Source organism: Streptomyces sp. NPDC056169 (assembly GCF_042268445.1).
Lineage (GTDB): Bacteria > Actinomycetota > Actinomycetes > Streptomycetales > Streptomycetaceae > Streptomyces.
The window spans coordinates 180542-235720 of record NZ_JBHJUO010000013.1; the positions used below are offsets into that span (position 1 = coordinate 180542).

Sequence of the window (55179 nt, forward strand, 5' to 3'; positions counted from 1 at the left end):
CGCCCCCCGGCCGCCCCCCCCCCGGTCGCTGTGCGGCCGGCGCCCCCGGCCCCCCCTCCACTCCCCCCGGGGGGGCCGGCGGGCCCCCCCGCCCCCCCCCCCCGCTCCGCACCCGGGGGTTCCGCACCGTGCGCAGCAAGCTTTCCGTGCTCCTCCTGAGCGCGCTCCTCGTGCTCCTCGGCGTCGCGCCGCAGGCCGCCGCCGCCGAGAACGGCGAGTGGGCCGTCTACCCGGCCGCCGCCAAACTCGGCAGCCGCCCGTACTTCTACCTCTCCGTCGACCCCGGCACCTCGCTCACCGACCGCGTCACCGTCACCAACAAGACGGCCGCCCCGCTCACCTTCCGGCTGTACGGCGCCGACGCCTACAACACCGACCGGGACGGCGGCTTCGCCGTCCGCACGCAGCGGGAGAAGCAGATCGGGGCCGGTGCCTGGATCAAGCCCGAGCGGACCCGGGTCACCGTCCCGCCGCGCTCCGCCGTCACCGTCCCGTACACGCTGACCGTCCCCGCCGACGCCGATCCCGGAGACCACCCCGGCGCCCTCGTCGCCCTCGACGAGCGGATCAGCCCGAGCGGGCAGGGCTCCGTCGCCATGGGCGTCCAGCGCGCGGTCGGCGCCCGCGTCTACCTCCGGGTCAACGGGCCGACCGTCCCCGCCCTCGCCGTGGAGGACGTCACCCTCGACCAGGACCGGCCGGTCGTCCCCGGCACCGGCGGGAGCAGCACCCTCGTCTCGTACACCCTCCACAACCGGGGCAACGTCACCCTCAACCCCAAGGTCGCCCTCAAGGCCGAGGGCGCCTTCGGCCGCACCCTCCTCGCCCGCGACCTGGCCGGGGTCCCCGCCGAGCTGCTGCCCCGCCAGAAGATCCGGCTCACCGCGCGGTGGAGCGGCTCCCCGCAGTTCGACTGGGGCGACGTGACGCTCACGGCCAGCGCGAAGGGCGTGAAGGAGACCGGGACGGTGTCCTTCCTCGCCCTGCCGTGGCTCGCCGGCGGGATCCTCCTCGTCGCGGCCGTGACGGGTTTCCTCGGCCTCCGGATGCACCGCCGCCGGGCCCTGAGCGAGCCCGGGACGGTCCCGGGCGAGGCCTGACGACCCACCGAGCGAGGCCTGAGGACGTCCTGAGTGCGTGAGGCGGGCGCTCATCGGGGACAATGGCCCCCATGAGCGCTCGCAACCAAGAAACCGAAGCCGTCCACCGGGCCGGCTTCGCCTGCTTCGTCGGCCGCCCCAACGCGGGCAAGTCCACCCTCACGAACGCTCTGGTCGGCCAGAAGGTGGCCATCACCTCGAACCGGCCGCAGACCACCCGGCACACCGTCCGCGGCATCGTGCACCGCCCGGACGCGCAGCTGATCCTGGTCGACACCCCCGGCCTCCACAAGCCGCGCACCCTCCTCGGCGAGCGGCTCAACGACGTCGTGCGCACCACCTGGGCCGAGGTCGACGTGATCGGCTTCTGCCTGCCCGCCGACCAGAAGCTCGGCCCCGGCGACAAGTTCATCGTCAAGGAACTCGCCGCGATCAAGAAGACCCCCAAGGTCGCGATCATCACCAAGACCGACCTGGTCGACTCCAAGACGCTCGCCGAGCAGCTCATCGCCGTCGACCAGCTCGGCAAGGAGCTGGGCTTCGAGTGGCAGGAGATCATCCCGGTCTCGGCCGTCGGCGACAAGCAGGTCCAGCTCGTCGCGGACCTGCTCGTCCCGCTGCTCCCGGAGTCCCCGCCGCTCTACCCGGAGGGCGACCTCACGGACGAGCCTGAGCAGGTCATGGTCGCGGAGCTGATCCGCGAGGCCGCGCTCGAAGGCGTACGGGACGAGCTGCCGCACTCGATCGCGGTGGTCGTCGAGGAGATGATCCCGCGCGAGAACCGCCCGGCGGACCGGCCGCTGCTCGACATCCACGCCAACGTGTACATCGAGCGCCCCAGCCAGAAGGGCATCATCATCGGCCCCAAGGGCAGCCGCCTCAAGGAGGTCGGCATGAAGTCCCGCAAGCACATCGAGGCGCTCCTCGGAACCCCGGTCTTCCTCGACCTGCACGTGAAGGTCGCGAAGGACTGGCAGCGGGACCCGAAGCAGCTGCGCAAGCTGGGTTTCTAGCCCGTTCCGGGCGCCGGTTTCTAGGCGCCCTCCTTGAGGACCCTCGTGATGAGGGTCCTCTGCGCGTCCGTGAGGCGGGGGTCGCAGCAGCGGATCGTGCGGTCGTCGATCGTGATCTCGTACGCGAAGCCGTCCGGTACGCCCCGGCCCTCGTCGCTGCCCCCGTCGAGGACCTGCCCGGCGAGGGCGTGCAGGTCCCCGGCGTCGGGCCGGCCGGAGGTGTCCACCTCCGCCGACCGCTCGATTCCCGCGAAACCGCCCGTGCGCCGCACTCGAATCCGCATGGGACCTGTGTACCAGGCTCTGCCCGGCGGGTCAGTCGGTCGGCACGCCCACGGCCGCCCAGGCCTTCAGGACGGCCTGGATCTCCTCCCCGTCGCCGTACCGCGCCTTGGCCGCCGCCACCGTGGCCGCCGCGAACTCGGAGAAGCGGGTCTCGGGGGCGAGCGTCCCGCCGGTCATCACGTCGTACCAGATCTGCCCGGGCCGCTCCCAGGCGTTGCCGCCGAGCTCGGTCGCCGCCAGGTAGAAGGCGTGGTTGGGGATGCCCGAGTTGATGTGCACCCCGCCGTTGTCCCGGCTCGTGCGGACGTAGTCGTCCATGTGGCCGGGCTGCGGGTCCTTGCCGAGGACGTCGTCGTCGTACGCCGTGCCCGGGGCTTTCATCGAGCGCAGGGCCGCGCCCTCCACGTTCGGGTGGAAGAGGCCCTCGCCGATGAGCCAGTCGGCCTGGTCGGCCGTCTGGCCGTGCGCGTACTGCTTCACGAGCGAGCCGAAGACGTCCGAGACGGACTCGTTGAGGGCGCCGGACTGGCTGAAGTACTCCAGGTTCGCCGTGTACTGCGTGAAGCCGTGGGCCAGCTCGTGGCCGATGACGTCCACGGGCAGCGTGAAGTCGAGGAAGATCTCGTCGTCGCCGTCGCCGAACACCATCTGCTCGCCGTTCCAGAAGGCGTTGCCGTAGTTCTCGTCGTAGTGGACGGAGGCCAGCAGCGGCAGCCCGGCGCCGTCGATCGAGTCCCGGCCGAAGGCGTTCAGGAAGAGGTCGAAGGTGGCGCCGAGGCCCGCGTACGCCCGGTTGACGGTGGCGTCGGCGGTCGCCGCCTCGCCCTCGGCGCGGACCCGCGCGCCCGGCAGCTCGGTCCCGTGCGCGCAGTCGTACACCGTGCGGTGCGGACGGCCGACGTCGCCGGGGGCGAGCGTGGGCGCGCTGCCGGGCAGCGGCAGCACCCGGCTCGTACGGGCCGAGGCGTCCGCGATGAGGGTGCGGCGGGCGGCGGCGGCGACGGCCGGGTTCGAGGAGCGCGCCAGGTGCTCCAGGAGGTGCGGCGGGACGATCGAGCAGAAGACCGGGACGGAGTGGTGCGTCTGGGGAGTCATCCTCGCAATGTGGCACCGCGTGACGCCCCTGTCACGAGATGCGACGAGGATTGGCGAAATGGAGTGATGCGTCACGGATCAGCCTTGACGCGGGGCCCGTCCCGCATACTGAAACGGGACGTCCGCCTCCGGTGTCCCTCGGCTAAGCTGCGGCCATCATGCGTTTCGGGCTGCTTCTCCTTAGCTGCCGCGGCGAGGGCCTGTAGTCGTAGGCCGACCCCCTCCCCGCGGGACCTGGTGTTGCGTTCGACAGTCGGCCGTCCTTCTTGAAGCTGGACCCGAGGAGCCCAACGCAATGAGCCAGTCCCCCTTCGTCAGCCGCCCCACGCCGATCACCAACGCGACGCAGCTGCAGAAGCCGTCCGGGATGCCCATCCACAAGTACGGCCAGTACGAGGCCGTGCAGATCCCCGACCGCACCTGGCCCGAACAGCGGATCACCAAGGCCCCCCGCTGGCTGTCGACCGACCTGCGCGACGGCAACCAGGCCCTGATCGACCCGATGTCCCCGGCCCGCAAGCGCGAGATGTTCGACCTGCTGGTCCGCATGGGCTACAAGGAGATCGAGGTCGGCTTCCCGTCCTCCGGCGAGACCGACTTCGCGTTCGTGCGCTCCATCATCGAAGAGGGCGCGATCCCGGACGACGTCACCATCTCCGTACTGACCCAGGCCCGCGAGGACCTGATCGAGCGGACCGTGGAGTCCCTGGTCGGCGCCAAGCGCGCCACCGTCCACCTGTACAACGCCACCGCGCCCACCTTCCGCCGGGTCGTCTTCCGCGGCTCGAAGGAGCAGATCAAGCAGATCGCCGTGGACGGCACCCGTCTGGTGATGGAGTACGCGGAGAAGCTGCTCGACGAGCGCACCACCTTCGGCTACCAGTACAGCCCGGAGATCTTCACCGACACCGAGCTGGACTTCGCCCTGGAGGTCTGCGAGGCGGTCTGTGACGTCTGGCAGCCGGGCCCGGGCCGCGAGATCATCCTGAACCTGCCCGCCACCGTGGAGCGTTCGACGCCGTCCACGCACGCGGACCGCTTCGAGTGGATGTCCCGGAACCTGACCCGCCGCGAGTACATCTGCGTGTCGGTCCACCCGCACAACGACCGCGGTACGGCCGTGGCCGCGGCCGAGCTGGCCATCATGGCCGGCGCCGACCGCATCGAGGGCTGCCTGTTCGGCCAGGGCGAGCGCACCGGCAACGTCGACCTGGTCACCCTGGGCATGAACCTGTTCAGCCAGGGCGTCGACCCGCAGATCGACTTCTCGCAGATCGACGAGATCCGCCGCACGAGCGAGTACTGCAACCAGATGGAGGTCCACCCGCGCCACCCCTACGCGGGCGACCTGGTCTACACCGCCTTCTCCGGCTCCCACCAGGACGCCATCAAGAAGGGCTTCGACGCGATGGAGGCCGACGCGGCCGCCAAGGGCGTCACCGTCGACGACATCGAGTGGGCCGTGCCGTACCTGCCGATCGACCCGAAGGACGTCGGCCGCTCCTACGAGGCCGTCATCCGGGTCAACTCGCAGTCCGGCAAGGGCGGCATCGCGTACGTCCTGAAGAACGACCACAAGCTGGACCTGCCCCGCCGGATGCAGATCGAGTTCTCGAAGATCATCCAGCAGAAGACCGACAGCGAGGGCGGCGAGGTCACGCCGGCCGCGATCTGGGCCGTCTTCCAGGACGAGTACCTGCCCAACCCGGACAACGCCTGGGGCCGGATCCAGCTGCGCTCGGGCCAGACCACCTCCGACACGGACGGCACGGACACGCTGACCGTCGAGGCGGTCGTGGACGGCGCCGAGACCGTACTGGCCGGCTCCGGCAACGGCCCGATCTCGGCCTTCTTCGCCGCGCTGCAGTCGATCGGCGTGGACGCCCGTCTGCTGGACTACCAGGAGCACACGATGAGCGAGGGCGCCTCCGCGCAGGCCGCCTCGTACATCGAGTGCGCCATCGACGGCCAGGTCCTGTGGGGCATCGGCATCGACGCCAACACGACCCGCGCCTCGCTGAAGGCGGTCATCTCGGCGGTCAACCGCTCCGCCCGCTGACCCGACGGCGCACTGACCCGCGCTCTCCTGCCGCTGCCCCGCACCCTTCCTCCCGGAGGGTGCGGGGCAGCTCTGCTGTGTGAGCTGCGTCACGGTTTCAGGTTCGCTTAAGGAAGATCATGCCCTCATGTCGGAATCAGCGTCATATCAGGTGAGTTGACGGCACATCGGGGAATGACGGAAGGTCGGCTCGTCCCCTCGGACACTCCCCCCACGCGCCCCCTTCGCACCTCCCTGACCTGGAGTTTCGTATGCGCACGACCGCTGCTGTGGCCGCTGTCCTCGCGGTGACCGGCACGGCCCTCGCCTGGGCCCCCGCCGTCTCCGCCACCCCCGCCACGTCGTGCGCGACGCAGCCCCTCGGCACGGCCGGGCTCTACGCCGAGTTCGTCGAGAAGGACTCCGTCCGCCACTCCGACTCCGAGGGTGCGGTCGCGGTCGGCGGCGACGCCACCTTCGGCGACCCGCAGCGGCCGTCCGGCTTCTCGATCGGCCACAAGCTCACCGGCGCCGACCTCGCGAAGCTGCCCGGCGGCCACAGCCTCGTCGTCGGCGGCACGCTGTACGCGAACCAGGTCGTCCTGGACAACGGCACCGGCATCGCCGGCAAGGTCGTCGACCGCTCCACCCCGGGCCAGGGCTTCGGTGTCGACGGCGACAAGGTCAAGGAGGGCGGCTCGCCGACCTCCCCGATCGACTTCGCCAAGGAGTTCGCGGACCTCCGCGCGCTCTCCACCGGCTGGGCGGGCACCGCCCCCAACGGCACGGTCGCCGGCGACAAGGACTCCCAGGGCCTGTTCCTCACCGGTACGGACGCGAAGCTCAACGTCTTCGCCGTGGACGCCGCCGACCTGGAGAAGGCCCGGGCGATCACCCTCAAGGTCCCGGCCGGCTCCTCCACCCTCGTGAACGTCCTCGGCGCCTCGTACGACATGAACAAGTCCGCCACCTACGGCGTCTACTACCAGGGTGCGGACGGCTCGGCCCCGGTCATCGACGACTACCAGCTGGCGAGCGACGAGTTCCGGCAGATCCGCTCCAAGCTGCTGTGGAACTTCCCGCAGGCCGAGAGCGTGAAGAAGAACTACACCTCCTGGCCGGGCACGATCTTCGCCCCGAACGCCAAGGTCGAGATGGGCGGCGCGAACATCGGCCCGGGCCACGTCAACGGCTCTGTCATCGCCGAGTCCCTGACGACCGTCCCGGGCGCCGAGACCCACCAGATGAACTTCACCGGCTGCCTCCCGAAGGAGACGACGCCGGGCCCGGTCGTCACCCCGGAGCCGCCGACGCCGACCGAGACGTCCGTCCCCACCCCGCCCGCGACCCCCGAGCCCACCCCGACCGACGACGGCGGGACGCCCACGACCCCGGAGACCCCGGGCGCCTCCGAGACGCCCGGCGCCTCCGCCTCCCCGTCGACCCCGGCAGCCACCCCCGACACCTCGGAGAGCCCGGCCACCCCGGGAACCCCCGACGAGTCCACCACCGCCCCGGCCGGGACCCCGGCGCCGTCCGCCACCCCGGAGGGTGATCTCGCGACGACCGGTTCGGCCATCGGGCCCGGCACGATCGGTGCCGCGGCGGCCGCCGTCCTCGTCGGCGGAGGCTTCCTGGCCTTCGCAAAGCGTCGCCGCCGCGCCTCCTGAGGTTTCCCGCCGGGTGACGTGTCTCGGCCATCTCCACGGCGATCTGCTGACGGGGTGCTGACGCCACATCAAGGATGTGGCTAACATCACGCCAACGCCGGCAGTGCAGCCGGGCCGTTGAGGAGGTGCGTGTGCGGTCTGCCCGGAATTCACGTGGTGGGAAAGTGGGCGTCTGCGGAATCCGCACCTCCTGGAACACGGTCGGAGACGGCGAGTTCTTCTGCGAGGAGTGCGGCGGCGACCGGAACTACCGGCGGCGCACCGGCCGCCGCAGGTTCGCCGTCCTCGGCGTCCCGGTCCTGCCCCGGGGCTGTACGGGCCCCGTCGTCGAGTGCGCGGCCTGTCACACGCACTTCGGTACGGAGGTCCTCGACCGTCCGACGACGAGCCGCTTCTCGGCGATGCTGCGGGACGGCGTGCACACCGTCGCCCTGGCCGTGCTCGCGGCCGGCGGCACCGACTCCCGCGAGGTCCTCGACCGGGCCGTGAGCGCGGTCCGGTCCGCCGGCTTCGCCGAGTGCACGGCCGTCCAGCTCGTCGACCTGGTCGAGGCCCTGGAGGCCGACACAGGGCGCTTCATGCCCGAGGTGAACCCGGAGGGCAGCCTCCTCGCGATCGAGCTCCACGAGGCGCTGGAGCCGCTCACCCCGCACCTGGCGCCCGCCGGCCGGGAGTCGATCCTGCTCCAGGCCGCCCGGATCGCCCTCGCCGACGGCGTCTACAGCCCGACCGAGATGGAGGTCCTCGGGACCGTCGGGAACGCGCTCGCGCTGGCCCCCGACGACACCGTCCGCCTCCTCACCTCGGCCCGGACAGTGCCGTAGGGCTCCCGTCAGGGCCTGGCGTCACGGCTGGATGTTCTGGTTGAGCCGGAACACGTTGTCGGGGTCGTACCGCCGCTTGACCGTCCGGAGCCGGTCGAAGTTCTGCCGGTAGTTGACCCGCACCCGGTCCTGGTCGTCGGCGTCCATGAAGTTCACGTAGCCGCCCTCCTCGGTGTGCGGGCGCAGCGCCTTGTCGTAGGCGCGGGTCCAGGCGATGTTCGCCTCCGCGTCCGCCGCGCCGGTCGACCAGGTCGCGCCGATGGAGTGCGAGAAGACGGCGTCCCGGTAGGCGAACGCGGTGTCCTCGGGTCCCACCTCGTGGCAGGCTCCGTCGATCGGGAAGATCGCGGTGTCCGACTCCATCGACGGCATCGTCCCGCCGTACGTCATGTGCGCGTCGATCGCGCCGTCCGTCAGCTCGCGACTGAAGTTGCCCTTCCAGTAGTGGAAGAGCCCCGGCGGCAGCTGCTCGTCGAAGACGGTGTTGATCACCGGGTACGGCATCCGCTCCATGAACCGGCCGACGACCGGGCCGAGCCCGTCGAGCCGGGCGAGGACCTTGTCGTCGTCCGCCGCCGGGCCGCTGAAGCAGGTGAACGCGGCGCAGATCGGGCGGCCGTGCCAGCGCTCCGGCAGGAACGGTTCCTCGGGGCCGAGCGCGATCACGAAGATCGTGTTGAGCTCGACCGGCGCGTCCTCGTTCATCCGCTGCCAGGCGCGGGCCACGTCCGGGCCGAGCGGGTAGCAGGTCAGGCCGCCGAAGACGTCCGACACCGGGTGCAGCCGGTACGCCAGCGAGACGGCGACCCCGAAGTTCCCGCCGCCGCCGCGCAGCGCCCAGTACAGGTCAGGGTGCCGCTCGGCGTCGCAGGAGACGAGCGTGCCCTCGGCGGTCACGACGTCCGCCGCGATCAGGTTGTCGCAGCTCAGCCCGCACCGGCGGGCCAGGTGCCCCATGCCGCCGCCGAGCGTCAGGCCGCCGACGCCGGTCGTGGAGATCACCCCGCCGGTGGTGGCGAGCCCGAAGGCGTGGGTGGCGTGGTCGAAGTCGCCCCAGGTGGCGCCGCCCTCGGCCCGGGCCGTACGGGCCTCCGGGTCGACGCGGACGCCCCGCATCCGGGACAGGTCGACCACGAGGCCGTCGTCCACGGTGCCGAACCCGGCGACCGAGTGGGAGCCGCCGCGCACGGCCAGCGGGAGGGCGTGCTCCCGGGCGTACAGCACCGCCGCGATGACGTCGCCGGCGTCCACGGCATGGACGACGACGGCCGGGCGGCGGTCGTGCAGGGCGTTGTAGACCCGGCGGGACACGTCGTACGACGGGTCGCCACGGGCCACGACGGCGCCGCGCACGGCACCGCGAAGCGTGTCCAGGGGGTCGGTCGTGGTGGTCATGGTTCCGGTGTAGCCCGGCGGAGAGGGGTGGGGCATCGCCCGAACGGCCCATGTCCGCAGGGAGCGGGGGATGGGCCGTTCGCACCAGGACGGGTCGGAGCGGGTCGGGCGTCAGAGCAGGTCGTGGGCGTACGCGTAGGCCGTCGCGGCCGTGCGGGAGCCGACGCCGAGCTTGGCGAAGATGTTGTTCAGGTGCCGGGAGACCGTGTGCTCGCTGATCACGAGGGCGCGGGCGACGTCCTTGTTCGTCCCGCCCCCGGCGACCAGCCGCAGGACCTCCGCCTCGCGGGCGGTCAGGCCGCCCGGCAGCCGTCGCCGCTTCCCGCCGGAGAGCAGCGCCACCGCGCGCCGGGCGTCGGGTACGGCCCCGAGCCGTTCGAACACCGTCCGCGCGGCGCCCAGCTCCAGCCGGGCCGCCTCCTCGTCGCCCACCGCCCGGTCCGCCGCCGCGAGCAGCATCCGCACCTGAGCGGCCTCGTACGGGACGCGGAGCTCCAGCCAGCCGGCGAGCGCCTGCCGCAGCAGCCGCAGCGCGGGGCCCGAGCGGGCCTCGGCCAGCGCGACGGCGCCCAGGGCGGTGTCGGCCGTCGCCCGCAGCAGCGGTACGTCCCCGGCCAGCGCGTCCAGCTCCCGCGCGGCCCGTGCGGCGCCCGGCACGTCCCGGACGGCGAGGGCCACCTCCGTACGGGCGGCGAGCAGCCGGGCCCGGCCCAGGAGGTCGTGGTGCGGGTCGCTCTGGCAGGCCAGGGCGAGGTCGACGCCCGCGACGGCCGTGTCGGCCCTGCCCTGGGCGAGGCGCAGCAGCGCGAGCCCGGGCTGCGGGACCCGGCCCAGCTCGTGGGCGTGCGCGTACGACGCTGCGGCCTCGTCGAGGCGGCCCTGCCGCCGCTGGACGTCCCCGGCGGCGTAGAACGCGGCGGCGGCCGACTCCAGGCAGTCCACCGGCACCTCCCGGCAGGCCTGCCGCGCCTCCTCCTCGGCGAGGGCCCAGGTGCCGAGGAGGTCGAGGACCTCGACGCGGTGGGCCCGGCAGACGCCCCGGAAGGGGTTCTCCCCGGAGGCCGGGGCCAGGGTCGGGGCCGGGGCCAGGGCGGGGGCGGCCGCCATGGTCTCCGGCTCCCGCCCCGACCCCGACCCCGGCCCCGACCCGGTCTCCGTATCCGGCCTCCGCTCCGCCGGGCGCCCCGTCCACGCGGGCGCGCACCACTCCATTGCCGCGTTCGTCCACTCCACGGCCCGCCCGAAGTCCGCCGCCTCCATGCACTGGGTGAGGGCCAGGCAGTACAGCCAGCCCGTGAACATGCTGCTCAGCTCGCCGGCGGTGACCGCACACATCGCGTCGTCGAGGAGGGCGAGGGCCTCGCTCCTGCGGCCGTGCGCGAGGAGCACGGAGGACTCGGCCTGGCGGCTGAGCGCGACGAGGTCGGGGCTGCCGGAGCGGACGGCGAGACGGGTCATGCGGCGCGCCGCGGCGAGGGCGGCGGCCCGGTCGCCGTGCTGTTCGGCCTCCTCCGCGTCCGTCCAGGCGAGGAAGCACTGCTCGGGGCAGGGCGGCAGGTCCTCCAGGTGGTGCCGGGCCCGGTGCAGCCAGCCCGCCGCCGCGGCGGGCCGCCCGAGGCTCGCGTACTCGTAGTGCAGCCACCAGGCGGCGAGCCCGGCGCCCCGGTGGTCACCGGCAGCGAGGAAGGCGGCGTGGGCGCGGAGGCGGGCGGTGACGGACTCGTCGATGTGCCCTGACCACCAGGCGGCGTCGGCGAGCACGGACAGGTCGTCGGCGGTCAGCGCGCGGGAGGGGTGCAGGTCGTGGGCGTGGAGCAGCGCGTACGCCTCGGCCCAGGACTCCCGGCCGGCCGCGTCCCGGGCGCGTTCGACCGCGTCGGTCGGATGAGCGGCGGTGTGCAGTGTGGGTGCGGACATGGCCTCGCCCCTTCCCGGTCCTTTCAGGGTAGGACCGGGAAGGGGCGAGGGCGCCCGCGGCTAGGACACGGAGGCGACTACTGGATCGCGCCGCTCGCGCGCAGCATGTCCTCGCGCTCGACGATCTTCACGCGCTCGCGGCCCTGCGGCTCGCCGAGCGCCTTCTCGGCGGCGTCCAGGGCGTACCAGCCCTCCCACGTCGTGTACGTGATGCCCTTCTCCTCCAGGAAGGACACGACCGCGTCCGTCTCCGGGGTGTCGGGCGTCAGCAGACGGCCGTTCGCGAAGTCGGCGAGGAGGTTCGCGACGGTCTCGTTGGCGTCGCCCTTGGTGTGGCCGATGAGGCCGACGGGGCCGCGCCGGATCCAGCCGGTGCAGTACGTGGAGGCCATGTGCTCGCCGGTCTCCTCGATGACCCGGCCGCCCTCGTCCGGGACGGTGCCGCTGGTGGCGTCCCAGGGGATCTTGGGCAGCTCGTCGGAGAGGTAGCCGACGGCGCGGTAGACGGCGGAGACGTCCCAGTCGGTGGTGGCGCCGGTGCCCTTGACGTTGCCGGTGCCGTCGAGCTCGGTGCGCTCGGTGCGGAGGCCGACGACCTTGCCGTCCTCGCCGAGGATCTCGACGGGCGACTCGAAGAAGTGCAGGAAGAGCTTGTGCGGGCGGTCGCCGACGTCGCGGATCGCCCAGTTCTCCAGGGTCTTGGCGACCATGTCGGTCTGCTTGTTCTTGCGCCGCTCGGCGATCGAGCCCTCGTCGTAGTCGATGTCCTCGGGGTTGACGATGACCTCGATGGTGGGGGAGTGGTCCAGCTCGCGCAGCTCCATGGGGCTGAACTTGGCCTGGGCCGGGCCGCGACGGCCGAAGACGTGGATCTCGACGGCCTTGTTGACCTTGAGCCCGTCGTAGACGTTCGCGGGGATCTCGGTCGGCAGCAGCTCGTCGCCGGTCTTGGCGAGGATGCGGGCGATGTCGAGGGCCACGTTGCCGACGCCGAGGACGGCGACCTTCTCGGCCTCCAGCGGCCAGGTGCGCGGGACGTCCGGGTGGCCGTCGTACCAGGAGGCGAAGTCGGCGGCGCCGTACGAGCCGTCCAGCTCGACGCCGGGGATCTTGAGTTCGCGGTCGGCCATGGCGCCGGTCGAGAAGATCACGGCGTCGTAGAAGGCGCGCAGGTCGTCGAGGTGGACGTCCGTGCCGTAGTCGACGTTGCCGAAGAGGCGGACCTGCGGCTTGTCGAGGACCTGGTGGAGGGCGTTGACGATGCCCTTGATCCGGGGGTGGTCGGGGGCGACGCCGTAGCGGATGAGGCCGAAGGGGGCCGGCATCCGCTCGAAGAGATCGATGGACACGCCCGGTTCGGCGGCGGCCTCGGACTTCAGCAGCGCATCGGCGGCGTAGATTCCGGCGGGGCCGGCGCCGACGATCGCGACCCGGAGGGGGCGGGGCATGACGGGTTTCCCTTCGCAAGCGACGTGGCGGCGAGGCCGCCGACACTTAGGTCACCCTAAATAACAACACACTCGAAGCGGTACCCGGGCCCGGTCTATGGACTCATAAGCCGGACTTATGAGTTCCATAAGTGTGACTAAGCGGGTTCCTAGAAGTCGAGGGTGCCGAGGAGCACGCCGACGGTCACCGCGATCAGGGCGGCGAAGGTGACGAGCCCGAGGCCGGCGAAGATCAGCCCGGCGCAGAGCTCCGCGCGCCGCGAGAACGCCCGCCTCGGGAGGACCACGTTCCCCGGGTCCCGGGGGTCGTAGCTGACCTTGACGGCGATGCCGCCCGGCCAGGTGAACACGTTGCGGATCATGCCCGCGGGGTCCACGTACAGATACTGCCCCGGCCTCTCCGGGACCTCCGCCGCGAAGGCCGTGATGCCGTGCCGCATCAGGCGCCGCTCGCGGTGCCAGTCGGTCAGGGCGATGACGCCGGCGACGGAGGACGCCGCCCCGACGAGGCCCGCGGGCGTGAGGATGAGGATGCCGATCGGCTGTCCGGCGACCGCGACGAGCACGCACAGGAGCACGAGCAGGCCGAGCGTGGCGGCCGCCCACCGCTTCATCAGCCGCGTCTTCCTCTCCCGCCTGCTCACGGGCCGGTCGCGGGTCTCCACGAGCGCGGTCCCGTCGGCCGTCGTGTCCCGTCCGGCCGCCTCGGGCAGGTCGGCGTTCACGGCCGCGGCGAACATGGCGGCGGCCGCCTCGCTCACTCCGTCGATCCGGTGCGCGTACGAGGTCGCTCCGGCCGGCGCCGTCAGCTCGACGGCGAGCGACCGCCCCTCGGCACGGACCTGCGCGATCGCGGCCAGAGGGATGCGCACCTCGTCGTGACGGCGACTCAGGAGAAGGGCGTCGCCCTCGCGTTGGAGGGATGCCTTCGCGCTGCCCTGGACGACGGGTGTGGACGGAGTGATGGACATGGGCGTGATCGTAGGCGCGACCTGACGGTCGGTGAAGCCCAGCCGGAGGATTTACGGGGCGGCCCGGGCGCTCGCGAGGGCGGCCAGGTCCGCGTGGCGGACGACGGAGCCCGCGGCGCCCCAGGAACCCTCGGGCAACTCGTGCGGCCTGCGCCGAGCGGCGCGGCCTACTCGGCGTCGAGCTGGTGGTCGGCCCAGACGTAGCTTTCGGGCAGCAGGTCGGCGATGCGGACCGTTCGGACGCGGTCGCCGTTGCCGACGATGACCTTGAGGGCGGGGAAGTAGTCGAGGAGGACCTGCCGGCACCGGCCGCACGGCGGGACGACGCCCCGGTCGCGGTCGCCCACGGCCACGATCGTGTGCAGCTCGTAGGCGCCCTGGGAGGCCGCCGCGCCGATGAGGACCAGCTCGGCGCAGGGGCCTCCAGTGAAGTGGTAGGCGTTCACCGCGGTGACGATCCGGCCGTCCCGGTCACGGGCCGCGGCCGCCATGGTGTGGTTGTCGCCCTGGCAGCGCGTGCGTGCGACGTGGGCCGCGGCCTCGATGAGTTCGTGGTCGACGTCGGGGGTCTGCGTGGTCATCTCTCCGCCTTCGTGATGCTCAGCCCGTCACGGTCGTGACGACGAGCCGGCCGATGCCGTAGAGCGCGCCGCCCCCGATGCCGCAGCCGATGAGGGTCATGACCATCATCATGCAGCGGCTGTACAGGCCCTCCTGGTGGACGGCCGCCTTCGGGTTGCGGGGATCGTAGGACAGCTCGACCGTCTGTCCGCCCACGTTGTTGTCGTAGGTGTGGGAGACGCCGTCGGTGTCCGTGTAGCGGTACACCTTCGTGTTGTTGGTGACGTGCGAGAACTGCGCCACCACCGTGATGCCGTGCTTCGGCAGGTGCCACATCCGGTACAGGTCCCGGCTCATGGTGAACACCAGGAAGACGCCGGTGACGGCGACGAGGGCACCCAGCCAGAACATGAGCGCGTACTCGAACCGGCCGGCCACACCGAGGAACACGTCCAGGGCGAGGACCGGGGCGGCGGCGGCCGTCGCGAGCACCGTCCGACGGCTGACGCGGGGCGCCGTTGCCGTCGGGGGCGGTCAGCTCGATCGTGGCGACCCGCCCCTCGGCGCGGACCTGTGCGATCGCCGCCAGGGGTATGTGATGACCCTCGCCCGGGAGGCCGAAGGTCACGGCCCCTCCCTCGAAGCGGACGACGGTGGAGCCGGTGCCGCGCAGGACGAGGGAGGGGGCGGTCGTCATCCGGCGATACCGGCGACGAAAGCGGACCAGGCGGCGGCGGGCACGATCAGGACGGGACCGTCGGTGACCTTGCTGTCCCGGACGGGGACGACACCGGTGAAGTCGAACGAGGCCTCGACGCATTCACCACCCTCGCCGTTGCTGTAGGAGCTCTTGAACCAGTGGGCGTTGCTCAGGTCGTACTCGCGCATCGTCTGAAGTCCTCCGCCGCCGACTCGATCAGGGCCAGGGACGCCTCCGGCGACAAGGTGGCAACCCTGAGCAGATCGTAGGCGCGCTGTGCACGCTTCACCACAGCCGGATCGTCCAGGAGCGTCCCCGAGAACGAGGTCTCTGTATAGGCCGTTGGCGGTTGGTCCTCGAACTCCATGAGCCTCAGCATGCCGTTCATGGAGGCATGCGCTCCGACCGAGCGGGGGATCACGGTCACCAGGACCCATCGGTTCCTGATCAGGCTTGCGATGTGGTTGAGCTGCTCCGCCATGACCGTCGGTCCGCCCACGGGGGTGACCACCGTGTTCTCGTGGAGCATGACCCAAAACTCGGGTCTTGTAGCGTCCTTGAGGATCCGCGCTCGGCCTAGTCGCGCGGTGACCTTCTCCTCGACGTACTCCTCCGTGGCGAACGGGTTCGCCGCGACCGTAACCGCCCGCGCGTACTCCGCCGTCTGGAGCAGGCCCGGCACCACGAACGGTGCAAACTCGCAGATCCTCGTCGCCACCTCCTCCAGCTCCGCCACCGCCTGGAAATAGGACGCGTACGGCGACTTGTTGATGAGCTTGCGCCACGTGCGTTCGAAAATACCGCCGGTTTGTAGTACCTCGTCGATTCGTACCGCCACATCCAACTGCGGCTTTCGAATTCCCTGCTCGAACAGGCCGATGTACGCCCCGGATACGAACACCCGTCTGCCCAGTTCGCCCTGCGAGAGGCCCGCCGCCTCGCGGCGCTCCTTGAGGAGGTCTCCGAAGAACTCCCACACGTCCTGCTGCTTGCCCTTGGCCATGGATTAACTCCCCAACCCTACGCCGCAGTTGTACGGCCTGCGCGTCTGCCGATTCTACGGATCCCGCCCCACCCTGGAGAGGCGAAGCAGGAAATGGATTCAGAAAGGCATACGTTGGTGAAGGAAGACATCATGAAGACGACCGCGGGGGCCATCGAAGCCGCTCAAGAGGCAGTGACGGAATTGCGTGAGGCGCTCGCGAGGGCGGGAATCACTCTCCCCTCGCTCGGGCTCGACGTCGTCACCCTCGCCGCCGACCCTCCGAGGCCGCTCGTCGAATTGGGATGCTGCACGGCGGAAACGGCGCGGCTCATCGCCGCCGCCCTACTGCCGGGGGAGGAGAACGGAACATGACCTTGCCCATCGGGTCGTACGTCGTGGAGATCCGTACCGGACGGGTCGGAAGAGTCATGGGGCACGAGGGGCCCTACGTGCAGATCCGCCCGCTCGGCGGCGGGCGCGAGTGGGACGTGGAGCCCGACGGCGTACGTGAGGCGACGACGTCCGAGCGACTGAGCGCCGCCACGGCGCACGTCAACGCCCGGAGCCGGGGCGAGGTGCCCTGAAACCCTCCGCCCCCGGCCGGTTCGGCGCCCCGTCACTCCGGCCGGGGGAGCGTGCGTCCGTACGCGAGCAGCAGGAGTTCCTGGGCGGGGCGGCTCACCACCCGAGCGCCCGTGCCCGTGCCGTACGACCAGTCCAGGTCCGTGGCCCGCAGGGTGACGCCGTCGAGGTCCGCTCCGAAGAAGCGCAGCGTTCGAGGGGTGACCGTCCCCAGCAGGATCCGCAGGCGCTCCTCCGGGACCTGCCGTCCGAGGCCGAGCGGGACGGTGATGTCCAGGCCGTGGATCACGTCGTGGCCGAGGGCCGCCGCCAGGCCGCCCACCGGCGGCTTCCAGGGGTGATGGGCGTGGTCGCGCAGGGCCGCCGCGAGTTCGCGCGGGGTGAGGGCGGCGGCGTCGCGGCGCGCGAGGCGGTCGGTCATCCGGTGCAGGTTGCCGCCCGCGCGGACGAGTTCCAGGGCCGTCCTGCCGAACGGGTACCGGAAGCCCATGCTCATGTGGCCGGCGACCTCCCGTACGCGCCAGCCGCCGCACAGCGTCGGCGCGTCCCACTGTTCGTCGGTCAGTCCGTCCAGGACGTCCGCCAGTTCGCGCCGCTCGGCCGCGATCTCCGCTCGTGTCTCCGCTGCCGTGGTCTCCATGATCACCAGCGTGCCGAGGTGCCGGCCAGAAGTCCAAGAGCGAGGTCTTCTCCTCGCTAGCATTCCTGGTTATGGAGCTCCGTCAGCTGCACTACTTCCTCGCCGTCGTCGAGGAGGCCAACTTCACCCGTGCCGCCGCCCGCCTCCACCTCGCGCAGCCGGGGGTGAGCGCCCAGATCCGGCAGCTGGAGCGGGAGCTCGGGCAGCCGCTGCTCGACCGCTCCGGCCGGACCGTCACCACGACCGCCGTCGGTGAGGCGGTCCTCCCCTTCGCGCGGGCGGCGCTCGGGGCCGTCGAGGGGCTGCGGCGGACCGTGGACGAGTTCACCGGTCTCGTCCGGGGGCAGGTCACGATCGGCCTCGTGTCCGGGGCCGCCGCCGACGAGTTCGACGTCGCCGCCGTCCTGGCCGACTTCCACGACGACCACCCGCAGGTCGAGATCTCCCTCACCGAGGACACGTCGGAGCGGATGCTCGCCGCCCTGCACCGCGGCGAACTCGATCTCGCCGTGATCGGCCTCGCCGAGGAGGAGCCCCCACAGGGCGTCAGCCTCCAGGTCCTCGTCGACATGCCCCTCGTCGCCGCCATGGCCCCGGGCGACCCGCTCCTCACCGCCCCCGACGGCCGCGCCCGCGCGGCGCTCCCCGTGGCCGATCTCGCCGGCCGTCCGCTGATCAGCCTTCCGCGCGGCACCGGCCTGCGCGGCGTCCTGGAGCGCGCCGGTACGCGGGCGGGCTTCCGGCCCCACGTCGCCTTCGAGGCCGCCGCACCGCACCTCCTGGCGCGCCTCGCCGCCCGTGGCCTCGGCGTCGCCGTCCTCCCGGAGCTCCCGGCCGAGGCGGCGGACGCGCTGGGACTCCGTACCCTTCCCCTCACCGATCCGCCCCTCCGGGGCCGCGTCGCCCTCGCCTGGCCGGCGGACGGCCCCGCCGCCCCGGCGGCCGGCGCACTCCTCGCCCGGATGCGGAAAGCGTTCCCCGAGGTCCGGCCCGAGGTCCGGCCCGAGGTCCGGCCCGGGGTCGGGGCGCCCCCGCCGTACGGGAGAATGGGCCCATGAGTCTGTTCCGCGACGACGGCATCGTGCTGCGCACCCAGAAGCTGGGTGAAGCGGACCGCATCATCACGCTCCTCACGCGCGGTCACGGCCGCGTGCGCGCCGTCGCGCGCGGGGTGCGCCGGACGAAGTCGAAGTTCGGGGCGCGGCTCGAACCGTTCTCGCACGTGGACGTGCAGTTCTTCGCCCGGGGGAGTGAGCTGGTCGGACGCGGGCTGCCGCTCTGCACGCAGAGCGAGACGATCGCCGCGTACGGCGGCGGGATCGTCACCGACTACGCCCGGTACACCTCCGGCACGGCCATGCTGGAGACGGCGGAACGGTTCACCGACCACGAGGGCGAGCCCGCCGTCCAGCAGTACCTGCTGCTGGTGGGCGGTCTGCGGACCCTCGCGCGGGGCGAGCACGCGCCCCACCTCATCCTCGACGCCTTCCTCCTCCGCTCGCTCGCCGTCAACGGCTACGCGCCCAGCTTCGACGACTGCGCGAAATGCGGACTTCCCGGGCCCAACCGGTTCTTTTCGGTCGGGGCGGGCGGGGTCATATGCGGCGACTGCCGGGTGCCCGGAAGCGTCGTACCCTCTGCGGAGGCCATCGGCCTGCTCAGCGCGCTGCTCACCGGCGACTGGGCGACGGCGGACGCGTGCGAGCCGCGTCACGTCAGGGAGGGCAGCGGACTCGTGTCCGCCTATCTGCACTGGCACCTGGAGCGCGGCCTGCGCTCACTGCGGTACGTAGAGAAAAGCTAGGTAGGAGAGACCACGTCATGGCCATCGCACGACTGCTCGGTCGCCAGCGCCGGGAGTACAGCACGCCCGAGCCGCACCCCTCCGGCGCCCGCCCGCCGAAGCTCCAGTCGGAGCTGGTCCCGGAGCACGTCGCGATCGTCATGGACGGCAACGGCCGCTGGGCCAAGGAGCGCGGCCTGCCCCGCACCGAGGGGCACAAGGTCGGCGCCGAGCAGGTCCTCGACGTGCTCCAGGGCGCGATCGAAATGGGCGTGGGCTCGATCTCGCTCTACGCCTTCTCCACCGAGAACTGGAAGCGCTCGCCCGAGGAGGTGCGCTTCCTCATGAACTTCAACCGCGACTTCATCCGCAAGTCCCGCGACCAGCTCGACTCGCTCGGCGTGCGGGTGCGCTGGGTCGGCCGGATGCCCAAGCTGTGGAAGTCGGTGGCCAAGGAGCTCCAGGTCGCGCAGGAGCAGACCAAGGACAACACCAAGCTCACGCTGTACTTCTGCATGAACTACGGCGGTCGCGCGGAGCTCACGGACGCGGCGCAGGCGATGGGCGAGGACATCAAGGCGGGCCGGCTGGACCCGTCGAAGATCACCGAGAAGACCATCCAGAAGTACCTCTACTACCCGGACATGCCGGACGTGGACCTGTTCCTGCGGCCCAGCGGCGAGCAGCGCACCTCCAACTACCTGATCTGGCAGAGCGCGTACGCCGAGATGGTCTTCCAGGACGTACTGTGGCCCGACTTCGACCGCCGCGACCTGTGGCGGGCCTGCGTCGAGTTCGCCCAGCGCGACCGCCGCTTCGGCGGCGTCGACCCGGCCGACATGGCCGTCCTCGACAAGGGCTGACCGACACCGGCTGACCGGCAAGAGCTGACCGACACCAGGGGGGAACGGTCGTGGAAACGAACGAGCGGATCGAGCTGGTCTACCGGCCCGACTTCGTGGACGTGCGCGAGGCCGTACGGGTCCGGCTGCGGGCCACCTTCTGGTGGCGGCTGCTCCGGTGGACGGCGTGGGGCGCCGGCGTGCTGGCCCTCCTGGTCGCGGGCCTGGCCCTGCTGCCGCCCTCGCCCGAGCCGGGAACGACGGCCCTGATGGTGACGCTCGGCCTGGTGGCCGTGGGCTGCGCGGAGTCGCTGCCCTGGCTGACGGCCCAGAGCCTCTTCCGGCTGATCAGGGCCCAGGGCGAGGCCACGGCCGTCGTCGACGAGGACGGGGGACGGTGGACCTCCCGGGACAGCGAGACGACGATCCGCTGGGCGCTGCTGCCCCGGTACGCGGAGACGCCCCGGCTCTTCGTCCTGCTCACGGCCAAGCAGTCCGGCACCGGCTTCGCGTACCTGCCGAAGCACGGCCTCGCGGACCCCGCCGACGCCGACCGGCTGCGGGCGGTCCTGGACCGGAACATCAGCAAGGCATGAGACGACGAGGGGCCCGCACCGGAAACGTCCGGTGCGGGCCCCTTCGTCTGTCAGGTCAGCTCACTTCTCCGCGCACTCCGCGCACGTGCCGAAGATCTCGACCGTGTGCGCCACGTTCACGAAGCCGTGCTCCGAGGCGATCGTCTCGGCCCACTGCTCCACCATCGGGCCCTCCACCTCCACGGCCTTGCCGCAGACGCGGCAGACCAGATGGTGGTGGTGGTCGCCGGTCGAGCAGCGGCGGTAGACGGTCTCGCCCTCGCTCGTGCGCAGCGCGTCGACCTCGCCCGCGTCCGCCAGGGACTGGAGCGTGCGGTAGACGGTGGTGAGGCCGACCGAGTCGCCGCGGTGCTTGAGCATGTCGTGCAGCTCCTGGGCGCTGCGGAACTCGTCCACCTCGTTCAGCGCCGCCGACACGGCGGCCCGCTGCTTGGTCGAGCGGCCTCGTACGGGGGGTCCTGCCGTCACCACGGGGGCCTCCTTGAATGCTTGTCTGCCCCCGCCATTCTGCCAGTCCCCCATGACCCTGCGGTCAGCCGCGGATCAGACGTTCACGTCGTCCGTCGGACGACGGGTGGCCGGAAGCGGGGCGTCGCAGCTCTCCGCGCCCGCCTCGGCCGCCCGGGCCCGCCGCTTGGCGAGCGGGGTGGCGAGGAGCGTGAGGAGGACGAAGACGCCGATCGCGTACAGGACGATCGTCGCACCGGGCGGGACGTCCTGGTAGTACGAGGTGGCCGTGCCCGCCAGGGTGACCGTGACGCCGGTCGCCACCGCGAGGACGAAGGTCGTGCGGAACGACTTCGACAGCTGCTGCGCCGCCGCCACCGGCACCACCATGAGCGCGCTGACGAGCAGCAGGCCCACGACCCGCATGGCGACCGTGACGGTCACCGCGGCCGTGACCGCGATCAGCAGGTTCAGGGCGCGCACCGGCAGGCCGGTGACCCGGGCGAACTCCTCGTCCTGGCTGACTGCGAAGAGCTGGCGGCGCAGGCCGACCGTGACCAGGATGACGAAGGCGGCGAGGATCGCGATCGCGGTGATGTCCTCGGACGAGACCGTGGACAGCGAGCCGAAGAGGTACGAGCTGAGGTTGGCGTTGGAGCCGGTCGGCGAGAGGTTGATCAGCAGGACGCCGCCGGCCATGCCGCCGTAGAAGAGCAGGGCGAGCGCGAGGTCGCCGCGGGTCTTCCCGTACGCCCGGATCAGCTCCATGGCGACCGAGCCCGCGACGGCGACGATCGTCGCCATCCAGACCGGGCTGGAGTTCAGCAGGAAGCCGAGGCCGACACCGGTCATGGCGACATGGCCGATGCCGTCGCCCATCAGCGCCTGGCGGCGCTGGACGAGGTAGATGCCGACGGCGGGCGCGGTGATGCCGACGAGCACGGCCGCGAGGAGCGCGCGCTGCATGAAGGCGAGATCGAGCATTTCCATGATCAAGTCAGCTTTCCCAGGGTCGGCTTCAGGTCAGCAGACCCGTACGGAGCGGCTCACCGGCCGCGTGCGGATGGACGTGGTCGTGGCCGGGGAGCGCGTGCTGCCCGACGGCCTCGGGCGGCGGGCCGTCGTGGACGACACAGCCGTCGCGCAGGACCACGGCCCGGTCGATCAGCGGCTCCAGCGGGCCCAGCTCGTGCAGGACGAGGAGGACGGACGTGCCGCCCGCGACCTGCTCGCGCAGCGTCGCGGCCAGGATCTCCTGGCTCGCGAGGTCCACGCCGGCCATCGGCTCGTCCATGATCAGCAGCTCGGGCTCGGAGGCGAGCGCGCGGGCGATCAGCACGCGCTGGTGCTGGCCGCCGGAGAGCGCGGAGACGGAGTCCTTGGCGCGGTCGGCGAGCCCGACGAGGTCGATGGCCCGCTCGACGGCCTCCTTGTCGGCCTTCGTCAGCCAGCCGAAGCGGCGACGGGAGAGCCGGCCGGAGGAGACGACCTCGCGGATCGTGGCGGGGACGCCGCTCGCCGCGGTCGTGCGCTGCGGTACGTAGCCGACGCGGGCCCAGTCGCGGAACCGCTTCTGCTCCGTGCCGAACAGCTCGATCCGGCCGCCGGTCAGCGGCACCTGGCCGATGACGGAGCGGACGGCGGTGGACTTGCCGGAACCGTTGGCGCCGAGCAGGGCGACGACCTCGCCGCGGCGGACGGTGAGGTCGACGCCCCGGAGGACGGGCCGCGCGCCGAGGGCCGCCGTGGCTCCGCGGACGGAAATGACGGGTTCCTGCGCCGGCGCTGCCATGGCTCGTTCCTCCTGCTGTGTCGCTGCGATCACTTCGCGCCGAGGGCCTTCTTCAGCGCGGCGAGGTTGGACTGCATGACCTCGATGTAGTCATCGCCCTGGGACTTGTCCGTGATTCCCTCCAGCGGGTCGAGCACGTCGGTCTTCAGACCGGTGTCGCCCGCCAGGGTCTTGGCGGTCTTGTCGCTCGCGAGGGTCTCGAAGAAGACGGTGGAGACCTTGTCCTTCTCCGCGATGTCCTGGAGTTCCTTGATGCGGGCGGGGCTCGGCTCGGACTCGGGGTCGATGCCGGTGATGCCCTCCTGCTCCAGGCCGTACCGCTCGGCGAGGTAGCCGAAGGCGGAGTGGGTGGTGATGAAGGTCTTCGTGGTGGTGTTCTTCAGGCCCGTCTCGAACTCGGTGTTCAGGGCGCCGAGCTTCTTCACCAGGGCGTCGGTGTTCTTCTGGTAGTCGGCGGCGTTCGCCGGGTCGGCCTTCTCCAGGGCGGTGCCGACGCCCTTGGCGACCTCGGCGTACTTCACGGGGTCGAGCCAGATGTGCGGGTCGGTGCCGGCCTCGGAGCCGTGGTCGTGGCCCTCTTCCTCGGCGGAGTGCTCTTCGGTCCCGTGCTCGTGGCCGACCTCGGTGCCGTGCGCTTCGAGCTTCGTGAGGGTGGCGGCGTCGACGGTGTTCTTGACGCCGGCCTGGGCGATGGCGTCGTCGACGGCGGGCTGGATGCCCTTGAGGTAGAGGATGACGTCGGCCTCGCCGAGCTCGCCGATCTGCTTCGGCTTGAGCTCCAGGTCGTGGGGTTCGACGCCGGGCTTGGTGAGCGTGTTGACGGCGACGTGGCCGCCGCCTATCTGCTCGGCCAGGTACTGCATGGGGTAGAACGACGCGACGACGTCCAGCTTGCCGCTGCTCCCCTTGTCGGCGGCGTCGGAGGTTCCGGCGCAGGCGGACAGGGAGACGACGCCGAGCGCGACGGCTCCGGCGAGGGCGGTGGTGGGTATCAGGCGACGTGCGTTCATGACACTCATTTTCAACAAAACTGGAAACGATTGTCAATTGTCGTCCGTGTGGCCCCGCCCACGCGCCCTCTCGGGAGCCCCCGCGCGCCCCTGGCACCGAACCGATTTGATGCAGGGGGTACGGGCGCCGGTAACCTGTGGCATTCGCACTTCGTCGTCGTAATGAAGAGAGCACCGTGGCCGCCGACAAGATCGACACCATCGTCAGCCTGAGCAAGCGCCGTGGCTTCGTCTACCCGTGCAGTGAGATCTACGGCGGCCAGAAGGCCGCCTGGGACTACGGACCGCTGGGTGTCGAACTCAAGGAGAACCTGAAGCGCCAGTGGTGGCGTTACATGGTCACCTCGCGCGAGGACGTCGTCGGTATCGACTCGTCGGTCATCCTGGCCACCGAGGTCTGGGAGGCCTCCGGTCACGTCGCCACCTTCACGGACCCGCTCACCGAGTGCACCTCCTGCCACAAGCGCTACCGCGCGGACCACCTGGAGGAGGCGTACGAGGCGAAGCACGGCCGTCTCCCCGAGAACGGCTTCGCCGACCTCAACTGCCCCAACTGCGGCAACAAGGGCACCTTCACGGAGCCCAAGCAGTTCTCCGGCCTGCTCTCCACGCACCTCGGCCCGACCCAGGACACCGGCTCCGTCGCGTACCTGCGTCCCGAGACCGCCCAGGGCATCTTCACCAACTTCGGTCAGGTGCAGCAGACCTCGCGCAAGAAGCCGCCGTTCGGCATCGCGCAGATGGGCAAGTCCTTCCGGAACGAGATCACTCCGGGCAACTTCATCTTCCGCACGCGCGAGTTCGAGCAGATGGAGATGGAGTTCTTCGTCAAGCCGGGCGAGGACGAGCAGTGGCAGGAGTACTGGATGCAGCAGCGCTGGAACTGGTACACCGGCCTGGGTCTCCGTGAGGAGAACATGCGCTGGTTCGAGCACCCGCAGGAGAAGCTCTCCCACTACTCGAAGCGCACCGCCGACATCGAGTACCGCTTCTCCTTCGGCGGCAGCGAGTGGGGCGAGCTGGAAGGCGTCGCCAACCGCACCGACTACGACCTGAACGCGCACTCGAAGGCCTCCGGCGCCAACCTCACGTACCTGGACCAGGAGTCCGGCGAGCGCTACACGCCGTTCGTCATCGAGCCCGCCGCCGGTGTCGGCCGCGCGATGCTGGCCTTCCTCCTCGACGCGTACAACGAGGACGAGGCCCCCAACGCCAAGGGCGTCATGGAGAAGCGCGTCGTCCTGCGCCTCGACCCGCGCCTGGCCCCGGTCAAGGTCGCGGTCCTGCCGCTGTCGCGCAACCCGCAGCTCTCCCCGAAGGCCAAGGGCCTCGCGGCGGACCTGCGCCAGAACTGGAACATCGAGTTCGACGACGCCGGCGCCATCGGCCGCCGCTACCGTCGCCAGGACGAGATCGGCACCCCGTTCTGCGTGACCGTCGACTTCGACACCCTCGACGACAACGCGGTGACCGTGCGCGAGCGCGACACCATGAAGCAGGAGCGCGTCTCCCTCGACCAGATCCAGGGCTACCTGGGCAGCCGCCTGCTCGGCTGCTGAACTCCCTGATCGCGTCTACCGCGTAGATCGCGTACGGCGAAGCCCCCGGTTCCGACTTCGGAACCGGGGGCTTTCCCGTGCGTGCGTGCGGTCAGGCGTCAGGCGGTCAGGCGGTCGCCGTCGCGGCTGCCGCCGCCTCGGCCTCCGCCTGGCGTCGCGCGCCCTCGGCCGCCCGGCGCTTGCCGAACCAGGCCGTCCACACGCCCAGGGCGCCCAGGACCGCGTAGATCATGAGCGGGCTGAGCGTGACCATGGTCTTCGTCGGCAGCGCGTACGCGAGGGCGATACGGACCAGCGCCTCGGCGACGTACGCCACGCCCCACACCAGCGTCATCGTGCGCATGGTGGAGCGGAAGCCCTCGTACTGCCACATCCCGTTCCACCAGGCCGTGCTCTCCGGGGTGCCGTCGGTCGCGAACTTCCGGCCGAAGTAGAACATCAGCGGGCGCGGGGCGAGCAGCGTGACCAGACAAAGCAGGCCGAACAGGCCCGTCACGCCCGAGTCCTTGATCAGGAGCGCCCGGGCGGTGTGCGCGCCGATCAGCGAGACGAGCGCCGTGATCACCAGGAAGACCAGGGTGACGACGGCGAACTCGTCGACCTTGCGCCGCCAGGCGACCATGATCGCGCTGTCCAGGACGGGCCAGACGCTCCCGGCGAGCAGTGCGGTGAACTCGGACCAGCCGTGGTCCTCGGTCAGGATGTTGTACGTGAGGATCGGCGCGACCACGTTGAGGCCGATGGTCAGGATCCAGCCGATCGCCGAGGAGGCTCCTGAGCGGGCCGGTGGCTTGGCGGGTGCGGACATGGTTCCCCCTGGGTGCTCTTACGGTCGCGGTGCGGGAGAACGCTAGTCATGTACTGGACAGGGAAGGGGAAACTCCAAGCCAAATGATCTTCAAAAAGGGGCTGTTTCTCAGGCGCGCAGCGCACGCTGCGCCAGGGAGATGACCGCCGCGAACGCGTCCTCGATGTCCGTGGTCGCCCAGTCGGCGGCGTGCGCCGGGTCGTGGAAGCGGTCGGTGGCGTCGAAGACCGCGCGGGCCGTCGTCGCGTAGTCCCGCTCCGGTGCGGCGAACACCCCCTCGCGGTGGCCGTCCTCCACGATGCGGGCGATCTGCTCCACCAGGTGGTCCTCGTGCCGGTGGACCACCGCGCTGTTCTCGCCGATCAGCACCTGGAAGGTCGCCATCAGCTCCGGATCGCCGCCGGCCTTGCGGCGCTTCAGGGCGAAGAGGGCCGTGAGCCAGTCGGTCAGGCGCTCGTCCGCGGGCTTCCCGCCCTCGACGTACGGCCGCAGCGCGACGATCGTCCGCTCCAGCCACCGCTCGGTCACCGCCTCGCGCAGCGCCGCCTTCGTACGGAAGTGGCGGTAGACGCTGCCGTGGCTGACGCCCAGCACCCGGGCCACGTCGACGACGGTCGCCTTCGCGGGCCCGTAGCGCCGGAGCACCTCCTCCGTGGCTTCGAGGATGCGCTCGGCGGTCAGGGTCTCGGTGGCGGCCATGGAATGACAGTACCCGTCAGCTGAAAGGTCCCGCCGGTGCCGGTCAGTGCTCGCTGTCCAGGTGGGCCATCTGGGCCGCCGGGTAGCGCTCGCCGGCCGCGGCGCCCGCCGGGACGGCCTCCTCGATCGCCGCCAGGTCGGCGGCGTCCAGCGTGACGTCCAGGGCGCCGAGCGCCTCCGCGAGCCGGTCCCTGCGCCGGGCGCCGACCAGTGGGACGATGTCCGCGCCCTGTCGCTCGCCCTGTGCGAGGACCCAGGCGATCGCGGTCTGCGCGACCGTCACGCCCTTCGCCTCGGCGATCGCGCGCAGCCGGTCCACCAGGTCCAGGTTCCGGTGGAGGTTGTCGCCCTGGAAGCGGGGGGACATCCCGCGGAAGTCGCCGGCGCCGAGCTCCCGGTCCCGGGTGAAGTGGCCGCTGATCAGGCCGCGCGACAGCACGCCGTACGCCGTGATCCCGATGCCCAGCTCGCGCGCGGCCGGCAGGATCTTCTCCTCGATGGAGCGGGAGATCAGCGAGTACTCGATCTGGAGGTCCGCGATCGGGGCCACCGCCGCCGCTCTGCGCAGCGTGTCCGCGCCGACCTCGGAGAGGCCGATGTGCCGGACGTGCCCCGCCTCGACCAGCTCGGCGATGGCGCCGACGGTCTCCTCGATCGGCACGTCCGGGTCGACGCGGGCGATCCGGTAGATGTCGATGTGGTCGGTGCCGAGGCGCTGGAGCGAGTACGCCGCGAAGTTCTTCACCGCGGCCGGCCGGCCGTCGTAGCCGGTGAAGCCGCCCTCGACCGTGCGCAGCGCGCCGAACTTCACGCTGGTCAGCGCCTGCTCGCGGGCGGCGGCGGGGGCGCTCCGCAGGGCTTCGGCGATCAGCAGTTCGTTGTGCCCCATCCCGTAGAAGTCGCCCGTGTCGAGCAGGGTCACCCCGGCGTCCAGGGCCGCGTGGATGGTCGCGATCGACTCGGCGCGGTCGCTCTCCCCGTACAGCGCGGACATGCCCATGCAGCCGAGACCGAGGGCGGAGACCGCCGGGCCGGTGGCGCCGAGCCGGCGGGTGGGGACGGGGTGTCGGGTGGTGGTCATGACGGTCTCCAAAGGGAGGGGGAGGTTCGATGGGACAACCATGACATGACCGATGACAGATTTCAATATCTGTCATTCGTTCGGGTGGGGGGTGGGGAAAAACGAGTGCTGCCCTGCCGGTGCCGGGGTAGCGTCCTCGGCATGTCTCTGTTCTTCCAGATCTACGAGTGAGCGCGCCGCACAGGCCGACCGACCACCGCCCACCTCACTGACGGGAGAACCCCATGGCCAAGAGCCGCAACAACCTCCTCGGCGTCGGCGGACAGCGAAGGAAGCTGTCCCGCGCCGACCAGTACGGCACCGTCCAGTCCCGCGGCACCGCCCCGCGCACGGCCGACGAGCAGAAGCAGGAGCTCCTGCGGAAGATGCGCGAGCGCGCGCAGGGACAGGGAGCCGAGAGCACCGACGCCTCCACCGAGGCCACCGGCCAGGAGTAGTCGCCACCGCACGACGGAGGGCCCGGAGCGTTCCACGCCCGGGCCCTTCGCCGTACCCCCGCCGCCTACCCCACCGTCCTCGGCAGCCGCATCGCGAGCCCCGCCGTCAGGAGCGCCATCGCGAGCTGGAGGAGGAGCGTCACCGTCAGCGCCGTGCCCGTCGAACCCGAGGCGGAGAGGCTCAGGAACAGCGTCCCCAGGGTCGCCACGCCCAGGGTCAGCGCCGTCTGCTGGGCCGTCACCATGACTCCGCTGCCCACGCCCGCCCGCTCCTGCGGCACCTCGGAGAGCACCACCCGGAAGAGCACCGGCAGCTGGAGGCCCTGGCCGAGCCCCGCGAGCGCCATGCCGGGAAGCAGGCTCCCCACCGACAGGTCCGGCCAGGAGCGCCAGGCCGTCAGGGCGAGCAGCCCGAGGCCGAGGGCCTGGAACAGGGCGCCCACCGGAACCACCCGGGTGCCCCAGCGCCGTACGAGCCGGGGTCCCGCGAGGGAGGCCCCGAAGAAGGCCACCGCCATCGGGACGAGCGCCAGGCCCGAGGCCACCGCCCCCAGGCCCAGACCCTGCTGGAGCGCCACCGCGATCACGAACATGAAGCCGCCGAAGCCGCCCGACAGCGGCAGGACGAGGAGCAGTCCGCGCCGCAGCGAGACCAGGTCGAGGAGGCCCGGCGGGACCAGGGGCGTCTCGCCCCGGCGCTCCGCACGCCGCTCCACCCGCCAGAAGGCGACCGCCGCGAACGGGAACACCGCGAGCGAGAGCCAGGTCCACAGCGGCCAGCCGGCCGACCGGCCCTCCGTCAGCGGGGCGAGCAGGGTGAGCAGCGCGACCGCGAGGAGCAGGGTCCCCGGCACGTCCACGGGGGCCGGCCGGTCCGATCGGGTCTCCGGCACGGTCCGCAGGGCGAGCAGCAGGCCCGCGACCGCCACCGGCACGTTCACCAGGAAGACCGCGCGCCAGCCCGTGCCCGCGAGGTCGGCGGCGACGAGGACGCCGCCCAGGATCTGGCCGGTCACCATCGACAGGCCGGCGGTCGCCCCGTACAGGCTCAGCGCCTTCGCGCGGCGCGCTCCCGTCGTCGAGGCGTGGATGGTCGCGAGCACCTGCGGCAGCATCAGGGCCGCCGCGGCGCCCTGCGCCACCCGGGCCCCGACGAGGGTCCAGGCGTCCGGCGCGAGCCCGCAGGCCAGCGAGGTCAGGCCGAAGGCGGTCATCCCGGCGAGGAAGAGGCGACGGCGCCCGAAGAGGTCGCCGAGGCGTCCGCCGAGGACGAGGAGGACGGCGTACGACAGGCCGTACCCGGCCACGATCAGTTCGAGGACGGACGGGCCGGCCGCCAGGTCCCGGCCGATGGACGGCAGGGCGACGTTGACGATGAAGAAGTCGATCAGCGGCAGCGCGGCCCCGAGGAGGACGGTGAACAGGCCCAGGGAGCCGAGCGCCGCGGGGCGGTGGCCGACGGCCGGTGCGCCGGCCCGGGGAGATGTCGTGGAAGTCGAGGTCACGCGTTCGACGATCCGCCCGCGCTCAGCCTGGTACCAGAGTCTTCTTATCCTGGTACAACCACTACCTGGCAACGGGCCGGGCGCCCCGGCACCCTGGGGGAGTGACGACCATGACGACGACGGGCACGATCGCGGCCACCACGACGATCGCGACCACGGCGGCGGTGACGGCGGCGGCGTCGCCCGGGACCCGGCGGGGCGAGCTCGCGGCCTTCCTGCGCAGCCGCCGCGAGCGCATCACCCCCGAACAGGTCGGCCTCCCGCGCGGCCGGCGCCGCCGCACCCCCGGCCTGCGCCGCGAGGAGGTCGCCCACCTCTCCGCCGTCGGCGTCACCTGGTACACCTGGCTGGAACAGGCCCGCGACATCCAGGTCTCCCCGCAGGTCCTCGACGCCCTCGCCGACGCGCTGCTCCTCGACCCGACCGAGCGGAGCCACCTCTTCGCCCTCGCCGGACAGTCCGACCCGCGCCCGGGGGCGCCTTCTCCGGCCGTCACGCCCGCGCTGCGGCAGATGCTCGACCAGCTGGAGCCGCTGCCCGCCGCCGTCCAGAACAGCAGGTTCGACTTCCTCGCCCACAACCGGACCTTCGGGCGGCTCTTCTGCGACCTGGACGCCCTGCCCCGCGAGGACCGCAACTCCCTCTGGCTCGCCTTCACCAACGAGGACTTCCAGGCCGCCGCCACCGACCTGCCGGACCTCCTCCCCATCCTCGCCGGGAAGCTCCGAGCCGCCATGGCCGAGCACCTGGCCGAGCCCGCCTGGAAGGCGCTCGTCCAGCGGCTCGAAGGGGCCTCGCGCGAGTTCCGGGAGATCTGGGCCCGGCACGACGTGGTCGCCCCGGGCGGCCGCACCAAGGTCATCCACAACGCCCGCGTCGGTGTGCTCCGGTTCGAGCACACCAACCTGTGGCTCGGCCCGACCTCCGGGCCGTGCCTCGTGACGTACGTCCCCGTGGACGAGAAGACCCGGGAGGGCGTCGAGCGGCTCCTCGCGCTGGTGATCGCGGAGGAAGAGGAAGAGGAAGAGGCGAGACGGGCCACGGTTCAGGCTCAGAGCGGCCCCGCGGCTCCTGCCCCCGCGGCTCAGGGCGGCCCCGCGACTCCCGGCGGCCCCGCGGCTCATGCCCCTGCGGCTCATGCCCCCGCGGCTCAGGGCGCCCCCGCGACTCCCGGCGCCCCCGCCTTCACCGCCGCCTGAGCGTCCTCCTCCGGCGCCAGTGACCGGGCCGTCCGCTCCGCCGTGCGCCGCGCCCACGCCCCGCTCGTCAGCGCGCCCACCACGAGGACGGCGACGCCGCAGCCCGTGACGATCCAGTAGCCCGGGCGGGCCGCCGCCACGAACGCCTCCGGGGCCGCGCCCGCGCCCACCCCCGCCGCGAGGACCGCGCCGACCACCGCCACCCCGAGGGTCTGCCCGACCTGGCGGCTCGTCGAGGCCACCGCCGCCGCCACCCCGGCCTGCGCCCGGGGCATCCCGGAGACGGCGGTGTTCGTGATCGGCGCGTTCACCAGACCGAAGCCGATGCCGAAGACGACGTACCCCGCGAAGAGCAGCGGATCGCTGGTCTCGGCCTCGAAGGCGGCGAAGAGCAGCGCCCCGGCCGCCATCGCCGTGCCCGCGAGCAGCAGCGAGGGGCGCGGCCCGCGCGCCCCCGTCAGCCGCCCCGACAGGGGTGCGAAGACGAAGGTCATGCCGGCCATCGGCAGCATGTAGAGCCCCGCCTCCAGCGGGGCGAGGCCGCGCACCTCCTGGAGGTACAGCGTGTTCAGGAAGAGGAAGCCGCCGAGCGCCGCGAAGGCGCAGACCGCGATGACGGTGGCCCCGCCGAACGGCGCGCTGCGGAAGAACCGCAGGTCGATCAGGGGCTCGCGGCGCCTCGGCTCGTAGAGGACCAGCCCGGCGAGCGCGGCGGCCGCGATCCCCGCGAAGAGCGGGTCGGTCTCGATGATCGCGTACGTGAGCGAGCCGAGGAGCGCCGCGACCAGGAGCTGTCCCACGGGGTCGGGGCGGCGGGGCCGGGGGGCGCGGGACTCGGGGACGTACCGCAGGGTGAGGAGCAGGGCGACGAGGGCGACCGGGAGGTTCAGCCAGAAGATCGCCCGCCAGCCGACCGACTCGACGAGCAGACCGCCCACCAGCGGCCCGGCGGCCATGGAGACGCCGATGACCGCGCCCCAGACGCCGATGGCCCGCGCGCGTGCGGCGGGCTCGGTGAAGGTGTTCGTGATGATCGACATGGCGACCGGGTTCAGCATGGAGCCGCCGACGGCCTGGACCGCCCGGAAGGCGATCAGGGCCTCCAGGCTGGGCGCGAGGGAGCAGAGCAGCGAGCCGAGCGCGAAGACGACCAGCCCGGTGGCGAAGACCTTGCGGCGGCCGATCCGGTCGGCGGTGGAGCCCGCGAGCATGAGCAGCGAGGCCAGGACGAGGGTGTACGCGTCGATCGTCCACTGCAGTCCGGAGACGGAGGCGCCCAGGTCGCGCCGGATGGAGGGCAGGGCGACGTTGAGCGCGGTGTTGTCCAGGCTGACGATGAGCAGGCTCATGGAGCAGATGGCCAGGACCATGAGTTCCCGGCCCCTGGAGAGCCTCCCGCGTGTGAGCTCCGGCATGTGCGGATAGTACGGCTGACTAATGACCGCCGCAGTGCGCGACAATGGCTCAATGACCGCGTTCACCCCCCTCGCCATCGGGCCGCACATCGTGCAGCCGCCGGTGGTGCTCGCCCCGATGGCCGGCATCACCAACGCCCCCTTCCGTACCCTCTGCCGCGAGTACAGCGGCGGCAAGGGGCTGTTCGTGAGCGAGATGATCACGACGCGCGCCCTGGTCGAGCGCAACGAGAAGACGATGCAGCTCATCCGGTTCGACGAGACCGAGAAGCCGCGCTCGATCCAGCTGTACGGGGTGGACCCCGTGACCGTCGGCAAGGCCGTGCGGATGATCGTCGACGAGGACCTCGCCGACCACATCGACCTGAACTTCGGCTGCCCGGTCCCCAAGGTGACCCGGAAGGGCGGCGGCTCGGCCCTGCCCTACAAGCGGCCGCTGCTGCGCGCGATCCTGCATGAGGCCGTGACCAACGCGGGCGACCTGCCGGTCACGATGAAGATGCGCAAGGGCATCGACGACGACCACATCACCTTCCTCGACGCGGGCCGGATCGCGGTCGAGGAGGGCGTCACGGCGATCGCCCTGCACGGGCGGACGGCGGCCCAGCACTACGGCGGCACGGCGGACTGGGACGCGATCGCGCGCCTCAAGGAGCACGTGCCGGAGATCCCGGTGCTCGGGAACGGCGACATCTGGTCGGCCGACGACGCCCTGCGGATGATGCGGGAGACGGGCTGCGACGGCGTGGTCGTCGGGCGCGGCTGCCTGGGCCGGCCGTGGCTCTTCGGCGATCTGGTGGCGGGCTTCGAGGGGACGGGGTCCTATGCCCAGCCCGGTCTGCGGGAGGTCGCGGACGCGATGGTGCGGCACGCGCGGCTGCTCGGCGAGTGGCTCGGCGACGAGGCACGCGGTGTCATCGACTTCCGCAAGCATGTGGCCTGGTACCTGAAGGGCTTCGCGGTCGGCTCCGAGATGCGCAAGAAGCTCGCCATCACCTCCTCCCTGGACGAGCTCCGCGCTCAGTTGAGCGAGCTCGACCTGGAGCAGCCGTGGCCCGTGGGTGCGGACGGTCCTCGGGGTCGTACGTCCGGAAACAACCGAGTCGTCCTGCCGGATGGCTGGTTGAAGGACCCCTACGACTGCGCGGGAGTGAGTGAGGACGCCGAGCTGGACACGTCCGGCGGGTGAGATCCGTGCGGGAATCGGCCTTTCCTGGGGAGTGATCCTCGCCACCCCTGAGGGGGGTGGCGCTCACATGAGCATATTACGGATGGCTGTACTGCCTGAAGGGTGGCACTGGGTGCCACCCTTTTTGCGTTCAAGAAGTGAACGCAAGTGCTCGGGTGGGCGCTCATGTGAGCGCTAAACCTCTAGTTTGGGTCATCTGAGCTTCGGGGTCTGAAAGCGGAAGCTACCTCTCAGTTACTTTCGAAGTGCTGGCGGACGGGTGGTTAAGACCATGTGACCGGCAGGCGTACCTCCACAGACGCCTTCGATCTGGGTATGTTCCTCGCCGTCAGGGCAGCCAACCGAGTCATCGAGGAGTCGGGACCCGTGTCGGAAAACAATGATCAGAAGTTCGTCTACGACTTCACCGAGGGCAACAGGGACCTGAAGGACCTGCTCGGTGGCAAGGGCGCGAACCTCGCCGAGATGACCAACCTCGGCCTGCCGGTTCCCCCCGGCTTCACGATCACCACCGAAGCGTGCAAGGTCTACCTCGAGAGCGGCTCGGAGCCCGTCGCGCTCCGCGACGAGGTGAGTGCACACCTCGACGCGCTCGAGCAGCAGATGGGCAAGAAGCTCGGCCAGGCCGACGACCCGCTGCTCGTCTCCGTCCGGTCCGGAGCCAAGTTCTCCATGCCGGGCATGATGGACACCGTCCTCAACATCGGCCTCTCCGACGAGTCCGTCGTCGGCCTCGCCCGCCAGGCGGACAACGAGCGCTTCGCGTGGGACTCGTACCGCCGGCTCATCCAGATGTTCGGCAAGACCGTCCTGGGCGTCGACGGGGAGCTCTTCGAGGAGGCCCTCGACGAGGCCAAGGCCGCGAAGAAGGTCGCCAGCGACACCGACCTGGACGCCGCCGACCTCAAGAAGCTCGTCAAGCACTTCAAGAAGATCGTGAAGGCCGACACCGGCCGCGACTTCCCCCAGGACCCGCGTGAGCAGATGGACCTCGCCATCGAGGCCGTCTTCAACTCCTGGAACACCGACCGCGCGAAGCTGTACCGCCGCCAGGAGCGCATCCCGGGCGACCTCGGCACCGCCGTCAACGTCTGCTCGATGGTCTTCGGCAACCTCGGCCCGGACTCCGGCACCGGCGTCGCCTTCACCCGCGACCCCGCCTCCGGCCACGCCGGCGTCTACGGCGACTACCTGCAGAACGCGCAGGGCGAGGACGTCGTCGCCGGTATCCGCAACACCGTGCCGCTCGCCGACCTCGAGTCGATCGACAAGGCCTCGTACGACCAGCTCATGCACATCATGAGCACCCTGGAGACCCACTACAAGGATCTCTGCGACATCGAGTTCACCATCGAGCGCGGCCAGCTCTGGATGCTCCAGACCCGTGTCGGCAAGCGCACCGCCGGTGCCGCCTTCCGCATCGCCACGCAGCTCGTGGACCAGGGCCTGATCGACGAGGCCGAGGCGCTCCAGCGCGTCACCGGCGCGCAGCTCGCCCAGCTCATGTTCCCGAAGTTCGACGAGGACGCGAAGGTCGAGCAGATCGGGCGCGGCATCGCCGCCTCCCCGGGCGCGGCCGTCGGCAAGGCCGTCTTCGACTCGTACACCGCGGTCAAGTGGTCCCGCTCCGGCGAGAAGGTCATCCTGATCCGCCGCGAGACCAACCCGGACGACCTGGACGGCATGATCGCCGCCGAGGGCATCCTCACCTCCCGCGGCGGCAAGACCTCGCACGCCGCCGTCGTCGCCCGCGGCATGGGCAAGACCTGTGTCTGCGGCGCCGAGGAGCTCGAGGTCGACACCAAGCGCCGCCGGATGACCACGGCCGACGGCCAGGTCGTCGAGGAGGGCGACGTCGTCTCCATCGACGGCTCCACCGGCAAGGTCTACCTCGGTGAGGTACCCGTCGTACCGTCCCCGGTCGTCGAGTACTTCGAGGGCCGCATGCACGCCGGCGCCGACGACGCCGACGAGCTCGTCGCCGCCGTGCACCGGATCATGGCCTACGCGGACCGCGTCCGCCGGCTGCGCGTCCGCGCCAACGCCGACAACGCCGAGGACGCGCTGCGCGCCCGCCGCTTCGGCGCCCAGGGCATCGGCCTCTGCCGCACCGAGCACATGTTCCTCGGCGAGCGCCGCCAGTTCGTCGAGCGGCTGATCCTGGCCGACACGGACGTCGAGCGCGAGCAGGCCCTGGAGGCCCTGCTGCCGCTGCAGAAGACGGACTTCGTCGAGCTGTTCGAGGCCATGGACGGGCTGCCCGTCACGGTCCGCCTGCTCGACCCGCCGCTGCACGAGTTCCTGCCCGACATCACCGAGCTGTCGGTGCGCGTCGCCCTCGCCGAGTCCCGCAAGGAGCCGCACGAGAACGACCTGCGCCTGCTCCAGGCCGTGCACCGGCTGCACGAGCAGAACCCGATGCTGGGTCTGCGCGGTGTCCGCCTCGGCCTGGTCATCCCCGGCCTGTTCACCATGCAGGTCCGGGCGATCGCCGAGGCCGCGGCCCAGCGCGTCGACGCCAAGGGCGACCCGCGCGTCGAGATCATGATCCCGCTCGTCGGCACCGTCCAGGAGCTGGAGATCGTCCGCGAGGAGGCCGAGCAGGTCATCGCGGAGGTCGTCGCCCGCACCGGCGTCGAGCTGAAGCTCGCGCTCGGCACCATGATCGAGCTGCCGCGCGCCGCCGTGACCGCCGGTCAGATCGCCGAGGCCGCGGAGTTCTTCTCCTTCGGCACGAACGACCTGACGCAGACGGTCTGGGGCTTCTCCCGCGACGACGTGGAGGCCTCGTTCTTCACCGCGTACCTGGAGAAGGGCATCTTCGGCGTCAGCCCCTTCGAGACCATCGACAAGGACGGTGTCGGCGCGCTCGTGCGCAGCGCCGTCCAGGCCGGCCGCGCCACCCGCCCCGACATCAAGCTCGGTGTCTGCGGCGAGCACGGCGGCGACCCGGAGTCGGTGCACTTCTTCCACGAGGTCGGTCTCGACTACGTCTCCTGCTCGCCCTTCCGGATCCCGGTGGCGCGCCTGGAGGCCGGCCGTGCCGCGGCCGAGTCCAAGGGCAGCGACAGCCGCTGAGTCCTGCTGAACCGGGGGTCAGGAGCGGCGGTCGGGCCCTCCTGAACCCTGGTTCAGCAGCGGTGCCGGCCCCTCCTGAACCCCGGTTCAGCAGCGGTGCCGGCCCCTCCTGAACCCCGGTTCAGCAGCGGGATTCCACCGGAACCACCCGAACCACCGGGGCCGCCGCCGGTCACTTTCGACCCTCACCGACGGGCGGCGGCCCCGGGCACCAAAGAGAGACGGGGCGGACACCTTTGTGCGGAGGTGTCCGCCCCGTCGCATTTCACCCCGAACGCGGCCGCTCATTTTGCTTGATCGTCGATCAGATGTGAGTTCGTGTTCAATTTCGGCCGATTGAATTATTGGCCATTGAACTTTTCTGTTTCCTCGCCGCAAAGAACAGGTCGGGCGCGACCCCCGGATCCCCACCCGGAGGCCGCGCCCTTTACCGTTGTCGGGCAGGTGAGCCGCAACCTCGCCGACCGCCGCCGGACGTGCAAAGCCCCCCACGGTCTTCGCCACGTCACCTCGGTCCTGAAGGTTTCCTGTCCGACCCGCACAGCTTTTCGTTTCTCCCCCGATTGCCGCGATGCTTTTCAACTGTGGCTGAAACACCCTGGTAACGTGCTGTGATGCTGTGCATACTCGTCGTCGGGGGTGGTTGCGAGTGCACAGGTGGGGACGTCATGCTGCGGATTCATTTCACCGGAAACGACTTGGCGGGGGTGCGGACGGCCGCCCGGCCGGATGTTCTGTGGGAAACCATTCTCAGCTTTCACCGCTTAAGGGACCGGCGCGGATCCGTCGTCTACCGGGAATGGCGCTCGGACGCCCGGATGCGGCTCGGCGGTGAGACCCGTCTCCTCGCCGCGCTCGTTCCCAGCCGCGGCTATTTTCCCGACTTCCTGACGCCCGCCGAGGGCGTCCACGGCCTCGACGAGGGCCTCGGGGCGATCCGCGCGACCGACTCCGGCCGGCTCCGGAGCGAGCTCTCGCTGCTCGCCGCCGCCCGCTCCGGCGGGCGGACCGTGCCCCACTCGCTGCGCGCCCTCGCCGACGGCGGCGCGGAGCCCTTCGACCGGCTCGTGGGGGCCCTGCGCAGCTACCACCGGGCCGCGATCGAGCCGTACTGGCCGCACATCCGGGCCCGCGTCGAGGCCGACCGGGCGCGCCGCGGCCGGGCCCTCCTCGACGGCGGCGCCGACGAACTGCTCGCCTCGCTGCCGCCGATGCTGCGCTGGCGCGCGCCCGTCCTGGAGGCCGACTACCCGGTCGACCGGGACGTCCACCTCGACGGGCGGGGGCTGCTGCTCCAGCCCTCGTACTTCTGCCGGGGGACCCCGGTGGTGCTGCGCGACCCCGTGCTGCCGCCGGTCCTCGTCTACCCCGTCACCCACGGCGAGGCGCCGACCGTCCGCGCGCCGGGCGGCTCCTCGCTCGCCAAGCTGGTCGGCCAGACCCGCTCGGCGGTCCTGCACGCCATCGGGGACGGCGGGACGACGAGCGAGCTCGCGCGCCGCGCCGGGGTCTCGCTCGCCTCCGCGAGCCAGCACGCGGGCGTGCTCAGGGAGGCCGGGCTCATCGCGACCCTGCGCCACGGCAACGCGGTCCTGCACACGCTGACGCCGTTGGGCGCCGCCCTGCTCGGCGGCGCCCAGCGGACCGTGGACCTACGGACGGTGGAACTCCGATCGGTGGAACTGCGCCGTTACGCGCGGAACGGGCCGGTCACCTCGTAGGTGATGCCGCCCGAGGAGCTGCCCGTCGTGCCGCGCTGGCTGGAGAAGTACAGCCGCTTGCCGTCGGGGGAGAAGGCCGGTCCGGTGATCTCGGAGGAGGACTGGCCGGTGACCCGGAGGAACGGCGCCACGATGTCGTCGGGGGTGATGACGCAGATCTCCAGGTTGCCGCCGTCCTCCGCGACGAACAGGTCGCCGGAGGTCGTGCCGGTGATGTTGTCGACGCCGGTCAGCGGAGCGGTGCCGGAGACGAGCGAGTCGTCGTAGGCCAGCTCGTAGGTGCCGGCGACGAGGTCGACCTGCCAGACCCGGTTGTCGCCCTTGGACGTGAACCAGACGGTGTCGTTCGCGTAGTAGCAGCCCTCGCCGCCGTTGAACTTCTTCGCACCGGACACCTGGGTGCGGGTCGTGGTCGGCGAACCGTCCGGGTCCGGGACGTTCTGCCAGGTGAAGGAGCCGGAGCTGGCGGTTCCGGCGACCAGGACCTGGAGGGTGCCGGCGGAGAGGTTGCCCCAGGTGGTGGGGATGAAGCGGTAGAAGCAGCCGTTCGTCTCGTCCTCGGTCAGGTAGATCACCTTGCGGACCGGGTCGGCGGCGGCGGCCTCGTGCTTGAAGCGGCCCATCGCGTCACGGCGGTAGGCGGTGCCGCCCCACGGGTTCGACTCGTAGACGTAGCCGAGGGACACCTCCTCGCAGGAGAGCCAGGTGTTCCACGGGGTGGCGCCGCCCGCGCAGTTCTGCCGGGTGCCGGAGAGGATCCGGTACGCGCCGGTGATCGTGCCCGCCGAGTCGAACCTGACGGCGCTCGCGCCGCCGCTCGGGTTGATCTCCGAGTTCGACACGTAGATCCAGCCCGTGCCGTCGACGAAGCAGGCGCCGCCGTCGGGGGCGCTGTGCCAGGCGTACGAGGTGCCGGTCACGGTCTGACCGGACCTGGCGATCACCCGGCTGGTGAACCCGGCCGGCAGCTGGATGCCGTTGGCGTCCGCCGCGCCGAGCGCCCCGTACGGGCCCGCGCCGGGCTGGGCGGGCGCGGCGAAGGCCGCCCCGTGCCAGAGGCTGCCACCGAAGGCGGCGGCCGAGGTGCCGATGACCGCTCCACGCAGGAAACTGCGTCGCTCCACGTCTCACTCCTGAAGAGGGTGATGAACCGCCCCGCCATGCCGGTCGGCGACGGGGTCGCGCGCTTCCGGAACCTAGGAGTACGGAGTTGACGGTGCATCAACAAGCGATGAAGGGGAAGAGGCGGGTGCGGGGCGGGGGGCCGCGCCCGCCGGCCGCACCGGGGGAATGTCCCGCTCCCGGGACGTTCGGCACTGGGGGAGCGGGGCCCGGGCGGGGACACTGGAGGTATGCGCGCCACCCGGGACATCAGCGATCGTGACGACCTCGACGTGCTGCTGCGGCGCTTCTACGGCGCCGCCTTCGCCGATCCGCTGATCGGGCCCTTCTTCACCGAGATCGCCGGCACGGACCTGGAGGTCCATCTGCCGCGGATCACCGACTTCTGGGAGCGCGCCCTCTTCCGCACCGCCGAGTACGGGCGGGACGCCTTCGGGCCGCACGCCGCCCTCCACTCCGCGCGGCCCCTCACCGCCGCCCACTTCGGGCGCTGGGTGCAGCTCTGGCACGCCACCGTCGACGGCCTCCATCGGGGGCCGAGGGCCGAGCGGGCCAAGGCGCAGGGCGAGCGGATCGCCGTCGCGATGCTGCGCAGGCTCGCCGGGGCGGAGGCCGCGACCGGCGGCGGTGGCGGGACCGGGGACGCGACCGGTGGCGGTGGCCGGGGATTCGTACCGTTGGCGGCCCTCAGGCTGCGCTCCGCGGCCTGAGCGAAAAAGATCCTCGGGAGAGCGATGAGTTCCGGGCGGTCCGCCCGTCTTACCTCTTGAAAGCGCCGGAACGCACCGAGCACCCCGGCCGCCCGACGGAAGAGAGCACGCCATGGCCCCGCAGATGATCTTCGTGAACCTGCCCGTGAAGGACCTCGACGCCAGCAAGGCCTTCTACGAGAAGCTCGGCTACTCCATCAACCCGCAGTTCAGCGACGAGACCGCCGCCTGTGTGGTCATCAGCGACACGATCTTCGCGATGCTGCTCACCGAGGAGAAGTTCAAGAGCTTCACCGCCCCGGGCAAGGAGATCTCCGACGCCACGAAGGCCACCGAGGTGCTCATCACGCTGAGCGCCGAGAGCCGTGCGAAGGCCGACGAGCTGGCCGACGCCGCCCTCGCCGCCGGCGGCAGCCCGGCGAAGGAGCCGATGGACATGGGCTTCATGTACGGCCGTTCCTTCGCCGACCTGGACGGCCACCACTGGGAGGTCTTCTGGATGGACCCGGCGGCCGCCCAGGGCTGAGCCGGGCCCCACGGGCCCCGGGCCCGGCGTAGGCCCGGGTAGGCCCTGCACAGGCCCCGCGCAGGCCCCCGCGCAGGCCCCGCGTACGTCAGGCGGAGACCCCGCCGTCGATCACCAGGTCGGTGCCGACGGCGGAGCCCGCCGCGTCCGAGGCGAGGTACAGGACGGCCGCCGCGATCTCGGCGGCCGACGAGATCCGGCCCAGCGGCGACTCCTCCTTCATCCGGACCGCCCGCTCGGCCTCGGTCTCGCCGGGCCGCAGGGACATCGAGGAATCCGAGGCGCCCGGGCTGACCGCGTTGATGCGGACCCCGTCGGCGATGTGGTCCAGGGCCGCCGCCCGGGTGAGGGCCGAGACGGCCGCCTTCGAGACCTGGTAGCCGAAGACTCCGGGGATCCGGACGTGCGGGCCCAGGTTGGACGAGATGTTCACGATCGCCCCGCCGCCGTGCGCCCGCATGTGCGCCACCTCGGCCTGGAGGGCGTGCAGCACCCCCGTCACGTTGATGTCGAGCAGCGTCTGCCAGTCCTCCAGCGGGAAGTCGGCCGCGCTGTGGCCGCCCCGGAAGACCCCGGCGTTGTTCACTGCCACGTCGAGACCCCCGAAGAGCTCGACCGTGCGCCGGACCAGCTCCCGCGTGGACTCGGCGCCGGACACGTCGGCCGTGACCGCGGCCGCGGTGCCCCCGGCGGCCTCGATCAGGGCGACCGTCGCGTCGAGCGGCTCGGTGGTACGGCCGGCGACGACGACCTTCGCGCCCTCGGCGGCGAAGGCGAGCGCGATGGCCCGGCCGAGCCCGGAGCCGGCGCCGGTGACGAGGACGGTGCGGTCGGCGAAGCGTGCGGATGATGCGGACATGTGGGTCGACTCCCCTGTGAGTGCTGTGAGTGCTGTGAGTGCTGCGAGTGCTGTGGAGTTGTGGAGTTGTGCTACTTCGTGCGGATCGTGGTGGCCGCCAGGGCGGTGAACAGGACGGCCGCGGCCGCCAGTGACACCGCGTCGCCGCCGAGGGTGAGCAGGGCGGCGAAGAGCACGGTCGGGCCGAGCTCCATCGCCGTGTTCAGGACGCCGCCGGCGAGCCCCGCGCGGTGCGCAGGGACGCCCTCCGTGGCGAGGACGGCGGCGCCCGCGAAGGACAGGGCGCCACCGGCCGGCAGGAGCAGGAGGCCGGGCAGCAGCCCGTACGCGTACGGCACCGAGCCGTCGAAGCCGGTCGCGGCGAGCAGCCCCAGCCCGGCGGCGGCCGTGCCGAGCCCGGCTCCGGTCACCCGGCCGGGGCCGTACCGCCCGATCAGCGGCCCCGCGAGCCGGCCCGAGCCGAGCAGGGCGACCGCGAAGGGCACGAAGGCGGCGGAGGTGAGCAGCGCCGACCAGCCGCGCCCCTCCTGGAGGGCGAGGGACAGCAGGACGAAGACCGTGGCCGTCCCGGCCGCCGTGAGTCCGATCGCCGCGAGGCCCAGGCCCCGGCGCCCGTCGCGCAGGAAGTCCGGCGGCAGGAGCGGGTCGGCCGTCCGCCGCTCCACGGCCGCGAAGCCGGCGAGCAGCGCCAGCCCGGTGAGCAGCGGGACGAGGACCGGGGCCGAGCCCCAGGGGTGGGCGTCGGTGAGGACGAGCCCGAAGCTGGCGAGCGTGATCCCGGCGGTCGCGAGCAGCGCGCCCGGCAGGTCCAGGGCCCGGTCCGTACCGGGCGGGGTCGCGGGCAGCAGCCGGGGCGCGAGGAGCAGCGCGGCGAGGGTCACGGCGACCGGTACGGCGAAGGTGCCGCGCCAGGAGGCGGCGGCCGCGATCACTCCGGAGAGCAGGTTCCCGGCGGTCGCGCCGAGCACGGAGAGCCCGCCCCAGGTGGCCATCGCCCTGCCGTACGCGGCCGGTGCGGGGAACAGCGCCCGGAGCACGGCCATCGCGGCCGGGGCGACGAGCGCGGCGCCGACGCCCTGCCCGAAGCGGGCGGCGAGCAGCGCCTCGTACCCGGGGGCGAGCGGCGCGAGGGCGGAGGCGGTGCCGAAGACCAGGAGCCCGGCGGTGAGGGTCCGGCGTCCGCCGAACCGGTCCGCGAGCCGGCCGCCGAGCAGGAGCAGCCCGGCGAAGGTCAGCCCGTACGCGGCGCTCAGCAGGATCAGGTCGGCGCGGTCGAGCCGGAACTCGGCGCCGATGCGGGGGAGGGGGACGGCGAGGGCGGCGAGCGTGAAGATGAGCGTCATCTGGACGCCGCCGAGGAGGACGAAGCCGCCGCGGGTGCGGGGCCGGGTCCGGGTCCGGCGGGATCGGGGCAGGGGCAGGGGCCCGGGCCGGTCGTGGCCCGTCGTGCCGTCATGCCCCCGTGCTCTCGTCGCTTCCATGGCGCATCCCCCGAGTCGTCAGCTGTTTCGTCGTGCTGTACTTGACCGTTCATTCCAATATGGGCGCCGAAGAAAGGGCGCCCCTGCGGGCGCCCGCTCCTCAGTCCAGCAGTCCCAGTGCCTGCTCCGCCGCGTCCAGGACCCTGCCCGGATCCGTCGAGGCCTTGCCGACCACCCTGATGCCCTGGAGCAGGACGAGCAGCATCCTGGCCAGGGCGCGCGGATCCCGGTCCGCCGGGAGCTCGCCCCCGGCCCGGGCCCGGGTGAGCGCCCCGTACAGGAGCGTCTCGATCTGCTCCCAGCTGAGCTCGACCCGGCGGGCGACGGCCGTGTCGTGCGGGGCCAGCTCCGCCGCCGAGTTGGTGACGAAGCAGCCGTTCAGGCGTTGGCCCTCCGTCGCCGCCTGGGCGGCGAAGCGGCGGACGAGCGCGCGCACGGCCGGCAGGGCCGGGCCCGGCGCGGACAGCTCCTCGACCATCTTTGGGTCCCGGGTCTCCAGGTAGCGGTCCATCGCCTTCATGTACAGGTCGTGCTTGTTCCCGAAGGTCGCGTAGATGCTGGCGCGGCCGATCCCGAGGTGCTCCACGAGGTCCGACATCGTCGTCGCCTCGTAGCCGCGCGCCCAGAACAGGTCGAGAGCGGCCTGGAGCGCGGCGTCGGGATCGAATTCCTTGGTCCTGGCCACAGAGAGACCGTATGTCTTTCTGGAACGATCGGTCAAGTCGAAGGTGGTGGGCTACACGGTGCGGACGGGGTACACCGCGACCGTGACCCCGTCGTCGTCCAGGCAGCGGCCCGTCTCCAGGTCGAAGCGCTGCTTCAGGAGCGGCGAGGCCACGAACGGCCGCCCGTCCGCCGAACCGATCAGCCCCCGGGACAGCACCTGCGCCCCCGTGAACGGATCGCGGTTGTCGATCGCGTACGTCCGTCCCGACCGGTCCCGGAAGACCGCCGCCTGCCGGCCGTCCGGCAGCAGCGCCGCCACTCCCCGGCCCGGGGTCAGCCGGGACTCCTCGCAGACCGTCATCCAGGAGTCGGGGGAGGGGGAGAGTTCGAGCATCGTCGAAGTGAGCGTCGGCGAGGTGAGCGTCGTCATCGGGAGGTGACCCCTTCCAGGGTGAGGAACGTGAGATCCGGCTTGATCTGGTCGCGCTCCGGCGTGAACCGGACCGACGGGTCCGGCGCCTCCGGCGCGTTCACGAAGGAGACGAAGCGCCGCAGCCGGTCCGGGTCGTCCAGCGTCTGCGCCCACTCGTCCTGGTAGTCCGCGACGTGCGCCGCCATCAGCGCCTCCAGCTCGTCGCACAGCCCGAGCGAGTCGTGCACCACCACGTCCTTGAGGTGGTCGAGCCCGCCCTCCAGGCGCTCCAGCCAGGTCGACGTCCGCTCCAGGCGGTCCGCCGTCCGGATGTAGAACATCAGGAACCGGTCGATCAGGCGGACGAGTTCGGCGTCCGAGAGGTCCTGGGCGAGCAGGTCCGCGTGGCGCGGGGTCGCGCCGCCGTTCCCGCCGACGTACAGGTTCCAGCCGTTCGCCGTCGCGATGATCCCGAAGTCCTTCGACTGGGCCTCCGCGCACTCGCGGGCGCAGCCCGAGACCGCCGACTTGAGCTTGTGCGGGGCGCGCAGGCCCCGGTAGCGCAGCTCCAGCTGGATCGCCATCCTCACCGAGTCCTGCACGCCGTACCGGCACCAGGTCTGCCCGACGCAGGACTTCACGGTGCGCAGCGCCTTGCCGTACGCGTGCCCCGACTCGAAGCCCGCGTCGACCAGGCGCGTCCAGATCGAGGGGAGCTGGTCCACCCGGGCGCCGAACAGGTCGATCCGCTGACCGCCCGTGATCTTCGTGTAGAGGCCGAAGTCCCGGGCCACCTCGCCGATCACGATCAGCTTGTCCGGGGTGATCTCGCCGCCGGGGATGCGCGGGACGACCGAATACGAGCCGTTGCGCTGCATGTTGGCGAGGAAGTGGTCGTTGGTGTCCTGGAGGGAGGCCTGCTCGCCGTCGAGGATGTACCCGTTGTTGAGGCTCGCGAGGATCGAGCCGACCGTCGGCTTGCAGACCTCGCAGCCCTCCCCGCCCTTGGCCTCGTCCCGGCCGTGCGAGTCGAGCAGCGCGGCGAAGGAGGTGATCCGGAGCGCGCGGGCGATCTCGTACAGCTCGCTGCGGCTGTACGGGAAGCAGCGGCACAGTCCCTTGTCGGCGGCGGCCGGCAGCAGCTTCTCGATCGTCTTCACGCAACTGCCGCAGCCCGTACCGGCCTTGGTGCACTTCTTCACCTCGGCCAGCGAGGAGCACTGGCCGATCGCGTGCTTCGTGACGTTGTGGCAGGAGCAGATCACGGCGTCGTCCGGCAGCGCCGAGGGGCCGAGCGCGACCGGCGCGCCCGCGCCCGCCGGAAGCACCAACTGTTCGGGGGAGACGGGCGGTACGGAACCGGTGAGCGGGCGAAGGAGTCCGTACTGCTCGGCGTCGCCGACCAGGACGCCACCGAGCAGCACCCCGTCGCCGGAGATCACCAGCTTCTTGTAGACGCCCGAACGGGAGTCGGAGTAGACGACGTCGAGGCAGCCCTCGGCCGTGCCGTGCGCGTCGCCGAAGGAGGCCACGTCCACGCCGAGCAGCTTCAGCTTCGTCGACATGTCGGCGCCGGTGAAACCGTCCCCGGCCCCCGCCTCGTCGGCGATCGCCGCCGCCGCCGTCTGCGCCATCTCGTAGCCCGGCGCCACCAGGCCGTACACCCGGCCGTCCGAGGCCAGCGCGCACTCGCCGATCGCGAAGACCGCCGGGTCGGACGTCCGGCACAGCTCGTCGACCGCGATGCCGCCGCGCTCGCCGACGTCCAGGCCGCAGTCGCGGGCCAGCTGGTCCCGGGGGCGTACGCCCGCCGAGAACACCACCATGTCCGTGGCCAGTTCGGAGCCGTCCGAGAGCCTCATCCCCGTCACGGCGCCGTCCGCCGTCACGACCTCCTGCGTGCCCGTCCCCGTGTGGACGCTCAGGCCCATCCGCTCGATCGTGCGCAGCAGCGCGGCGCCGCCGCCCTCGTCGACCTGCACCGGCATCAGGCGCGGCGCGAACTCCACGACGTGGGTGTCGAGTCCGAGCCCCTTCAGCGCGCCCGCCGCCTCCAGGCCGAGCAGGCCGCCGCCGACGACCGCGCCCGTCGTGGCGGTCTTCGCGTACTCCTCGATCGCGAGCAGGTCCTCGATCGTGCGGTAGACGAAACAGCCGCGGGCGTCCTTGCCGGGGACGGGAGGCACGAAGGGGTACGAGCCGGTGGCGAGGACGAGCGAGTCGTACGCGAAGACCCGGCCGGAACGGGCGGTGACCGTACGGGCCTCGCGGTCCACCGACTCCGCCGGGTCGCCGACGTACAGTTCGATGGAGTGCTTCTCCAGGAAGCCGGCCTCGACCATCGACAGGTCGTCGGGCGTCTTTCCGGAGAAGTACGAGGTCAGCTGTACGCGGTCGTAGGCCGGGCGCGGCTCCTCGCAGAGGACCACGATCCGGGCCCGCTCGGTGACGCCACGGTCGGCGAGCGCCTCAAGGAACCGCTGGCCGACCATTCCGTGGCCGACCAGGACGATGGTGGGGGTGGTCATGAGGAGCCTCCGTCGTGGGTGAGCAGGTGCAGCAGGGGGGCCTCGTCGGGGAGGGCTTCGTCGCCCTCCCAGGCCCGGGCGAGCGCGCCGACCGCGGCCAGGTCGCCGAGGAGGACGCCCCCGACGAGCCGGTCACCGCGGACGACGACCTTGCGGTAGGCACTGCGTGTGGCATCGGTGAGCTGGACGACGTCGTCGCCCGGCCGCGCGGTGGCGTCGCCGAACGCGGCGAGATCGAGCGCCTGCGCCCCACCACCGAGGGTGAGCCGCGTGAGGGCCCGGGTGCCGGTGTAGCGGGGCCCGGCGTCCGACTGGAGCAGGTTCGCCAGGATGTCGGCCTGGTCCAGGGACGGGGCGGCCAGGCCGTAGACGTGGCCGGCGTGTTCCGCGCAGTCGCCGATCGCGTGGATGTGCGGGTCCGACGTGCGGAGTTCGTCGTCGATCACGATGCCGGTGCGGACGTCGAGACCCGCCTCGCGGGCCAGCGCCGTCCGGGGGCGGACCCCGCAGGCCAGGACCACGACCTGCGCGTCGAGGACGAAGCCGTCGGCGAGTTCGACCGCCGTCACCGCCCCATCCCGCTGCCGCAGGCCGCTCACCCGGCACTCCGTGTGCACCTCGACGCCGAGGGACTCCACGTGATCGCGCAGCAAGGACGAGGCGTGGGCGTCGAGTTGGCGTTCCATCAGCCGCTCGCCCTGCTGGGCCAGGACGACCTCCGCGCCCAGCGCCGCGAGCGCCCGCGCCGCCGAGACGCCGAGGAGCCCGCCTCCGATGACCACCGCCCGTACGCCGGGCCGGACGAGCGCGCGCAGCGCCAGACAGTCGTCGAGCGTACGGAACGGGTGGACGCCCTCCGGCAGTTCCGCCCCGCGCAGTCCGCGCAGCGGCGGCAGCACCGGGTTGGAGCCCGTGGCCAGGACCAGCCGGTCGTAGCCGACGAGCGAGCCGTCCGCGCACTCCACGGTCCGCGCCGCCCGGTCGATCCGCACCGCCCGCACCCCGAGCCGTACCGGCTCACGGGTCTCGGGCAGGGCGATCACCTCGGGGGCGTACCGCCCGGCGAGGACGTCCGCGAGCAGCACCCTGTTGTACGGGGCGTGCGGCTCCTCGCCGAGGAGGGTGACGGGCAGGCGCTGGGCGAGCCGGGCGCCCGCCGTTCCGCCCCCGACCACCACGATCCGTGTACTCATACCGGGAAGCGTGCGCGGCCGGTGTTACCCGGCGGGATCCCGGCTGTTTCCCGTACGGAACGCTGATCTCCGTCCCCGCTCCCCGGCGCTGTGAGGCCCGGCGCGGGTTAACCCGCCGTGAGGCTCGGCTCAAGCCCGGCTTAAGGATCCGGCGGACGGGGCCGAGCCGCGGATTCCCGTATACGGGCGGACCTAGGGTGCCGGATGTGACCACCGAGGCCAGTCGGCATCCCCTCTATGTGCAGCTCCTCAGCGAGTCGCCGCCTGTCGCCGTGCCGGTGCCGGTGCCGGTGCCGGTGCCGGTGCCCGCGCCTGGGCCCGCTCCCGTACCCGCGCTTCGGCTCGCCCCCGCTCGGCTGCGGACCGCGATCGTCGCCGGCGCCGGCGCGGTCGCCCTCCTCTGGGGGCTCCAGGCCCGGCCGTCCGCCCGCCTCGACGCCGTCTTCGCGACCGGCGCCCACCTCACCGGCCTCCTCGCCGGGTACGGCGTCCTCGTCCTGCTCCTGCTCATGGCCCGCCTCCCCGCCGTCGAGCACGGCGTCGGCGCCGACCGGCTCGCCCGCCGGCACTCCCTCGGCGGCCGGTACGTCCTCGGGCTCATCGGCGCCCATGCCGTCCTCGCGCTCTGCGGGTACGCCGTGCACACCCGTACCGACCTCGTCACCGCCACCGGGGACCTCCTCTCCTACGGGGCGATCGCCGCCGCCACCGCCGGCACCGCCCTCCTCGTCGCCGTCGGCGTCACCTCCGCCCGCGCCGTCCGGCGCCGCGTCCGGCACGAGACCTGGCGGGCCGTCCACCTGAGCGGGCTCCTCGCCGCCGCGCTCGGCTTCGTCCACCAGCTCGCCGGCCCCGACCTCGCCGGGAGCGTCCTCACCGTCTGGCTCTGGTCGATGGCCCACGCGACCGTCGGCGTCCTCCTCGTCTGGTACCGGATCGTCGTCCCCGTCCGCGCCGCCCTCCGGCACGAGCTGCGCGTCGCCGAGGTCCGCGACGAGGGCCCCGGCGTCGTCTCCGTCCTCGTCCAGGGCAGGGGAGTGGCCCGGCTGCACGCCGAACCCGGCCAGTTCTTCCGCTGGCGCTTCCTCCGGCGCGGGCTCTGGGCGACCGCCCTGCCGTTCTCCCTCTCCGCGCCCGTACGCGACGACACCCTGCGGATCACCGTCAAGGCGCTCGGCGACCACACCCGCCGCATCCGCCGCCTCCGCCCCGGGGTCCGGGTCCTCGCCTCCGGACCGTTCGGCGCGCTCACCGCCCACCGCCGCACCCGCCGCCAGGTCCTGCTGCTCGCGGGCGGCGTCGGCATCACCCCGCTGCGCGCCCTCTTCGAGACCCTGCCCGGAGGGCCCGGCGACCTCACCCTCCTCTACCGGGCCTCCGACGCGGGCGGCCTCGTCCTGCGCGAGGAGCTGGAGGCCATCGCCCGCGAGCGGCGAGCCGCCCTGCACTTCCTGCTCGGCCCCTCGGACGGCGCCTTCGACCCGCTCGCCCCCCGCGCGCTGCGCGACCTCGTGCCGGACCTCGCCGCCCACGACGTGTACCTGTGCGGCCCGCCCGCGATGGCCCGTGCCGCGACCGAGTCCCTGCTCCGGGCCGGGGTGCCCGCCTCCCGTATCCACAGCGAGGACTTCGACCATGCCTAGACACGGCGCCCCGCGCGTTCGCCGCGTTCCCCGAGTGTCCCGAGTGTCCCGCGTTCCCCGGGTCCCCACGGTCCGGCAGGCCCGCCGCCGTCTCGCCGCCGCGCTCCTCGGCACCGGCGCCCTCGCCGCGACCCTGCTCACGGCCGCCGTCGCCCCGGCCGCCCCGCCCGCACCCGACCGCGAACCCGGTCCCGCGACCGCCGCAACCTCAGACGTAGCTCAACGATCACGGGATTGATGGACGGGGCAACGATCGTCTCCCTAGGCTCTCGGCCATGCCCGAGATCACGCTGACCACCCTTGTCCTGCTCTGCCTCGCCGCGCTCGTGGCGGGGTGGATCGACGCCGTGGTCGGCGGCGGGGGACTGCTGCTGCTCCCGGCGCTCCTGCTCGGACTGCCCCACGTCTCGGGCGCGCACATCCTCGGCACCAACAAGGCCGTCGCGATCGTGGGCACCACCGGGGCCGCCGTCACCTACGTCCGCAAGGCCCCCGTCCAGGTCTGGACGGCGGTACGGATCGGGCTCGCCGCCCTCGTGGGCTCCATGGCCGGCGCCTTCTTCGCGGCCGGGATCAGCAACGACGTCCTGCGCCCGGTGATCATGGTGGTGCTCGTGGCCGTGGCGGCCTTCGTGATGCTGCGGCCCTCCTTCGGCGCGAAGGCCGAAGGGGAGGACCGGGCGCCGCTGACCCGGGCCCGGATCGTCACCGCGATCGTGGTCGTCGGCGGCGGCATCGGCTTCTACGACGGCCTGTTCGGGCCGGGCACGGGCACCTTCCTGGTCCTCGCGCTGACCGCGGTCCTCCACCTGGACCTGGTGACCGCCTCCGCCACCGCGAAGATCGTCAACGTCTGCACCAACGCGGGCGCGCTCGCCATGTTCGCCTACCAGGGCAGCGTGTACTGGCAGCTGGCCGCCGTCATGGCCGTCTTCAACCTCGCGGGCGGCATGATCGGGGCCAGGATGGCCCTGAGCAAGGGCGCCGAGTTCGTCCGCGGGGTCCTGCTCGTCGTGGTCTTCTCGCTGGTCGCGAAGCTCGCCTTCGACCAGTGGGCGTGAAGGCGGTGGGCGTGACCGCGGTGACCGTGACGCGGCCTACCGCACGCCGATGAGGTGGCCGAAGGCGACCACGTTCCCCTGGTAGCCGTTCTTCTTCGAGAAGCCGCCGCCGCAGGTGATCACCCGGATCTCCGCGCGGTCCGTCTCCCCGTACACCTTCTTGTCCGGGAACTCCTCGTTCGCGTACACCTCGACCGCGTCGACCGTGAAGACGGCGGTACGCCCGTCCTGCCGGTCCACCTCGATCCGGTGGCCCTTCTTCAGGGCGCCCAGCGTGTAGAAGACGGCCGGCCCCTGGGCGTTGTCGACGTGGCCCGCGACGACCGCCGTGCCCTTGGCCCCGGGCGTGATGCCGTCCCCGTACCAGCCGGCCAGGTTGCGGTCCCCGTCCGGCGGCACGCCGAGCGAGCCGTTCGCCGCCAGGCCGAGCCGCATCATCGGGGTGTCCACGTCGGTCTCGGGGATGCGGAGCCGTACGGGCTCCGAGGGCGGCAGCGGGTCGGCCGCGGCGTCGGTGTGCACGCTCGGCCCGGCCGCGAAGGCCTGGGCGGCCGACGGTACGGGCGGGGTGACGTCCTGCGAGCCGTTCTGGACGAGCCAGAGTCCGGCGCAGGCGGCCACGGCTATGCCCCAGCCCTTGGTCCTGTTGCTCACCTGGATTCCTCGCGTGCCTCGGTGCCGGTGGTGATGTAGCCCTGCCCCCGCCGGGCCGTATGCGGGCGCGCGGCGGGGGCAGGACGGGCGGTGGTCCTCAGTGCCCCTGCGCGCCGCTCGCCCGGCGGCGCAGGAGCAGGACACCGCCTACGGCAGCCGCGGCCAGCACCGCCGCGCCCGCCGTGACCTGGGCGGCGTCGGGGCCGACACTGCCCCCGACGCCGGTCTGGACATGGCCGCTCGGATTCCGGTGCTTGACGGTCAGGTCTCCCCGGGCCGTCTTCCCGTTGTCGCAGGCGACACTGATGCCGTACGTACCGGCCTTGACGTGTTCCGGTACCCGGAACTGGCCGACCACGACTTCCTTGTGCGTGCTCGGCTCCAGCTGGAACTCTCCGGCACCCAGCGAGTTCGCGTCGCCGACGCCGTGGCCGTGCTTGCCGCAGGCCAGGGTGTTGACGGTGACGGTCTCCCCCGGGGTGGCGGAGGACGGGTAGATCTCCAGCGAGTGGGAGCCGCGGTCGTTCTCGTTCTCGTTGTTGTTCTCGTTGTTGGCGTACGCCGCGGGGGCGGCGAACGCCCCGATCGCGGCGACCGTCAGCGCGGTACCGGTGAACAGGCGGGCAAGGGTGCGCATGGGGTCCTCCGGGGCGCGCGAGCGGTCATACCGGTCATGCCGGGGATCCTCCCGGGAGGGACTTCCCGGAACGGACCTTCTAAGACCGAGATAAGAGCCGCCCCGCGCCCCCCGCCTGCTGATGGGGCATCAGGATTGCGCCGTCCGGTGCGGTGTGTCGACTGGATTTCCGACGTTTACGCAGGTCAGGGCTGGTTACGTGGCGTCAGTTGACGGCTCGTGCCGAACGGGTGACGCGGCGTGTCGCCCCCGTGCCCTGCGGGGTCACCCGGCACCGGTAGGGCCCTTGGTCACCCGGCACCGCTCATGCCCTCGGTCACCCGGCGCCGGTCAGGCTGGTGATCGCCGCCAGGGCCCACTCCTGCGCCCCGACCGTCGCCCCCGCCGCGATCCCCGTCGCCACCGGCGCCAGCGCTCCCCGCAGGCCGGCGAGGGCGCGACGTACCCGGCCCTGCTCGGGAGCGTCCGTACGGGTGATCTCCGCCAGGACCTCCTGCGCCGCCGCCTCCGTGTCCTCGCGGTCCCGGTCGGCGAGGCCCATCTCCGGGAGCTGCCCGAGCAGCCCGGTCACCAGCTCGGCGAGCGCCTCGTAGCCGGGGGCGACCGTGCCGCCGTCGTTCCGCTGGTTCTGGGTGACCGTCTCGTTGTTCCACGCGAACTGGGCATGGGAGACGCCCGCGTTGAAGACGGGGCCGTCGTAGGTGTTGCCGCTGCCGTTGTCGTTGTCGTTCTGCGGGTCGCTCATGAGGGCTTACCGTCCCCTTCGGTCTGCTGCTGGACGACGTGGTCGTTGTTCCAGGCCAATTGGACATCGTGCACGGGGCCGTTGAAGACCGGGCCGTTGAAGACCTGGAGGATCTGCGGCGGCGGGGCCGGCTCCTTGCTCCGGACGACCGGCAGCGAGGTCCGCAGTTCGACCAGGTCGACGAGACCGTTGTGCCGGACGGCCTCCGCGCCGGTGCCGTTCACCGCGCACTCCACCAGCCGGCCGGCGGCCTTCTCGTCGAAGCTCGCGCCCGCCAGCGCGCAGTCGGTGAACGTGCCGCGCGTGACGTCCACGTAGGCGGAGCCCGTCCCGTACATGCCCAGGGCCTCCGAGCCGGTCACGGTGACGTTCCGCGCGACGAGCCGCCCGCCGCCGAGGGCGCCGAGCCCGCTGCTGCTCACCGCCACGACATGGCTGTCGGTGAGCTGGAGGTGGGCCTCGTCGGCGACGGCGAAGCCCACCGTGGTGCGCTCCGCCGTCACGTCCTTGAGCGTGACGCGCGACCGGCCGCCGTTCGCCACCGCCGCCGTGGCGATGTCGCGGAACACCGTGTCGCCGACGTGGGCCGTCGTGCCGCCGTTGCCCTGGACCTCCAGGCCGGCGGCGCAGCGCTCCACGTGGACGTGCGCGAACACGGCCTCGCCCTCGTCGAGGACGCGCAGCGCCGCGCTCGTCAGGTCCTCGATCCCGACGCGGGTGAAGCGGCCCCTGCCGCCCTCCGTGACGGCGATGCCGACGTTCCCTCCCGAGACGCGGCAGTCCCGCACCTCGGGCGCGCCGCCCGTGGTCGAGAACACCGAGACGTTGCGCGCGTCGACGACCCGGCAGTCCTCGAACGTCCCCAGGCCCGCGCTCTGCACGTTGACGCCGGTGTCGCGGCAGCCGGTGAGGACGCAGCCGCGCACCACCGGGTCGGCGCCGCTCGCCGTGCCGATCCCGTGCTGCGCGTCGGTGACGCGGGTGCGGTCCACGGAGCCCCGGGACTGCTCGATGAACATGATCCCCTCCGCGTGCGTGGCGGTGATCGCGCACTCCGTCACCGCGAGCTCCGCCCGGGTGTCCGCCATGAGGGCGGCCCGCCCGATGCGGGTCAGCTCGCAGCCGGCGATCTCGGCGTACGCGTCGCAGACGCGCAGTCCGTGGATCCGGCTGCCCTCGATCCGGCTGCCCCGGACCGTGACGCGGGCGCCTTCGATCGCGGCGATCGCGTTGTCGGCGGCGTCGGTGAAGCGGCACCGCTCGATCAGTCCGGCCGAGCCGGTGAAGACGGTGCGGCCGTACAGGACGACGCTGTCCCGCAGCGTGACGGAGGTGTGCGGCCGGGCGTGCACGGCGACGCCCTCGTGCGCCCGGATCTCCGTGCGGTCGAGCGTCAGCGTCCCCGCGTGGCAGCCGACGATGTCCATGCCGGCTCCGCGGCCGGCCAGGGTCAGGCCGTGGACGGAGACCGTGCCGAAGGCGTCGAGGACGGCGCCGCGCGGCCGGCTCACCAGGACGGAGCCCGGGCCCTCGGCCGCGGCGAGCCGGACCTCGCCCCGGACGGTGAGCGCCTCCTCGTAGTGGCCGGGCGCGATCTCGATCAGCGCCGCCCGGCCCCGTGCCTCCGCGGCGCGGAGCGCGGACGTGATGTCGCGGTGGGCGCGGCGGCCGCCCCGCGGCGAGACGAGGTATCGCGCGACCATCGTTCTTCCCGCCTCCTACAGCGCTTCCCGCTCCACCGACTCGTACGCCGAGTAGACCCTCTTCATCAGGTCCTCGTCCACCGCGAAGCCGACCGCGTCGATGCCCGAAACCGGTGCGATGCCACGGGAGTTCGTCACGAAGGCCGCGCGGTACGCGCCCAGGTCGGCGAGCGACACCGGCCGCCGCACCGAGCCGAGCAGCGGTTCGAGGAGGGCCATCGTGATCCCCGTCAGGCAGGGTGCCGACGGCCAGACCACCGAAGTGCCGTCCCAGAAGGCGATGTTGGTGACCGCTCCCTCGGCGATGTCGCCGGACGGGGAGGTCAGCAGGGCCTCGTCGTAGCCGTCGCGCCGGGCCGCCTCGCCGTGGTAGCTCTGGCCGAAGCCGCCCAGGTGCTTGATGTGCGCGGCGGGGCGCAGGTAGTCGACGCTCCGCAGGCGCTGCGGCGCCCCCGGCCCGTCCGGGGCGGGCTCGCGGACGACGACCACGAGGCGGACGCCGTCGTACACGTACACCCTGGCAGAGCAGTCCCGCAGTCCGGAGGCCTCCACGGCCCCGGTGAGCAGGGCGCGGACCCGGTCGCCGGGCAGCTCCTGCCCGAAGAGCTCGCGGGTGGAGCGGTCGAGCCGTTCGAGGTGGAGGCCGAGTCCCTTCACGCGCCCGTCCCGCACCTGCATCGCCGTGAAGTGGCCGAAGCCGCTCATGAGGGTCGTGAGGAGCCCGGGGTCGGTCGCCGGGGCGCCGTCGATCTCGACGTGCGGGGGAGCGGTGGGGGGTACGGGCGGAGTCGTCATGCCTTCACCGTACGGCCCGGAAATGGTCCTGGGAAAAGTCCCCGGGATCGGCGCTTGAC

At 72.1% G+C, this 55179-nt stretch carries 53 protein-coding genes and 1 pseudogene; 22 read left to right on the top strand and 32 right to left on the bottom strand.

The window, feature by feature from the left end; translation table 11 throughout:
* The first annotated feature begins 128 nt into the window (after positions 1 to 128).
* Together ACFC0G_RS22850 and era are read left to right on the top strand one after the other, a co-directional pair.
* Positions 129 to 1100, top strand: coding sequence for a WxL protein peptidoglycan domain-containing protein (locus ACFC0G_RS22850; protein ID WP_376406039.1), 972 nt, complete (start codon positions 129 to 131; stop codon positions 1098 to 1100).
* Between the two features lie 62 nt (positions 1101 to 1162).
* Positions 1163 to 2113, top strand: coding sequence for a GTPase Era (gene era / locus ACFC0G_RS22855; RefSeq protein ID WP_376406041.1), 951 nt, complete (start codon positions 1163 to 1165; stop codon positions 2111 to 2113).
* Between the two features lie 20 nt (positions 2114 to 2133).
* Here era and ACFC0G_RS22860 read toward each other — a convergent pair whose 3' ends face one another.
* Together ACFC0G_RS22860 and ACFC0G_RS22865 are read right to left on the bottom strand one after the other, a co-directional pair.
* Positions 2134 to 2397, bottom strand: coding sequence for a protealysin inhibitor emfourin (locus tag ACFC0G_RS22860; protein WP_376406043.1), 264 nt, complete (start codon positions 2395 to 2397; stop codon positions 2134 to 2136).
* 31 nt (positions 2398 to 2428) lie between these two features.
* The gene (locus tag ACFC0G_RS22865; protein WP_376406045.1) at positions 2429 to 3493 is read right to left on the bottom strand and encodes a M4 family metallopeptidase; all 1065 of its coding nucleotides are present in this window, start codon (positions 3491 to 3493) and stop codon (positions 2429 to 2431) included.
* 295 nt (positions 3494 to 3788) lie between these two features.
* On the opposite strand from ACFC0G_RS22865, the gene leuA reads away from it, so the two are divergent.
* The 3 genes from leuA to ACFC0G_RS22880 all read left to right on the top strand — a co-directional run bounded on the left by leuA (position 3789) and on the right by ACFC0G_RS22880 (position 8025).
* Positions 3789 to 5552 carry a 2-isopropylmalate synthase gene (gene leuA / locus ACFC0G_RS22870; protein ID WP_376406047.1) on the top strand — a complete coding sequence of 588 codons (1764 nt, stop codon included), beginning with the start codon at positions 3789 to 3791 and terminating at the stop codon, positions 5550 to 5552.
* A 251-nt stretch (positions 5553 to 5803) separates the two neighbouring features.
* Positions 5804 to 7201, top strand: coding sequence for a choice-of-anchor A family protein (locus tag ACFC0G_RS22875; RefSeq protein WP_376406049.1), 1398 nt, complete (start codon positions 5804 to 5806; stop codon positions 7199 to 7201).
* Positions 7202 to 7332: 131 nt separating this feature from the next.
* Positions 7333 to 8025, top strand: a complete 693-nt coding sequence (locus ACFC0G_RS22880; RefSeq protein WP_376406051.1) for a TerB family tellurite resistance protein — start codon at positions 7333 to 7335, stop codon at positions 8023 to 8025.
* Positions 8026 to 8046: 21 nt separating this feature from the next.
* Here the strand turns inward: ACFC0G_RS22880 and ACFC0G_RS22885 are convergent, their stop codons facing one another.
* The 8 genes from ACFC0G_RS22885 to ACFC0G_RS22920 form a co-directional block, all read right to left on the bottom strand.
* Positions 8047 to 9420 carry an FAD-binding oxidoreductase gene (locus ACFC0G_RS22885; RefSeq protein WP_376406053.1) on the bottom strand — a complete coding sequence of 458 codons (1374 nt, stop codon included), beginning with the start codon at positions 9418 to 9420 and terminating at the stop codon, positions 8047 to 8049.
* 111 nt (positions 9421 to 9531) lie between these two features.
* Positions 9532 to 11337: a LuxR C-terminal-related transcriptional regulator gene (locus ACFC0G_RS22890; protein WP_376406055.1), complete on the bottom strand. Its 1806-nt coding sequence runs from the start codon at positions 11335 to 11337 to the stop codon at positions 9532 to 9534.
* A gap of 77 nt (positions 11338 to 11414) precedes the next feature.
* Entirely contained in the window at positions 11415 to 12785 is a 1371-nt protein-coding gene (locus ACFC0G_RS22895; RefSeq protein WP_376406057.1) for an FAD-dependent oxidoreductase, read from the bottom strand.
* Between the two features lie 149 nt (positions 12786 to 12934).
* Positions 12935 to 13756 (bottom strand): hypothetical protein, encoded by an 822-nt coding sequence (locus ACFC0G_RS22900; protein ID WP_376406059.1) that lies wholly within the window; start codon positions 13754 to 13756, stop codon positions 12935 to 12937.
* Positions 13757 to 13923: 167 nt separating this feature from the next.
* A complete protein-coding gene (locus tag ACFC0G_RS22905; RefSeq protein ID WP_376406061.1) occupies positions 13924 to 14337 on the bottom strand; it encodes a cytidine deaminase in 414 nt (137 codons plus the stop codon).
* 19 nt (positions 14338 to 14356) lie between these two features.
* Complete coding sequence (locus tag ACFC0G_RS22910) at positions 14357 to 14809, bottom strand: DUF3592 domain-containing protein (protein ID WP_376406063.1); 453 nt, start codon at positions 14807 to 14809, stop codon at positions 14357 to 14359.
* Positions 14810 to 15010: 201 nt separating this feature from the next.
* Positions 15011 to 15205 carry a DUF397 domain-containing protein gene (locus ACFC0G_RS22915; RefSeq protein WP_376406065.1) on the bottom strand — a complete coding sequence of 65 codons (195 nt, stop codon included), beginning with the start codon at positions 15203 to 15205 and terminating at the stop codon, positions 15011 to 15013.
* Positions 15187 to 16020 carry a Scr1 family TA system antitoxin-like transcriptional regulator gene (locus ACFC0G_RS22920; protein WP_376406067.1) on the bottom strand — a complete coding sequence of 278 codons (834 nt, stop codon included), beginning with the start codon at positions 16018 to 16020 and terminating at the stop codon, positions 15187 to 15189. The genes ACFC0G_RS22915 and ACFC0G_RS22920 overlap by 19 nt, the downstream gene beginning before the upstream one ends.
* Before the next feature lie 132 nt (positions 16021 to 16152).
* Between ACFC0G_RS22920 and ACFC0G_RS22925 the strand changes: the two genes are divergently transcribed.
* On the top strand, positions 16153 to 16374 hold the full coding sequence (locus ACFC0G_RS22925; RefSeq protein ID WP_376406069.1) for a hypothetical protein: 222 nt from the start codon (positions 16153 to 16155) through the stop codon (positions 16372 to 16374).
* Positions 16371 to 16586 (top strand): hypothetical protein, encoded by a 216-nt coding sequence (locus tag ACFC0G_RS22930; protein WP_376406071.1) that lies wholly within the window; start codon positions 16371 to 16373, stop codon positions 16584 to 16586. Before ACFC0G_RS22925 ends, ACFC0G_RS22930 begins: the two co-directional genes overlap by 4 nt.
* 32 nt (positions 16587 to 16618) lie before the next feature.
* Here ACFC0G_RS22930 and ACFC0G_RS22935 read toward each other — a convergent pair whose 3' ends face one another.
* A complete protein-coding gene (locus ACFC0G_RS22935; protein ID WP_376406073.1) occupies positions 16619 to 17224 on the bottom strand; it encodes a maleylpyruvate isomerase family mycothiol-dependent enzyme in 606 nt (201 codons plus the stop codon).
* A 71-nt stretch (positions 17225 to 17295) separates the two neighbouring features.
* Between ACFC0G_RS22935 and ACFC0G_RS22940 the strand changes: the two genes are divergently transcribed.
* From ACFC0G_RS22940 to ACFC0G_RS22955, 4 genes are read left to right on the top strand one after another with little or no spacing between them, the layout of a single operon-like run.
* Positions 17296 to 18282 (top strand): LysR family transcriptional regulator, encoded by a 987-nt coding sequence (locus ACFC0G_RS22940; protein WP_376406075.1) that lies wholly within the window; start codon positions 17296 to 17298, stop codon positions 18280 to 18282.
* Positions 18279 to 19028: a DNA repair protein RecO gene (recO, locus tag ACFC0G_RS22945; protein WP_376406077.1), complete on the top strand. Its 750-nt coding sequence runs from the start codon at positions 18279 to 18281 to the stop codon at positions 19026 to 19028. Before ACFC0G_RS22940 ends, recO begins: the two co-directional genes overlap by 4 nt.
* Before the next feature lie 17 nt (positions 19029 to 19045).
* Positions 19046 to 19870, top strand: coding sequence for an isoprenyl transferase (locus ACFC0G_RS22950; protein WP_376406079.1), 825 nt, complete (start codon positions 19046 to 19048; stop codon positions 19868 to 19870).
* A gap of 50 nt (positions 19871 to 19920) precedes the next feature.
* The gene (locus ACFC0G_RS22955; protein ID WP_376406081.1) at positions 19921 to 20445 is read left to right on the top strand and encodes a YcxB family protein; all 525 of its coding nucleotides are present in this window, start codon (positions 19921 to 19923) and stop codon (positions 20443 to 20445) included.
* Between the two features lie 60 nt (positions 20446 to 20505).
* On the opposite strand, the gene ACFC0G_RS22960 is transcribed toward ACFC0G_RS22955, so the two are convergent.
* The 4 genes from ACFC0G_RS22960 to ACFC0G_RS22975 all read right to left on the bottom strand — a co-directional run bounded on the left by ACFC0G_RS22960 (position 20506) and on the right by ACFC0G_RS22975 (position 23694).
* Positions 20506 to 20916, bottom strand: coding sequence for a Fur family transcriptional regulator (locus ACFC0G_RS22960; RefSeq protein WP_024757359.1), 411 nt, complete (start codon positions 20914 to 20916; stop codon positions 20506 to 20508).
* A gap of 72 nt (positions 20917 to 20988) precedes the next feature.
* The gene (locus tag ACFC0G_RS22965; RefSeq protein ID WP_376406083.1) at positions 20989 to 21882 is read right to left on the bottom strand and encodes a metal ABC transporter permease; all 894 of its coding nucleotides are present in this window, start codon (positions 21880 to 21882) and stop codon (positions 20989 to 20991) included.
* Between the two features lie 28 nt (positions 21883 to 21910).
* The gene (locus ACFC0G_RS22970) at positions 21911 to 22684 is read right to left on the bottom strand and encodes a metal ABC transporter ATP-binding protein (RefSeq protein WP_376406085.1); all 774 of its coding nucleotides are present in this window, start codon (positions 22682 to 22684) and stop codon (positions 21911 to 21913) included.
* Positions 22685 to 22713: 29 nt separating this feature from the next.
* Positions 22714 to 23694: a metal ABC transporter substrate-binding protein gene (locus ACFC0G_RS22975; protein ID WP_376406087.1), complete on the bottom strand. Its 981-nt coding sequence runs from the start codon at positions 23692 to 23694 to the stop codon at positions 22714 to 22716.
* Between the two features lie 176 nt (positions 23695 to 23870).
* Between ACFC0G_RS22975 and ACFC0G_RS22980 the strand changes: the two genes are divergently transcribed.
* Positions 23871 to 25253, top strand: coding sequence for a glycine--tRNA ligase (locus ACFC0G_RS22980; RefSeq protein WP_376406089.1), 1383 nt, complete (start codon positions 23871 to 23873; stop codon positions 25251 to 25253).
* Between the two features lie 106 nt (positions 25254 to 25359).
* Here the strand turns inward: ACFC0G_RS22980 and ACFC0G_RS22985 are convergent, their stop codons facing one another.
* From ACFC0G_RS22985 to ACFC0G_RS22995, 3 genes are all read right to left on the bottom strand, one after another.
* Positions 25360 to 26061: a VC0807 family protein gene (locus tag ACFC0G_RS22985; RefSeq protein ID WP_376406091.1), complete on the bottom strand. Its 702-nt coding sequence runs from the start codon at positions 26059 to 26061 to the stop codon at positions 25360 to 25362.
* A 108-nt stretch (positions 26062 to 26169) separates the two neighbouring features.
* Positions 26170 to 26760: a TetR/AcrR family transcriptional regulator gene (locus ACFC0G_RS22990; RefSeq protein WP_376406093.1), complete on the bottom strand. Its 591-nt coding sequence runs from the start codon at positions 26758 to 26760 to the stop codon at positions 26170 to 26172.
* A 43-nt stretch (positions 26761 to 26803) separates the two neighbouring features.
* Positions 26804 to 27841: an aldo/keto reductase gene (locus ACFC0G_RS22995; RefSeq protein ID WP_376406095.1), complete on the bottom strand. Its 1038-nt coding sequence runs from the start codon at positions 27839 to 27841 to the stop codon at positions 26804 to 26806.
* Positions 27842 to 28065: 224 nt separating this feature from the next.
* Between ACFC0G_RS22995 and ACFC0G_RS23000 the strand changes: the two genes are divergently transcribed.
* A complete protein-coding gene (locus ACFC0G_RS23000) occupies positions 28066 to 28278 on the top strand; it encodes a DUF6243 family protein (protein ID WP_376406097.1) in 213 nt (70 codons plus the stop codon).
* A gap of 65 nt (positions 28279 to 28343) precedes the next feature.
* Here ACFC0G_RS23000 and ACFC0G_RS23005 read toward each other — a convergent pair whose 3' ends face one another.
* Positions 28344 to 29783 carry an MFS transporter gene (locus ACFC0G_RS23005; protein ID WP_376406099.1) on the bottom strand — a complete coding sequence of 480 codons (1440 nt, stop codon included), beginning with the start codon at positions 29781 to 29783 and terminating at the stop codon, positions 28344 to 28346.
* Positions 29784 to 29893: 110 nt separating this feature from the next.
* On the opposite strand from ACFC0G_RS23005, the pseudogene ACFC0G_RS23010 reads away from it, so the two are divergent.
* Positions 29894 to 30793, top strand: a pseudogene (locus ACFC0G_RS23010) (helix-turn-helix domain-containing protein); the annotation flags it as partial.
* A 140-nt stretch (positions 30794 to 30933) separates the two neighbouring features.
* Here the strand turns inward: ACFC0G_RS23010 and ACFC0G_RS23015 are convergent.
* Positions 30934 to 32397, bottom strand: coding sequence for an MFS transporter (locus ACFC0G_RS23015; protein ID WP_376406101.1), 1464 nt, complete (start codon positions 32395 to 32397; stop codon positions 30934 to 30936).
* A gap of 52 nt (positions 32398 to 32449) precedes the next feature.
* Here ACFC0G_RS23015 and dusB point away from each other — a divergent pair, with 52 nt between their 5' ends.
* The 3 genes from dusB to ACFC0G_RS23030 all read left to right on the top strand — a co-directional run bounded on the left by dusB (position 32450) and on the right by ACFC0G_RS23030 (position 38385).
* On the top strand, positions 32450 to 33586 hold the full coding sequence (gene dusB, locus ACFC0G_RS23020) for a tRNA dihydrouridine synthase DusB (RefSeq protein WP_376406103.1): 1137 nt from the start codon (positions 32450 to 32452) through the stop codon (positions 33584 to 33586).
* 366 nt (positions 33587 to 33952) lie between these two features.
* Positions 33953 to 36664 carry a pyruvate, phosphate dikinase gene (gene ppdK, locus ACFC0G_RS23025; RefSeq protein WP_376406105.1) on the top strand — a complete coding sequence of 904 codons (2712 nt, stop codon included), beginning with the start codon at positions 33953 to 33955 and terminating at the stop codon, positions 36662 to 36664.
* Between the two features lie 668 nt (positions 36665 to 37332).
* Complete coding sequence (locus ACFC0G_RS23030) at positions 37333 to 38385, top strand: helix-turn-helix domain-containing protein (RefSeq protein WP_376406107.1); 1053 nt, start codon at positions 37333 to 37335, stop codon at positions 38383 to 38385.
* On the opposite strand, the gene ACFC0G_RS23035 is transcribed toward ACFC0G_RS23030, so the two are convergent.
* Complete coding sequence (locus ACFC0G_RS23035) at positions 38355 to 39509, bottom strand: alkaline phosphatase PhoX (protein ID WP_376406109.1); 1155 nt, start codon at positions 39507 to 39509, stop codon at positions 38355 to 38357. The genes ACFC0G_RS23030 and ACFC0G_RS23035 overlap by 31 nt on opposite strands.
* Positions 39510 to 39737: 228 nt before the next feature.
* On the opposite strand from ACFC0G_RS23035, the gene ACFC0G_RS23040 reads away from it, so the two are divergent.
* Both ACFC0G_RS23040 and ACFC0G_RS23045 read left to right on the top strand, forming a co-directional pair.
* Positions 39738 to 40217, top strand: coding sequence for a group III truncated hemoglobin (locus ACFC0G_RS23040; protein WP_376406111.1), 480 nt, complete (start codon positions 39738 to 39740; stop codon positions 40215 to 40217).
* A 112-nt stretch (positions 40218 to 40329) separates the two neighbouring features.
* Positions 40330 to 40743, top strand: coding sequence for a VOC family protein (locus tag ACFC0G_RS23045; protein WP_376406113.1), 414 nt, complete (start codon positions 40330 to 40332; stop codon positions 40741 to 40743).
* A gap of 88 nt (positions 40744 to 40831) precedes the next feature.
* Here ACFC0G_RS23045 and ACFC0G_RS23050 read toward each other — a convergent pair whose 3' ends face one another.
* From ACFC0G_RS23050 to ACFC0G_RS23075, 6 genes are all read right to left on the bottom strand, one after another.
* On the bottom strand, positions 40832 to 41602 hold the full coding sequence (locus ACFC0G_RS23050; protein ID WP_376406114.1) for an SDR family NAD(P)-dependent oxidoreductase: 771 nt from the start codon (positions 41600 to 41602) through the stop codon (positions 40832 to 40834).
* A gap of 71 nt (positions 41603 to 41673) precedes the next feature.
* Positions 41674 to 42945 carry an MFS transporter gene (locus ACFC0G_RS23055; RefSeq protein ID WP_376406254.1) on the bottom strand — a complete coding sequence of 424 codons (1272 nt, stop codon included), beginning with the start codon at positions 42943 to 42945 and terminating at the stop codon, positions 41674 to 41676.
* 238 nt (positions 42946 to 43183) lie between these two features.
* The gene (locus ACFC0G_RS23060; RefSeq protein ID WP_376406116.1) at positions 43184 to 43768 is read right to left on the bottom strand and encodes a TetR/AcrR family transcriptional regulator; all 585 of its coding nucleotides are present in this window, start codon (positions 43766 to 43768) and stop codon (positions 43184 to 43186) included.
* 51 nt (positions 43769 to 43819) lie between these two features.
* Entirely contained in the window at positions 43820 to 44179 is a 360-nt protein-coding gene (gene nirD / locus ACFC0G_RS23065; RefSeq protein ID WP_376406118.1) for a nitrite reductase small subunit NirD, read from the bottom strand.
* Entirely contained in the window at positions 44176 to 46689 is a 2514-nt protein-coding gene (nirB, locus tag ACFC0G_RS23070; protein ID WP_376406120.1) for a nitrite reductase large subunit NirB, read from the bottom strand. Before nirB ends, nirD begins: the two co-directional genes overlap by 4 nt.
* On the bottom strand, positions 46686 to 47882 hold the full coding sequence (locus ACFC0G_RS23075; protein ID WP_376406123.1) for an NAD(P)/FAD-dependent oxidoreductase: 1197 nt from the start codon (positions 47880 to 47882) through the stop codon (positions 46686 to 46688). The genes nirB and ACFC0G_RS23075 overlap by 4 nt, the downstream gene beginning before the upstream one ends.
* Before the next feature lie 197 nt (positions 47883 to 48079).
* Here ACFC0G_RS23075 and ACFC0G_RS23080 point away from each other — a divergent pair, with 197 nt between their 5' ends.
* From ACFC0G_RS23080 to ACFC0G_RS23090, 3 genes are read left to right on the top strand one after another with little or no spacing between them, the layout of a single operon-like run.
* Positions 48080 to 49525, top strand: coding sequence for a ferric reductase-like transmembrane domain-containing protein (locus ACFC0G_RS23080; protein ID WP_376406125.1), 1446 nt, complete (start codon positions 48080 to 48082; stop codon positions 49523 to 49525).
* Positions 49526 to 49568: 43 nt separating this feature from the next.
* Entirely contained in the window at positions 49569 to 49763 is a 195-nt protein-coding gene (locus tag ACFC0G_RS23085) for a hypothetical protein (RefSeq protein ID WP_376406127.1), read from the top strand.
* A gap of 37 nt (positions 49764 to 49800) precedes the next feature.
* Positions 49801 to 50586: a sulfite exporter TauE/SafE family protein gene (locus ACFC0G_RS23090; RefSeq protein ID WP_376406129.1), complete on the top strand. Its 786-nt coding sequence runs from the start codon at positions 49801 to 49803 to the stop codon at positions 50584 to 50586.
* Between the two features lie 36 nt (positions 50587 to 50622).
* On the opposite strand, the gene ACFC0G_RS23095 is transcribed toward ACFC0G_RS23090, so the two are convergent.
* The 5 genes from ACFC0G_RS23095 to ACFC0G_RS23115 all read right to left on the bottom strand — a co-directional run bounded on the left by ACFC0G_RS23095 (position 50623) and on the right by ACFC0G_RS23115 (position 55120).
* A complete protein-coding gene (locus ACFC0G_RS23095; RefSeq protein ID WP_376406131.1) occupies positions 50623 to 51240 on the bottom strand; it encodes a class F sortase in 618 nt (205 codons plus the stop codon).
* A 97-nt stretch (positions 51241 to 51337) separates the two neighbouring features.
* The gene (locus ACFC0G_RS23100; protein WP_376406133.1) at positions 51338 to 51877 is read right to left on the bottom strand and encodes a hypothetical protein; all 540 of its coding nucleotides are present in this window, start codon (positions 51875 to 51877) and stop codon (positions 51338 to 51340) included.
* Between the two features lie 316 nt (positions 51878 to 52193).
* Entirely contained in the window at positions 52194 to 52622 is a 429-nt protein-coding gene (locus ACFC0G_RS23105) for a hypothetical protein (protein ID WP_376406135.1), read from the bottom strand.
* On the bottom strand, positions 52619 to 54325 hold the full coding sequence (locus ACFC0G_RS23110; protein WP_376406137.1) for a right-handed parallel beta-helix repeat-containing protein: 1707 nt from the start codon (positions 54323 to 54325) through the stop codon (positions 52619 to 52621). The genes ACFC0G_RS23105 and ACFC0G_RS23110 overlap by 4 nt, the downstream gene beginning before the upstream one ends.
* 15 nt (positions 54326 to 54340) lie before the next feature.
* Positions 54341 to 55120 carry an aminotransferase class IV gene (locus ACFC0G_RS23115; RefSeq protein ID WP_376406139.1) on the bottom strand — a complete coding sequence of 260 codons (780 nt, stop codon included), beginning with the start codon at positions 55118 to 55120 and terminating at the stop codon, positions 54341 to 54343.
* Between the last annotated feature and the right edge of the window lie 59 nt (positions 55121 to 55179).

Excerpts from the sequence above, each read along its gene's own strand:
- ACFC0G_RS22985 (WP_376406091.1), bottom strand. The coding sequence starts at position 26,061 with ATGTCCGCACCCGCCAAGCCACCGGCCCGCTCAGGAGCCTCCTCGGCG.
- ACFC0G_RS23045 (WP_376406113.1), top strand. The coding sequence starts at position 40,330 with ATGGCCCCGCAGATGATCTTCGTGAACCTGCCCGTGAAGGACCTCGAC.
- ACFC0G_RS22975 (WP_376406087.1), bottom strand. The coding sequence starts at position 23,694 with ATGAACGCACGTCGCCTGATACCCACCACCGCCCTCGCCGGAGCCGTC.
- ACFC0G_RS23030 (WP_376406107.1), top strand. The coding sequence starts at position 37,333 with ATGCTGCGGATTCATTTCACCGGAAACGACTTGGCGGGGGTGCGGACG.
- nirB (WP_376406120.1), bottom strand. The coding sequence starts at position 46,689 with ATGACCACCCCCACCATCGTCCTGGTCGGCCACGGAATGGTCGGCCAG.
- ACFC0G_RS23040 (WP_376406111.1), top strand. The coding sequence starts at position 39,738 with ATGCGCGCCACCCGGGACATCAGCGATCGTGACGACCTCGACGTGCTG.
- ACFC0G_RS22965 (WP_376406083.1), bottom strand. The coding sequence starts at position 21,882 with ATGGAAATGCTCGATCTCGCCTTCATGCAGCGCGCGCTCCTCGCGGCC.
- ACFC0G_RS23105 (WP_376406135.1), bottom strand. The coding sequence starts at position 52,622 with ATGAGCGACCCGCAGAACGACAACGACAACGGCAGCGGCAACACCTAC.
- ACFC0G_RS23115 (WP_376406139.1), bottom strand. The coding sequence starts at position 55,120 with ATGACGACTCCGCCCGTACCCCCCACCGCTCCCCCGCACGTCGAGATC.
- ACFC0G_RS23000 (WP_376406097.1), top strand. The coding sequence starts at position 28,066 with ATGGCCAAGAGCCGCAACAACCTCCTCGGCGTCGGCGGACAGCGAAGG.
- ACFC0G_RS23015 (WP_376406101.1), bottom strand. The coding sequence starts at position 32,397 with ATGCCGGAGCTCACACGCGGGAGGCTCTCCAGGGGCCGGGAACTCATG.
- ACFC0G_RS22885 (WP_376406053.1), bottom strand. The coding sequence starts at position 9,420 with ATGACCACCACGACCGACCCCCTGGACACGCTTCGCGGTGCCGTGCGC.
- ACFC0G_RS22935 (WP_376406073.1), bottom strand. The coding sequence starts at position 17,224 with ATGGAGACCACGGCAGCGGAGACACGAGCGGAGATCGCGGCCGAGCGG.
- ACFC0G_RS23090 (WP_376406129.1), top strand. The coding sequence starts at position 49,801 with ATGCCCGAGATCACGCTGACCACCCTTGTCCTGCTCTGCCTCGCCGCG.
- ACFC0G_RS22900 (WP_376406059.1), bottom strand. The coding sequence starts at position 13,756 with ATGTCCATCACTCCGTCCACACCCGTCGTCCAGGGCAGCGCGAAGGCA.
- ACFC0G_RS22970 (WP_376406085.1), bottom strand. The coding sequence starts at position 22,684 with ATGGCAGCGCCGGCGCAGGAACCCGTCATTTCCGTCCGCGGAGCCACG.
- ACFC0G_RS22915 (WP_376406065.1), bottom strand. The coding sequence starts at position 15,205 with ATGCGCGAGTACGACCTGAGCAACGCCCACTGGTTCAAGAGCTCCTAC.
- ACFC0G_RS22905 (WP_376406061.1), bottom strand. The coding sequence starts at position 14,337 with ATGACCACGCAGACCCCCGACGTCGACCACGAACTCATCGAGGCCGCG.
- ACFC0G_RS23055 (WP_376406254.1), bottom strand. The coding sequence starts at position 42,945 with ATGACGCTCATCTTCACGCTCGCCGCCCTCGCCGTCCCCCTCCCCCGC.
- ACFC0G_RS23100 (WP_376406133.1), bottom strand. The coding sequence starts at position 51,877 with ATGCGCACCCTTGCCCGCCTGTTCACCGGTACCGCGCTGACGGTCGCC.
- ACFC0G_RS22920 (WP_376406067.1), bottom strand. The coding sequence starts at position 16,020 with ATGGCCAAGGGCAAGCAGCAGGACGTGTGGGAGTTCTTCGGAGACCTC.
- ACFC0G_RS22995 (WP_376406095.1), bottom strand. The coding sequence starts at position 27,841 with ATGACCACCACCCGACACCCCGTCCCCACCCGCCGGCTCGGCGCCACC.
- ACFC0G_RS22990 (WP_376406093.1), bottom strand. The coding sequence starts at position 26,760 with ATGGCCGCCACCGAGACCCTGACCGCCGAGCGCATCCTCGAAGCCACG.
- era (WP_376406041.1), top strand. The coding sequence starts at position 1,163 with ATGGCCCCCATGAGCGCTCGCAACCAAGAAACCGAAGCCGTCCACCGG.
- ACFC0G_RS22940 (WP_376406075.1), top strand. The coding sequence starts at position 17,296 with ATGGAGCTCCGTCAGCTGCACTACTTCCTCGCCGTCGTCGAGGAGGCC.
- leuA (WP_376406047.1), top strand. The coding sequence starts at position 3,789 with ATGAGCCAGTCCCCCTTCGTCAGCCGCCCCACGCCGATCACCAACGCG.
- ACFC0G_RS23075 (WP_376406123.1), bottom strand. The coding sequence starts at position 47,882 with ATGAGTACACGGATCGTGGTGGTCGGGGGCGGAACGGCGGGCGCCCGG.
- ACFC0G_RS23110 (WP_376406137.1), bottom strand. The coding sequence starts at position 54,325 with ATGGTCGCGCGATACCTCGTCTCGCCGCGGGGCGGCCGCCGCGCCCAC.
- ACFC0G_RS22925 (WP_376406069.1), top strand. The coding sequence starts at position 16,153 with ATGAAGACGACCGCGGGGGCCATCGAAGCCGCTCAAGAGGCAGTGACG.
- ACFC0G_RS22875 (WP_376406049.1), top strand. The coding sequence starts at position 5,804 with ATGCGCACGACCGCTGCTGTGGCCGCTGTCCTCGCGGTGACCGGCACG.
- recO (WP_376406077.1), top strand. The coding sequence starts at position 18,279 with ATGAGTCTGTTCCGCGACGACGGCATCGTGCTGCGCACCCAGAAGCTG.
- ACFC0G_RS22890 (WP_376406055.1), bottom strand. The coding sequence starts at position 11,337 with ATGTCCGCACCCACACTGCACACCGCCGCTCATCCGACCGACGCGGTC.
- ACFC0G_RS22895 (WP_376406057.1), bottom strand. The coding sequence starts at position 12,785 with ATGCCCCGCCCCCTCCGGGTCGCGATCGTCGGCGCCGGCCCCGCCGGA.
- dusB (WP_376406103.1), top strand. The coding sequence starts at position 32,450 with ATGACCGCGTTCACCCCCCTCGCCATCGGGCCGCACATCGTGCAGCCG.
- ACFC0G_RS22950 (WP_376406079.1), top strand. The coding sequence starts at position 19,046 with ATGGCCATCGCACGACTGCTCGGTCGCCAGCGCCGGGAGTACAGCACG.
- ACFC0G_RS22865 (WP_376406045.1), bottom strand. The coding sequence starts at position 3,493 with ATGACTCCCCAGACGCACCACTCCGTCCCGGTCTTCTGCTCGATCGTC.
- ACFC0G_RS22930 (WP_376406071.1), top strand. The coding sequence starts at position 16,371 with ATGACCTTGCCCATCGGGTCGTACGTCGTGGAGATCCGTACCGGACGG.
- nirD (WP_376406118.1), bottom strand. The coding sequence starts at position 44,179 with ATGACGACGCTCACCTCGCCGACGCTCACTTCGACGATGCTCGAACTC.
- ACFC0G_RS23050 (WP_376406114.1), bottom strand. The coding sequence starts at position 41,602 with ATGTCCGCATCATCCGCACGCTTCGCCGACCGCACCGTCCTCGTCACC.
- ACFC0G_RS22860 (WP_376406043.1), bottom strand. The coding sequence starts at position 2,397 with ATGCGGATTCGAGTGCGGCGCACGGGCGGTTTCGCGGGAATCGAGCGG.